This is a genomic window from Aeribacillus composti, from assembly GCF_007827555.1.
Lineage (GTDB): Bacteria > Bacillota > Bacilli > Bacillales > Aeribacillaceae > Aeribacillus > Aeribacillus composti.
Window position 1 is genome coordinate 57,672 of sequence record NZ_VISS01000007.1, and the last position, 57,671, is coordinate 115,342.

Consider the following 57,671-nt stretch of genomic DNA (forward strand, 5'->3'; position numbering starts at 1 on the left):
AAAATGACTTTACCGAGAGTCCACGTTGTTTCCAATCCTGTTTGTAATCCTTTTTTCAATGTTTGTTTCAAAGTTTCACCTTCATTCCAGCAATTTATCAATATTCATCTAAATATCTTTCTACTTTTTTTAGTCTCCGGTAAATTATAAGAGCAATTGCACTAAGAATAAGTAAAATCGAAATGACCTGTGCCATTTTTACCGTTTCCGTCAGCATCAAACTATCAGTTCTCATGACTTCGATAAAAAATCGCCCGATCGAATACCAAATAACATATGATAAAAACAGCTCTCCACGCCGCAAATTAAACCTTCTTAGCAAAATTAAAATGATGAACCCAGCGAGATTCCAAATGGATTCATATAAAAAAGTCGGGTGATAATATTGTCCATTTATATACATTTGATTAATGATAAATTCAGGCAAGTGGAGATTTTCCAAAAATTCTCTTGAAACAGGTCCTCCATGAGCTTCCTGGTTAATAAAATTCCCCCATCTGCCGATCGCCTGCCCTAAAATAATACTCGGTGCAGCTATATCAGCCAGTTGCCAGAAAGATAGTTTTTTTACTTTTGCATACACAATCCCGGTTGCCACAGCACCGATTAACCCGCCGTGAATGGCAAGGCCACCATGCCAAATTTTAGGGATTTCCGAAAGATTTTCAGAATAATATTCCCATTGAAAAATGACATAATAAGTTCTGGCACATATAATCGCAATAGGAATAGCAAATAATGCAAGATCGACAAATATATCTTTATGAAGACCTCTTCTCTCCCCTTCACGCATCGCCAAATATAGGCCGAGCAATGCGCCGATTCCTATAATGATCCCGTACCAATGAACTTGTAATGGGCCTAGCTGAAATGCGATTGGATCAATGGGCTGAATTGCCTCTTTCATTCTCTCATCTCTCCTATTTCATCAATTAAAAATCGTCGTGATCTCCATCTTCGATAACATCCGCCAATTTATTTGTAAATTGTTCCGCCGCATTGAATCCCATTCTTTTTAACCGGAAATTCATTGCCGCAACTTCAATAATAACAGCCAAATTTCTTCCAGGACGGACAGGAATTGTTAATTTTGTCAGTTCCGCATCCAAAATTTTCATTTTCTCTTCATCGAGTCCTAAACGGTCGTATTGTTTGTTCGGATCCCATAATTCCAAATCGATGACAAGGGAAATTCGCTTATGACTGCGGACGGCTCCTGCACCAAACAATGTCATCACATCAATGATTCCAAGACCGCGGATCTCTAAAAGATGGCGGATCAATTCCGGAGCACTGCCGACTAATGTATCCCGATCCTCCTGACGAATTTCAACACAGTCATCTGCAATCAAGCGATGCCCTCTTTTCACCAGTTCAAGAGCAGTTTCACTTTTGCCGACCCCGCTTTTTCCTGTAATTAAAACACCCACCCCGTAAATATCAACAAGCACTCCATGTACAGCTGTCGTTGGAGCAAGCTTGCTTTCCAAAAAATTGGTTAAGCGGCTTGACAAGCGGGTCGTTTTTAATGGTGAGCGCAGCACTGGAACATTTGATTTTTCAGATGCCTCAATTAATTCCGGCGGAGCCTCCATCTCTCTTGACACAATGATTGCCGGTGTTACATCCGTACATAGCTGTTCCATCCGGCTTTTCTTTTCTTCAGGCGTCAATTTTGCAAAAAACGTAAGCTCCGTTCTTCCCAGCAGCTGTATACGCTCTTTCGGATAATATGTAAAATAACCAGCCATTTCAAGACCAGGTCTGGAAAGATCACTTGTAATAATGGGCCGGCTGATTCCCTCTTCTCCGCTGATCAATTCAAGTTGGAATTTTTCGATAATATCTTTTGTACGTACTTTCGACACGAAGTCTTTCCTCCTTAGACTTAAAAAACTTTTTTCATCTTTTTATTGTAGCACTTTTCTTTTTGGCAACAAACATCTTTCATCAAAGACATTCATTGCTTAAAAGCAGAGACAAGGGCATCGGAGCGAAAGATGCAGCTATTCAATCCAAAACTCTTCTTTTTTAGGAGGGAAAAAAAAATGTTTGTTGGAATAAGGTGAATATGCACGGACATAAAATTTGGAGCGACTCGGAAAATAATGGAGCAAGCGTAAAAAGCCTTCTCCTCCTTCAGGAGCCCCCTGATAGTCCGCCAATAATTCATAAACAATCCGATCAGGAGTCCCATCATGATCATCATCAATTTTTGTTTTTAATAACTCACTGTCATCATAATGGCCGCTCAAAACGATTTTTACATTTGGATTCTTTTTGACGATATTGCGAAATATACGATTTCCAACCAGTGTTCGTTTTCCATTTTTATGCAAATATTTATGGACAGCTATAATTGCTGTTCGGTCTGAATGACGTTTTAAGACTTCGTTCATCCAGCTGATGCTGTCTTTGTCAACATGCCAGCCGATATACAAAAAAAGAAAATGTTGATGTCCGAGCGTAATTAAATCGTAATGCCCTCGATTATTCCGATACCCCCCACCATAATAAGGCTTCGTGAAAAAACGATCTTTTCCAAAATATTGATGAAACATTTTATATGATTTTCCTTTTACTAAATCGTGATTGCCCGCAAGCACTCCATAAGGGATAGACACCTGTTCCAGTTTTCGGAACATGCGGTCTGCTTGAACCCACTGCTGTTTCTTTTCCGCACGGTTGACAATATCACCGGTATGAACAACATATTGTATATTCCAATTATCGCGATTTTGCACAATCCAGTCCATTTGATTACGAAAAATATGAGGGTATTTTTCCGAATAGTATTGAGTGTCTGAAAGCCATACGATCGTGTAGACGTTTGAATCATTTGGCGAAGCTGCAAGCTCAAAGCTAGGAAATGCGGGAGATAAAATCATGAAAACAAAAATAATAAGAGGAAAGATTTTTTTCATTTATATCACCTATTCGTATCATTCCCGAAACGATAGGAGATATGAATGAAAAAATCTTTTTCATTAGTCTTTAAAACGGTTCATAAACACCAATTGAATGAGCAGATTCAAAAATGAAATGAAGATGGAGGCGAGGAGGGCAGTTCCAAAGCCATCAATATTAAAGGCATCTCCCATTATTGCCTGGGCAATCATCAACGTAACTGCATTGATGACAAATAAAAATGTTCCGAGAGTAAAAACCGTAATCGGCAATGTCAATAATATGAGAAACGGCTTCACAAAAACATTTAACACTGACAAAATCATACTGGCTACAATAGCCGCTCCAACTCCGCTTAAATAAAACGAATCAAAGAACCCAGCTACAACTATCAAAATCAGTGCATTTAATAAAATGCTTATCAACCATCTAATAAACATCGAAATTCGTCCTTTTCACTTTCTATTTACAAATTATTATAACACTTTCTATGTGAAAGTATGAAACAGATTGACATTTTTTCACTATTTTGGTAACATTCTTTACACAAATGGAAAAGGAGTTGATAGGCTTTATATTTTCTGAATTTTCATATTTCGCTTGCCCTAGACGACTCGTCTTTCTGTCCTGACGTAAACGTTTGTTTATTTTAACAGAAAGGAGGGGCAGCAGTTCAAATGAACTCATTGTATCTTTTATCTGATTACCTGTTAATGAAAGCCTATTATGAAGCCATTCAAATTGAGGCTAGTGAAGAGTTTATCGTTTTATTAGAAGAAGAAATTGTTAGAAGAGGAATTGTCCTTTCCTCTCCTAACATAAATGTACAATAAAATTAAACTCACGGAGAAAATTATACCATTTTTTCGTTATTTTGTAAAACGAATTTTTCTTGAATTGGAATGGATGTTTCATGATCGTTTATATAATTTTTTCTGAAAGGGGTTGTTACATAAGCAGAAAACTGACTTATGGACAGCCCTTCATACGTTATGACACAATGTAAGAAAAGGCCGTTCTCCTTTCTCGAACGATGTCAGGGCATTTTTTCATGCTAAATAAATTTAATTTTTTGCTAGAGAAATATGTTTTCATTTATTCATTAGCACAAATTGTGTGCAATTAGGTGGAAACTGGCATTTGCAATGAACGCAGCGAATTTTTCATTTGTCCACCAAGCAATTATCACGAAACGCGCACTGCTGTATCATATTAGTCCACACTTTGTTCGCAGCACAATTCATGACTTTATATAGGAAAAATTTGACCAAATCGTATCTTCATCTATAAAAGAAACTGAAGGACAACCGAAATTTTAAATCGTGCGGCAACTAGTCCGAAAAGCCATGAAGCGATCAAGGGATAAATTCAAAACAATTAATTATCTCGACCTAATTTTTTTGTAAAAAGGCCCCACAACGTGCAATATTTACACATGTGGGGCTTCGTTTTTTCAATTGGTTCAATGTCATTTAGTGTTGTTTAATATTTCCGTAAATTAGGAAAATTTTATCCAATTATGCAGTTGTTTTTAAATCCATCCGTTTTTCATAACGGCTCATTTTCTTTTCGAGTTTAGCAAATATGACTTCACATACCCAACAAATAATCCAGTAGATGATCGATGCAACTAAATACATTTCTAAAAATTTATATCCATTATTTGCTATAATTCTTGTAATGGCTAAAATTTCTACTACTTTTACAGCAAAAGCTAAAGATGTTGCTTTGATCAGTCCAATAAACGTATTGGCTAAATTCGGAAAAGCCACAACAAATGCTTGAGGCAGGACGATTCGATATAATCCTTGTGCAGTTGTCATGCCGACTGAGTACGCAGCTTCCATTTGTCCAGCGTTTACTGCATTGATCGATGCGCGAAATATTTCTGCCTCATAAGCAGCTGTATTGATTGTATAAGCAATTAATGCATAAATCAGCGTCGGAACTTCATCCGCATTTAAATTCAATCCGAAATGACGATTAAGAAAATCAAACAATACCGGGACACCGTAGAAAAAGACGTATAATTGGACAACTAACGGTGTTCCCCGAATAAAAGAAATATAAACGATGGACAATTGATTTAGTACAGGAACTTTATATATTCTGCAAAGAGCAATAAGCAGCCCGAATACAAGGCCAAGCACCATCGCAACAATGGCAATCGTCAATGTCACTGGCACACCTTTTAACACTTCAGGCACTTGCTCTAAAGCAAATTTAACATCAATAGTTGTTGCCACGAGTTATCACGATCCTTAGCAAAAAATTACTTAGATAAACTAACTCGACCTTTTTTAAACACTTTTTCGGCATAGCCGATAATACCTTCAATGAGGATACAAGTACCCCAATATACAAGAGAGATCACGACATAAATCTCAAACATTCCCATACCATGATTATTTCCTAAAATAATTCGAACTTGCCCCATAATATCAATAATACCGATCGAAAAGGCAAGTGATGTATCTTTTAACAATTCAATAATATTATTTCCTAAATTAGGCAATGAAATGACAAAAGCTTGAGGCAAAATAATTCTCCTTAGAGCTTGTGTATACGTCATGCCAACGCTGTATGCTGCTTCTAATTGCTCCGTGCCGACAGCTAAGTAAGCTGAACGGATAACTTCTGATAAATAGGCTGCTGTATGAAATGAGAATGTAATAATAACAAAAACAAGTCTGTTCCAACTATTAATATCAATATTAAAAACTAGCAATAATTGAGGCAGTCCGAAATAGACAAGAAACAGCTGAACTAATAATGGAGTACAACGTGTGAATGACAAGTAAAATGTTGCAATTCCATAAAGGATAGGCGGTTTTTGGATTCGAATAATCGCGATAATAACACCTAAAATTAAAGCGAAAAATAAAGATGTGACCAGCATGAACAATGTTAGAGGGAGCTTATCTAACACTTTCAAAAATAAATCTACCCAATCTTGTAAACTCGTGTTAATTTTGCTCACCACCTTCATTAAGAAATATATACGAATTTAAATATACCGTATTGAATGATTAATTAATCATTCAATACGGTTTTTGATTATTTCTCGTATTGGAATCCTTCTTTTTTAATATAGTCAAGGTCTTTGAAAAAGTCTACACCAAACCATTTCTCAGCTAGTTTCGGAAGCGTACCGTCTTCAATCAATTCAGCAGTTGCTTTGTCAATTTTCTCAGCTAGTTCTTTATGTTTTTTGTTATAAACAATATAAACCGGCTCTTTCGAAACGATACCACCTATTTTCAAATCCAACTTTAGCTCTTTTTGAAGAGCATCAAATGTAGTTTTGTTCAAAAAAACAGCATCTGCTTTTCCTTCAGCAACACGTTTTAAGTTATCTGCTGCTGATGGATTTTCCATACTTTCAATCTCGATCGGATTATCTGGGTTCTTTTCATTGTACCCGTTTAAAATAGCACGAAGTCCACCGCTTGGCGCCATTGGAGCGAGTTTTTTATCAACCATATCATCTAACGATTTAATATCATTTCGATCTGATTTCGTCACTAATACAGTTAAAGAGTATCCATACTCATGTTCTGGATAAAGGAATTTCTGTTCTCTTTCCGGATTTTTGAAAAACCAGTTAATCGCAAAATCGAATTTTCCTGTGTCAACCCCGATTAAATTCGATTCTTCTTCTCCAAACGTATACTCAAACTTGTATTCTGGCAATTTCTTTTCAATTTCCGCTAAATAATCCATATCATAACCGATAGGTTTATTTTGATCATCCGTATATAAAAATGGTGGATTTACTTCATCACTTAATGCCACTTTAATCACTTTTTTGCCGTCATCAGTTTCTTTACTTTCACTGTTCGAACAACCAGCGATGACGAAAATAGATAAAATGAATAAAAAGAATTTTGTCCAAATACGTTTACGATTCATGCAGTAATTTTCCCCCCATGTAAATTTTAAAATAGTATATTCAGGCTCTATTAGAAGCCTTTTTTAAAATTGTTTTGTTCGCTCATGCTTTGGATGAACTAATATTTCTTCAGGCGGTCCCTGTTCAATAATGGCGCCGTCTGCCATGAACACAGCACGATTCGCTACTTCTCTTGCAAAGTGAATCTCATGAGTTACAATCACCATTGTTTTGCCTTCATCAGCAATTTTTTTAATAATCGACAAAACCTCTCCAACCATCTCAGGATCGTGCGCGGAAGTAGGTTCATCAAATAAAATGACGGAAGGGTTTAAAGCAAGTGCTCGCGCTATACCAACACGCTGCTGTTGACCGCCGGACAGCTGGCCAAGATAGTCATTCATTTTCTCTTCCAGGCCAACTTTTTTAAGTAAATCAACGCCAATTTTACGCGCTTTGGCAGCTTTCATTTTCTTTGCAACGATAAGACCTTCCATTACGTTTTCCAGCACCGTCTTATTTTTTAAATAAATTATTATGCTGAAAAACCATTGCGGTCTTTCGTCTTAGCGTTAAAATGACTTTTTTTGACGCATGTTTTCCTTCCACGGAAAACACATCAATAGTAATAGTACCTCCGTCAGGTCTTTCTAAATAATTCATACATCGAAGAAGGGTGATTCTCCCAGATCCGCTTGAATCGATAATAACTAGGACATCCCCTTTGTTTACTTTTAAATCAATTCCTTTAAGAATTGAATTTTTTTAAAGCTTTTTTGAATGTCCTTTAATTCGATTATACGAATCACCTCTCTTTATTATCAAAAATATCAAAACATTGGGTTAATTGAATAATCTACACTATAACACAACTATTCCTAGTTGTAAAGTATGAATTAAATTGTTATAATGGAAAATGTTCGTAAATTTAATAGTTCATTGAACCTATTAAAATATTAATCTGAACAGAGTTTGCTTAAGGAAGTGTGGAACGTGTCAAAAAAATTATTTGTGAAAACGGATGCGCAAAGATTGTGGATCGAAAAGCTGTTAAAGCATGAAGAGTCGTTTAAAAGTCATTCTAGGGAAAGCGATGAAAAGACAAAGTTTCCAAAAGAAAATATCCAAGCGCTTGTCAATATGGGGTATACGAAGCTCTCGCTGCCAAAAGAATATGGAGGCGGCGGCATTGGTGTCACAGATCTAGTTCTATTCCAAGAAACCATTGCTAGCTTTGATGGTGCTACAGGCCTAGCCATCGGTTGGCATCTGGGCGTCGTTGGGGAGTTGTATGAGAAAAAACTTTGGAGGGAAGAAAAGCTTGCCTCTTTTGCAAAAGAAATTTTAAACGGCGCTTTGGTGAACAGAGCAGTTAGTGAAGCAAAAACAGGCAGTCCAACCCGCGGCGGGCGCCCTGAAACGGAAGCAGTGAAAAGAGATGGCAAGTGGATTATTTCGGGCAGAAAGACATATACTACTATGTCACCTGTGCTGACACATTTTCTTGTATCTGCATGGGTTGAAGAAAAGGAAGGAATTGGATTTTTCTTAATTGAACGAGAAGCAAAGGGATTATCAATTGAAAAAAATTGGGACGTTATCGCCATGAGAGGAACAGAAAGTCACGATCTTGTGTTAGATAACGTTGAAGTAGCAGAAGAAAATTTTGTAGAGCTAAACCATGGACCGAGAGGAAATACAATAAATGGTTGGATTCTGCATATTCCCGCTTGTTATTTAGGTATTGCACAGGCGGCGCGTGATTATGCAGTGAAATTTGCGACAGAATATTCTCCAAATAGTATAAATGGAACCATTAGCCAATTGCCAAATGTACAAAATTTAATCGGTCAGATTGACTTAGAATTAATGAAAGCTAGACATTTCTTGTATAGCGTAGCGGAAATTTATGATGATGAAGCACGCCGTCCATACATTACAAACGAGCTTAGTGTTGCGAAGCATATTGTGACGAACTCAGCCATCAACATTGTCGATAAGGCGATGAGACTAGTTGGAGCAAAAAGCCTTCAACTGTCAAATCCGCTGCAGCGGTATTATCGTGATGTGAGAGCAGGGCTTCACAATCCGCCAATGGATGATATGACGATTTCTAAATTGGCTCAAACAGCCATTCAAGAAATGGAAAATAAATAATTTATATAATGCCTTCTTTTCACAGGGACTGATTTTAAAAAAGCTGATCCAAGGCCGTCAAATATTTTTTTTGGGTCAGCTTTTTTATGAATTAGCAATGCATCAAAGATATTCAATACATTCGGTAATTGTAGACATCGTGAGCACAATAACTAAGACGCCAGAAAAACCGATTCATCGAGTCTTCAAAATTATGAATTTGAATGAATGATAGGAGAAACATCAGTTTATAAAAAAAGAGCCCTTTGTCACACAAAGGGCTCAAGCTCTGTTTTTATGCGAAATGTTCATATATCAAAGAAAATCAGTATTTCCTCGATTTTTCGCTGAAAGGGCTAGTAAAAATCTACAACTCATCTCCTGAAAACCGATGGAATAAAACCATCCGTTTCAGGAATTTCAGGAACATTCTTCGTCATTTAAAAGAGACTGGCAACAGCCTATTTAACTGTTTGCCGCTGCCTCTTTTTTCAAAATGAAATTTTTCATTCTCTCCCGATCCCGATCCAAAATCGGTTTTAAATATTTTCCTGTATAAGACTGTTTCGCTTCTGCCACTTCTTCAGGGGTACCCGTTGCAATGATTGTTCCTCCGCCGTCCCCGCCTTCTGGTCCAAGGTCGATGATATAGTCAGCTGATTTAATCACATCTAAGTTATGCTCAATTACAAGAACTGTATCTCCGTTTTCAACAAGCCGATGCAAAACCTTCAAGAGTCTAGCAATATCGTCAACATGCAGCCCTGTTGTCGGTTCATCTAAAATATACAGCGATCTTCCAGTAGATCTGCGATGCAGCTCTGAAGCAAGCTTTATCCGTTGTGCTTCCCCACCGGACATTGTCGTAGCCGGCTGACCAAGTTTCATATAACCAAGTCCTACATCGTAAATGGTTTGCAGCTTCCGTTTGATTTTTGGAATATTTTCAAAGAACTGAAGTGCGTCTTCCACAGTCATTTCTAAAATATCCGCAATATTTTTTCCTTTATATGTGACTTCAAGAGTTTCCCGGTTATATCTTTTTCCGTGGCATACTTCACACGGAACATATACATCTGGAAGAAAATGCATTTCAATTTTAATGATTCCATCGCCTCGGCATGCTTCACAGCGGCCGCCCTTCACATTAAAACTGAAGCGTCCTTTTTTATAGCCTCTTACTTTCGCTTCATTCGTTGCTGCAAACACATCACGAATATCGTCAAATACGCCGGTATACGTAGCTGGATTTGAACGCGGCGTTCTTCCAATCGGAGATTGGTCAATGCTGATGACCTTATCGAGATGTTCAATCCCTTTCATTTCTTTATAGGCACCAGGTTTTGTTTTACTGTTATTCAGCTTTTGCGCCAAGCCTTTTTGCAATATTTCATTGACTAACGTACTTTTCCCCGAACCAGATACACCTGTTACTGCCAAAAATACACCTAAAGGAAATTTGACATTTACATTTTTTAAATTGTTCTCGCTTGCTCCTTTTATTTCAATATACCGACCATCCGGTTTTCTTCTTTCGACCGGCAATGGAATGAACTTTTTCCCTGACAAATATTGTCCTGTAAGCGAACGGTCATCATTCATCACTTCTTTTGGTGTACCCGCAGCTACAACTTGACCGCCGTGCACGCCAGCTCCCGGCCCAATATCGATCAAATAATCAGCTGCAAGCATCGTATCTTCATCATGTTCAACTACAATCAACGTATTGCCGATATCCCGCATATTTTGAAGAGCACGGATCAGCCTGTCATTGTCCCGTTGATGCAAACCGATAGACGGCTCGTCCAATATATAAAGTACTCCTGTCAGTCTTGATCCGATTTGCGTGGCAAGACGGATTCTTTGCGCTTCTCCACCAGAGAGCGTACCAGCTGATCTGCTTAATGTTAAATAATCAAGACCTACCTCAATTAAAAAATTCAGCCGTTCTTTTATTTCTCTTAAAATCAAATTGGCAATTTTCATTTCTTTTTCTGTCAATGCCAATTGGTCAAAAAACTGATAGGCTTCACGAATAGATAATTGAGCGACTTGTCCGATATGGCGTCCGTTAATAAGAACAGCCAGACTTTCCTTTTTCAGTCGATGCCCTTTGCATGTCGGACACGGCTGATTCGTCATATATTTTTCCATTTGTTCACGTATGAAATCAGATGTCGTTTCTTTATAGCGCCGTTCTATATTGCGGACCACACCTTCAAATTCTACATAGCCTTCCCGGATTTGCCCGAAATCGTTCTCATAGCGAAAATAAATTTTTTCCCCGCCGCTTCCAAATAAAATTTTATCGAGCAGATGTTTCGGTATATCTTTAACTGGAATGTCCATATCAATACCGTAATGGTTGCAAACCGCTTGAAGAAGCTGCGGATAATATTGAGAGCTTGTCGGCTCCCACGGTGCAATTGCGTGTTCTTTTAATGTCAAGTTTTTATTTGGAATAACGAGATCCAAATCCACCTCTAGTTTTGAACCTAAGCCGTCACAAGCATGACAAGCTCCGTACGGGCTGTTAAAGGAAAACATCCGCGGTTCAAGCTCTCCAATCGAAAAACCGCAAATCGGGCAGGCATGATGTTCACTGAAAAGCAGCTCTTCGCCATCGATGATGTCAATTATGACTTTTCCATCGCCTAATTTTAAAGCTGTTTCAATTGAATCGGTCAACCGGCTTATAATCCCCTCTTTCACGATCAGCCGATCCACAACGACATCGATGGAATGTTTTTTATTTTTTTCAAGAGAAATATCATCGGTAAGCTCCATCATTTCTCCGTCAATCCGCACGCGGACAAACCCTTGCTTTTTTATTTCCTCCAATGTTTTCACATGCATTCCTTTTTTTCCAGACACAACAGGCGCAAGAACCTGCAGTCTTGTCCGTTCCGGATATTCCATAATCCGGTCAACCATCTGTTCGATTGTTTGCGAAGAAATTTCTATCCCATGCACCGGACATGTCGGCCGCCCGACACGGGCAAAAAGAAGCCGTAGGTAGTCATAAATTTCTGTCACCGTTCCGACCGTTGAACGCGGATTTCTGCTTGTCGTTTTTTGATCAATCGAAATGGCCGGCGATAAGCCTTCGATCGCATCGACATCAGGTTTATCCATTTGTCCTAAAAATTGGCGGGCATAGGCAGATAAAGACTCCACATATCGCCGCTGTCCCTCTGCATAAATTGTATCAAATGCTAAAGAAGATTTGCCCGATCCCGATAAACCTGTTACAACGACAAGCTTGTCTCTTGGAATCGTGACATCAATGTTTTTTAAATTATGAGCGCGTGCACCTTTTACAACAATTTTATCCATTGCCATATCCAATCATCCTTCCGCTTTCAGCTCCAAAATTAGATCGCGCAATTCAGCAGCTCTTTCGAAATCTAATGCTTTTGCAGCTTCTTTCATTTCTTTTTCCATACGGGCTATCAGTTGTTCTCGATCTTTTTTCGACATTTTGTTCAGCTTCACAGCCTTTTCCGTTTTATATTCTGCTTCATCTTCCGCTGCATATGTCGCCCTAATTACATCGCGAATATCTTTTTGAATCGTTTTTGGCGTAATGCCATGTTGACGGTTATATTCCTCTTGAATCGCACGACGCCGTTTTGTTTCGTTTATGGCGATTTCCATCGATTTTGTGATTGTATCAGCATACATAATGACATGCCCGTTTGCGTTCCGAGCCGCCCGTCCGATTGTTTGAATAAGAGAACGTTCCGAACGGAGAAATCCTTCTTTATCTGCATCTAAAATTGCAACGAGAGAGACCTCCGGAATATCAAGCCCTTCCCTGAGCAAATTGATCCCGACCAACACTTCATGTTTGCCAAGGCGCAGGTCGCGGATAATTTCAATGCGCTCGAGCGTTTTAATTTCGGAATGGAGATATGTCACCTTAATCCCGATTTCCCGCAAATAATCCGTTAAATCTTCCGCCATTTTTTTCGTTAATGTGGTCACAAGCACCCGCTCATTCCTTTTAACCCGCTTTTGAATTTCGCCGATTAAATCGTCTATTTGCCCTTCAACAGGTCGGACGTCAATGGTTGGATCTAAAAGTCCAGTCGGGCGGATAATCTGTTCAACAACAACCGGCGTATGCTCCAGCTCATACGGCCCAGGGGTGGCAGAAACATAAATGACATGTTTCATATGCTTTTCAAATTCCTCAAATTTTAACGGACGGTTGTCAAGTGCTGAAGGCAAACGGAATCCATGATCGACAAGCACTTGTTTTCTCGCCTGGTCGCCGTTGTACATCCCGCGGATTTGCGGAATCGTCACATGCGACTCGTCAATGACGATCAAAAAATCATCTCCAAAATAATCTAAAAGCGTATAAGGAGTCGAACCGGGCGGTCTTAATGTAAGATGACGGGAGTAGTTTTCAATCCCGGAGCAAAAGCCCATCTCCCGCATCATTTCTAAATCATATCTTGTCCGTTGCTCGAGCCGTTGCGCTTCCAAAAGCTTTCCATTCTCCCGCAGTTCATGCAGCCGTTCCTCAAGCTCCTTTTCAATATTAGCAATGGCAATTTTCATTTTTTCTTCTCTTGTCACAAAGTGTGATGCCGGGAAAATCGCTACATGCTCCCGCTCTCCAATAATTTCGCCTGTCAGAGCATCAACTTCACGGATGCGGTCGATTTCATCTCCGAAAAATTCCACGCGGATACAATGTTCATCGCGCGAAGCAGGGAAAATTTCCACTACATCCCCGCGCACGCGAAAAGTTCCCCTGCGAAAATCTACATCATTTCTTTCATACTGCACATCCACTAAACGGCGCAGCAAGTCATTGCGCTCGATTTCCATTCCTGTACGAAGACTTACGACCAGCTCACGATATTCTTCTGGCGAACCTAAACCATATATGCAAGAAACGCTTGCGATAATAATAACATCTTTCCGTTCAAACAATGCAGAGGTGGCCGAATGTCTTAATTTATCAATTTCATCATTAATGCTCGCATCTTTTTCAATATACGTATCTGTTTGCGGAACATACGCTTCCGGCTGATAATAGTCATAATAGCTGACAAAATATTCAACTGCATTGTTCGGGAAAAATTCTTTAAACTCGCTATACAGCTGTCCGGCAAGCGTTTTATTATGGGCAATGACCAGCGTCGGTTTGTTCACTTCTTTAATCACATTGGATATCGTAAACGTTTTGCCAGTTCCAGTTGCACCTAACAATGTCTGATGTTTTTTTCCTTGCCTGATTCCCTCCACCAGCTCTTTGATAGCTTTCGGCTGATCTCCTTGAGGCTGGTAATTTGAAACTAATTCAAACCGATCCATGGAACATCCTCCAATTCAGAAACTTATATTTTATTTTAACATATAATCAGGCTGAATCACCAAAAATACGAACTGACGTTTGATTTTCATAGACAATAAAAACCTGTCAATCGTGTTGAACAGGTTTAAGTAGATGTTTTCTTATCCTTTTTCATGCTTCTGGCAGCGATAAAACCAGCTGCTAAGCTGGCTACATCCAAAATGGCGATATAAATAGTATCCATATGACCTGCAAAATAAGAGGCAATTAATAAACCAGCCGTCAACAATGTCCCAACGACATGACTATATGTAACTCTTGTGAAAAATAAGACAAGCAAAAAAGGGGCGAATGCGGCAAACACAAGCTTGATCATAAAAAAACCTCTCTTCGTCAACGGTTATACATTTATTATATTGAAGCCCTCAAAAAGCTTTCAAGCAAAACCACAAAAGAGAAGGGAAAAATAAGCCAATGCAAAGAATAAAAAATAATGCGATGTATAGCGGTCAGAAAACCTAGGAAACAGGGGAAATAGTTGAAATCGATGAAGACAAAATAAACGAAAAGAAATAGCTTTATGATTATATTTAAATGCAATAATGAAGCTCATAGGCTAAAAAATTCGCATTTATTAAAGCAACTTTTATACTATATTTACTTTTTTCTTACGGTCACCCCCTAAGACTACCCTAAGCATATAAAAAAGCATCCAATAGTCGCCTTTTTTCACTATTGGATACTCTTTCTTAATCTTGAGATAGATAAAACAAATGATCTAAATTTACATATGAAATATCGTATTCAGAATTTACTGCATGTAATATTTTTTGATAATCTTCCACCTTAAGATCTAGTGGTAGATTTTCAAACAATTCTCCATTTACATGAAAATCCAGTATTAATGCACAAAAATCTTTACCATCAACTAAATCCATTGCAAACTCTCTAAAAATATCTGCATCTTCTTCATTTAACTGTTCATCTGACAATACATAGATTTTTATTACATTTTGAAATTGTTGAATATCCTCTTCATTCATGTATTTATAAAGGTCTTCTTAATCCCCGATAATAAGATATCCCATAGACATACTGTTTTTAAATAATAAATAAATTTCTAAATCCCTAAGTCTAATTTGTCTTTTTTAAGATATATAATTTAATTGATTCTCCCTCTAAATGTAGAGATGTTTAATAATTATTTAAAGATTAAAAAATATTTTTCAATATTCGTTTTGTTTCAGCATATACATTGCAATACTCCTGAACTCCACTTATCAAAAAATGAATGATTCCAGCCACCTAAACTTAATCATCTCATCTGTAACATAAAGAGCTGTTAGGTCACCGAGCAATATCTTGGATCAATTCTCTTTAGCATTAGTTTTAGCTTTATCTAATTCTTTTTGGTTCTTAACTGCATTCTTGAAAGTTTCCTTTTCTTGTACACATTTTTTGTATGCCTGATTTTATTTTATGACTTGGATTATCTGTAACGATTATTTGCCGATAAATGTTCTTGAGCTTTATTTTTGATTATTCTCCAAAAACGCCTCATATGCTAAACCGATTGCTCCGCAAAGTCCCGCATTATCCCCTAATCCGGGCGGAACAATATAATCTGCAATGTTTTCTAGCACCACTTCATGGCGAACATAACCGTTTAATAAAGCTTGAACATTTTGATGTATAAGGGGGAACAATTGCTTTTGTTTGGCGACTCCGCCGCCAATTATTATTTTTTTAGGCGATAAAACGAGTATAAGATTGGCAATTCCTTGTGCAATATAGTACGCTTCCAACTCCCATACTTTCTCATTTTTTTCTAATTCTTGCCCCTTTTTTCCCCAGCGTTTTTCTATTGCTGGACCGGATGCCATTCCTTCCAAACAATCTTTGTGATACGGACAATTGCCGGCAAACGAATCTTCAGGATGGCGCCGAACAAGCATATGCCCCATTTCCGGATGGATTAGCCCGTGTACTAGATGTCCTTCAGAGATGGCACCGACTCCGATCCCGGTACCGATCGTCATATAAATGCAGCTATTCAGACCTTTCGCAGCCCCCCATTTCATTTCCCCCAGCGCTGCTGCATTGACGTCGGTATCAAAGCCAATTGGAATAGGGAATTCTTTTTTTATCGCTCCGACAAGATTTATATTCGCCCACTGTAGCTTCGGAGTAGATGTTATGTATCCGAATGTTTCGCTTGTGCGATCTAAATCAATCGGACCGAATGAGCCAATTCCAAGCGCTTTAATATCTTTATCCCGAAAAAATTTGACGACTTGTTCAAGCACTTCATCAGGCGTTGTCGTCGGAAAAGAAGTCCGCTCGATGATATTTCCGTTTTCATCTCCAATTCCACAGACAAATTTTGTTCCGCCCGCTTCAATTGCACCTAAAAGCATGCACAATTCCTCCCATGATTTTGTCCATAATGTTATGTCCAATTTTTCATTAGCGGCAGGTTGTCAAATTAATAAGATTATAATAAATGTTATATGTTTATGGAAGAGAAATATTAAAAAATGCAAGAAAAAAAGGCGATCAGCCATTAGCTGAAAGCCTCATTTAGAAGTTTTTTATTTCGTTCCCATAAAATCGTTAAACTAATGAGGGTCACTAAAACAGTCGCCCCCATATCCGACAGAATGGCTATCCAAAGCGTAAGCCAGCCTGGAATCGTCAGCAGCAGTGCAGCGGCTTTTAAACCTAGAGCAATCCCGATGTTTAACTTGATAATTCTGTTCACTTTTTTGGCGGTTGAAATAGCTTCAGGCAGCTTTCCTAAATGATCTTGCATTAAAACGATATCAGCCGTTTCAATTGCGCTGTCTGTTCCTTTTCCCATTGCAATGCCTAAATCAGCAGCTGCGAGCGCAGGCGCATCATTAATACCATCTCCGATCATTGCCGTTTTTCCTGAGAGAGACAGTTCTTTTACCTTTTCCACCTTTTCTTCCGGCAGAAGGTTTGCAAAATATTCACTTAAACCAACCTTTTTCGCCACTTTTTCAGCAGTTTTTTCGTGGTCTCCTGTCAACATGACAGTCCTCTTCACACCTGTTCGGTGAAGCATGCGGATCACCTGGCTGCTTTCCTGTCGAATTTCATCCGCTATACCGACCATACCGAGAACGTTTTTGTCATCTGAAGCCAAAACGATTGTTAGTCCTTCCTGTTTAAAGGCCTTTATGTCTTCCTTTACATTTTCGCTGAGCGAAAGATGTTGAATCGTTTTTTCATTGCCGACACGGTATTCCTTCCCGTCTATCTCCGCTTTTATTCCCTCACCTGATGTTGCAACAACGGAGCGAGCCTCCAAAAGGGATACGTTTAACTCATCTATTTTTTTCATAATGGCTTTAGCGGTCGGATGAGTAGAGGATTTTTCAATTGATCCGATGATGCTCCAAAAAGAAGGATCATATTCTACAAACTTCTCTACATAAGGCTCCCCTTTTGTCAGTGTTCCTGTTTTATCAAAAGCTATTATTCCAATTTTCCCTAATTGCTCTAAATAAACCCCGCCTTTTACAAGAATGCCTTTGCGTGCATTTCTCGTGATTCCTGAAACGATAGCAATGGGAGAGGATAAAACTAATGCACATGGACAGCCGACAATTAACACTGCCAATCCTTGATATAAAGATGTTCTCCAATCAACTCCTAAGAAAAGCGGCGGAATAAAAATAACGACAAGAGAGATAAGCATGATCAAAGGAGTATAATATTTCGCAAACTTATTAATGAATTGCTCAGTCGGCGTTTTTGTTTCCTGCGCTTCTTCAACTAAATGCAAAATTTTCGCTAGAGACGATTCTTCGTAAGGCTTTGTTATCCGAACTTTCAAAATTCCTTCATTATTAATGCTTCCGCCAAACACTTCATCTTTTGCTTCCTTTTCAACAGGGAGAGATTCTCCAGTAATGGCCGCTTCATTAACTGAGCTTTTCCCTTCCACCACTATCCCATCCGATGGAATTTTTTCACCGGCTTTGACAAGAACAATATCCCCTGCCTTGATGTCATGAATGGAAACTTTCTTTTCCTGGCCATTTATAACAATCGTAGCTTCATTCGGCGCAACTTCTAAAAGCGATTCGATAGAACGACGGGCCTTTTCCATTCCCAAGCCCTCTAAATATTCGTTCACTCCAAATAAAATGGCAACAACAGCACCTTCCTTCCACTCTCCAATGCCAAAAGCCCCAATCAAAGCAATTGTCATAAGGGTGTCAATGTTAAATTTCAATCGAACGAGGTTTTTGGCCCCTTTCAAAAATGTTTTATATCCGCTGATCACCGTAGCAATTATATACATTGTAACAGCGGCGGATGGTGATAATGTTTTTTCGAACACAACAGCAGCTATAAAAGCTAAAACCGAGAGCAAAACGAGCCACAATAAATAAGAATGTGTATCTTCATGTTTATTTTCTTCCTCAATATAGGCCCCATCCGATGCTAAAATTTTTTTGACTTTAGCAATATTAATTTCTTCATTGACATACAGTTTGCTAGATTGAAAATTTAATTTTGCATTTTCCCCATATTCAAGCTTTTGGATTTCCTCTTCCAGATTCTTTGCGCAATTTGCACAAGACAATCCCTTTACCCGATACTGAATCATTCTCTAATCCTCCAATGAAATAGAGTACACATTGCAGTATACAGTATATGTGTTTATATGAATAAGTGTTCATATTTTATATGTCCATTTTATGAAAAGGCAATTCAATTGTCAAATATTTTCGTAAATATAATTTTGACATGTACATATGAATAACCTTACAATATTAATGTTATCGAAATTCGATATCGATTCTCAAAATGGGGTGTTGAAAAATGGAAGATAAAGTGTTGCGCAAGCTTTTTCTCGGTTTTATACATATTCATATTTTACATCATGCAAGCGAACATCCTATATTCGGCTTGTGGATGCTTGAGGAACTGAAAAGTCATGGCTACAACATAAGTGCAGGGACTCTTTATCCGATTCTCCACGCAATGGAAAAGGACGGACTGTTGGAAAAAACAGAACAAAATGTAGAAGGAAAAATACGAAAATATTATACAACTACACAGAAAGGGAAAGCCGTTCTGAAAGAAGCCCGGACGAAAGCGTACGAGCTTTTTAAAGAAATACATAATGAAGGTCGAGGATAACATGAAGGGATCAAAATGGAAAACGCTGTTCGAGATATTTGCCATTTCCACAAAGCTTGGATTGACCTCATTTGGGGGGCCAATCGCCCATTTAGGATATTTTCATGAAGAATATATTCGGAGAAGAAAATGGTTGGATGAAAAGAGCTATGCAGATTTGGTTGCTTTATGCCATTTTTTACCCGGACCTGCCAGCAGCCAAGCCGGGATCGGCATCGGTCTCATGCGGGGAGGAATATTAGGCGGACTTTGCGCCTTTATCGGCTTTACGTTTCCGTCTGCAATCGCACTGATGATCTTTGCTCTTATTCTTAAAGAGTTACATATTGTCGATGCCGGCTGGATTCACGGCTTAAAGATTGTTGCTGCTGTTGTAGTCGCCCATGCTGTTATTGGAATGGCACAAAAACTAGCCCCTGACCGAGGGAGAAAAGCCATCGCATTAGGCGCGCTAGTCGTTACTTTATTATGGCAACATGCTTTTTCCCAAGTTGTCGTCATGTTGCTAGCAGCTTTTATTGGATTTTTATTATATACAAAAGTAGAAGAAGACACCCAGACTTCGTTTTCGTTGCAGGTGCCGATTTCAACACGATTTGCCGCAAGCTGTTTATTGTTATTTTTCGGGCTTCTCCTTTTCCTTCCTTTATTAAAAGCGTGGACTTCTTCTTACTGGATCGGCTTGTTCGACAGCTTTTACCGCTCTGGATCTCTCGTATTTGGGGGCGGACATGTGGTGCTCCCGCTGCTTGAACAGGAATTTGTTCCAACAGGAATGTTGACAGAAAAAGAATTTTTGGCAGGTTACGGAGCAGCACAGGCAGTTCCTGGTCCTTTGTTTACATTTGCTTCTTATATTGGAGCGGTCATGAATGGATGGGCTGGGGGATTCGTTGCAACTTGTGCCATCTTTCTTCCGGCAATTCTGCTCATTTTTGGTACATTACCGTTTTGGGGAAAGCTTCGAAGCAATTCAAAGATTAATGGTGCGTTAATGGGCATACAAGCTGCTGTCGTCGGAATTTTAATTGCCGCTTTTTATGATCCGATCTGGATAAGCTCCATTAATCGTCCGATTGATTTTGCTTTTGCTGCTATTTTATTCAGTATGCTCGCTTATTGGAGGATAGCTCCATGGATCATCGTCTTAACGGGCGCCATCGGCGGCTTGTTCTTGTAAAATTAGATCTGCTGACACAAAGGTCCTTCAGGTTTCATTTGATATGATCCCTCTTATGTAGACTGTAAAAAACATACTGTCTAACATAAGAAGGATTCCTTACGGATAAACTGGACAAAGTATGCCCTTTTCCGACATTTTTTGATCAGGCAGAAGCTTCTATTCATGCCCGATTTCACCCGTTCCTGTATGAAGGCTAGCCGACAGCGTGAATTAACCAAGTTAACGTTTAGGCAAGGCTGTTCAAGAACGAGAGGTTATCTTCTGCTAGTCAATAATTAAATAAACATATTGAGATGCTCAATTTCCATGCTTGGCAGCTTCTCAAAAAGATAAATGAATCGACTTCTCAATGATTGCTCGCAAGTACTGAAATGTCTTTATACGATCAATTTAGAACATTCTCTCCAGCTGCAATCTACTTTGAACCAATCATCTTTTAAAAACTGCTTCAATTATCTCATTGCTAATGTCACTTTTAAAGAGCTCTTAGATTTCTTGGCCCACTGAAAATGCCTCAGAACTAGTTGACCGTATTTCCAATCTGAAAGGTTCCCTCCTCATTATGTACTGTTAAACAGATTTCCTAAACTTGACAAAAAACAGAATGCAAAATACAATAAAATATGAACATATGTTCATATATAATAAAAAGAACGAGGGAATTATGAATGAAGACGGAAGATCATTCTTTCTTAAAACCTGAAACAATTGAACATATATCGCAAATATTTAAGGTGTTAGCCGATCCTACACGAATTAAAATTCTTTATTTGTTATCACAAGAAGAGTGCAGCGTAAATCATATTGCCGAAGTGTTGGAAATGTCTCAATCAGCAGTTTCCCATCAGCTTAGTATATTGCGAAATCTTAGACTTATTAAGTATCGCCGTGAAGGAAAAACACTGATTTACTCCTGTAATGACGAACACGTTTTTTCATTATTAAAACAAGCCATTGATCATTCTGAACATCAGTAAGGAGGCATTTGACCATGAACAGCCATCACCACTCTCACGACCATCACGACTTTAACAGGGAAAACAATAAAAAAGGACTTATAATTGCATTGCTCATTACTGTTGGAATTTTGCTGTTAGAGTTTTTCGGGGGGTTAATGACAAACAGTCTGGCCCTTCTTTCTGACTCTGGACATATGCTTAGTGACGCCAGTTCGCTTGCTCTTAGCCTAATTGCTATATGGTTTGCGGCCAAACCAGCCTCCCCAAATAAAACGTATGGCTTTTATCGTTTTGAAATTTTAGCCGCTTTGTTTAATGGAGTTACCTTATTTGTTATCGCTGGATTTATCATTTGGGAAGCTGTTCAGCGTTTTTTCAATCCGCCGACTGTAGCAAGCGGCTCGATGATGTTGATTGCGTCTATTGGTCTTTTTGCTAATCTTTTAAGCGCCTGGGTGTTAATGAGAAAAGGTGATGTGAAACATAATGTCAATGTTCGCAGCGCTTATCTTCACGTTATCGGCGATGCTTTAGGCTCTGTTGGAGCCATTGCTGCAGGACTCATCATGTGGCTCTTTGGCTGGTATATAGCAGACCCTATTATTTCCATTTTAGTTGCTTTATTAATATTAAAAGGCGCTTGGGGAGTTATGAAGCATAGCATACACATTTTGATGGAAGGAACGCCCGTTACCATTGATCAAAATGAAGTGAAGAAATCCTTAAAAAGCATCGAAGGTGTGAAGGATGTTCACGACCTGCATATTTGGACGATTACATCAGGTTTGGATTCACTAAGCTGCCATATTTTAATTGAAGATCATCAAGACAGTCAAAAGGTGTTACAAGCTGCCATTCACATGATTGAAGAAAAATTTAAGATTTTGCATACAACCATTCAAATTGAAACCTCTCAAATCCATCATGGAAAAATGAAAGTATAGCTTTTTTCGGAGTTGATTGAAATGGAACAAAATGTTGATGTTCTTGTAATCGGTGCTGGCCAAGCAGGATTAGCGATGGGATATTATCTAAAGCAACATGATATATTATTTGCCATTGTCGGAAAGGAAAATCGAATCGGAGATGTTTGGAGAAATCGTTACGATTCCTTAGTACTTTTTACCCCTCGATCGTTTAGCTCCTTGCCAGGAATGGTCTTAAAGGGTGACCCGAACGGATATCCAACTAAGGATGAAATAGCCGATTATTTAGAGGATTATGCTCAAAAATTCGAATTACCTATTCATCTGAATACAGAAGTCATTTCTCTTCAAAAAGAAAATGAGATTTTTAAAGTGACAACCAATCATAGGAGATATATGGCAAATAAAGTGGTTATAGCAACGGGGCCTTTTCAAAAGCCATATCTTCCACCATTTGCCGAAAGCTTATACGATCAAGTGTATCAAGTGCATACATCCGGCTATTTGAATCCATCTCAATTGCAAGATGGCTCTGTTTTAGTAGTCGGTGCAGGAAATTCTGGAGCGCAAATTGCAGTTGAATTGTCCGAAGACAGAGAAGTTTATTTATCAGTAGGTCATAAAATAAGGTTCCTTCCACTTGAAATTATGGGGAAAAGTATTTTCTGGTGGTTTCAAAAAATAGGTTTATTAGACGTCCATATCAATAGCCCGTTAGGCAGGTTGATCAGTAAACAAAGCGATCCTATTTTCGGTAAAGAGCTGAAACATTTACTACAAGAAGGCAAAATAAAAATGAAGCCTAAAACAGAGAGTGTTTCAGGAGATGTTATCTCTTTTGCAGATAACAGTCAAATTCAAGTTCAAAATGTCATTTGGGCAACCGGATTTTATTTTGATTACAGCTGGATACAAATTCCTAATGTTTTAGATCATAGAGGAAAGCCCGTTCACCAAAGAGGGGTTACTCCAGTGAAAGGATTGTACTTCTTAGGATTGCCTTGGCAATATCGGAGAGGCTCCGCTCTTATCGGAGGGGTGGGCGCCGATGCAGAGTACTTGATAAATGATATTTTAAACCATTGAAGGTGCTTGCAATGTTTAGCTAGAGTTTTTTCTAGCCGCGGCTATTTTCATGATTAGACATATTTACTGAAAGGCTTCAAATATCATTGAACAATGTCAGTTCCTTTGCACAATAATTTCTCGAGCCTAATTCTGCTAGCTATAACATTTTTTGACGTAAAAAACCACTTAGCCAATCATCATTGACTAAGTGGTTTGATGTGATAGAGAAAATATACCTTTATCGTTCCGGAAAAAAAATGAAACTCATTCCGAAGAATTATGGCCTATTCCTAAAAATTGTGTCGCTATTCCTGTTGATTATTTACCATTCACACCGGTTAAGAGGCTTCTGACTTCCATTTCTCATCTTGCACAAAGAGCAAGCCGAGTTCATGATGCTCCCCTTCGTATAAGGCGCGTTGGACAAAACGGATTTCTTTGTTATGCCCTAGTACCTCCAACTTACAATGCGTCCTGCTGATCTGCAGCGCTTCGTAAAATTCGTACGTTGTTTTTACATTTTTTCCATTCACCTTTGTTATAACTTCTCCCGCTTTTATTCCCATTTTCTCTCCCGGGGATTGAGGAAGCGTGCCTAATACGACCAGTCCATAATCTTGTTTCGAGAAATAAAAAGCGGCCGAATTATCATTCATCCTTTGTTTTACAGTTATTAATCCCTTTCCTATCAATGCTAGAGCCGTGGCAACAAACGACAGAAATGGAGCCCACAACGAAGCAGCAGCAACAACAAGAGAAATGATTCCAAGAATCGAAATGCGCCGGCCTGTTACTTGAATGCTTTCCTTTGGCAAAGACCCTTGAATTCTTTGATAAAAACCGACAAAATACGGAATCATCACGAGCATAAATGGTTCACCATTTAAAGAAATAATTGGCCACCAAGAAAAAGGAGATTCCAATGAACCGCCTGGAACTAAAAGCATTAACGGAATCATCCATGTTCTGTTCGCTACATGATTCCCAATCGGCAATCCTCTCTTGCTTTTTATGATAAATGGGGATGTATGGTAATGTGCTGTTCGATAGATGAGAATCCCTTCACAAATAAGCAAAAAGCTCAAAAATAGCGACAAGACACTGTAGTTTGTTTTATCAAGGCTCACAAAAAATTCATCGATCCAAGGAGATTGATCTGCCATTCCATTTAATAAAGCTGTTAAAAAAATCGTTCCGCCCAATGAGATCGTTGATGACAAAAAACGCGGCTGAAAAGTTAAACTAACAGCCAGCAGCCAAATAGTCAATAAAACGAGTGTTCCAAATGGAATCCACAGTCCTAGAAGCATGAAAAGAACAGAAAGGACCAGGCCAGCGATAATTCCCTTCGTATAAGTAAAACGAATATCGTCAAACACATCATATACGCGCACATGAAAAGATTTTCGTTCTCTTCTAACCCGCCAATATCCATTTAAAAAGGAAAAAATGAGAAAGAAATACAAAAGCGGATGCAAGAAAAAACGGCCTATGCTGAAAAGCAATTCTAAAAGCCATTGTCCAACCAAACGGCCCACCCCTTTTACGAATCATATGAGACTTTCCTCTATTTTATCAAATCTTTTAAAAAAGAAGCTAGAACGTCATATAAAAAACTGGAAATAGGTAAAAAGGCCGATTGACCAAATTCATGGAGCGGCGGCTTTTTTGGCTTCATACCGCTTTTTTCTAAAAAGCTGAATGAATCAGACTTGCAGCAAATTGATCAAAAAATTGAGCAAGGAAACAGCCACTTAACAATGCCGCTCTGTCACTTCCCGATGATTTAAAAGAAAACGCAGCCTTATTGTCATAAAGCTGCGTCCATCCTCTGTATGCATAAATAATTGTAAATTTCACTACGATATGAAAGCAGAAATTTTCTCAACTGAAAAGCCTGCACAAGGAAGCGAAATCTCATTTAGAGGCTGTCCATAAAGTGAAATCCCTATTGAAAACAAAAAATCATAAACATCGATATATCAACGTTTCTAAAACATTAAAGGGGCGTCAATAAGCCGTAAAAACGACTTATTAGACAGCCCCTTAAACAAAATGCAACAGAAAAGCTGCCGTATTTTTTCAATACTTAAGAAGATCGTGCTAATAGTGAAATGGCAGTTTGCAGCTGCAAGTCATTTTGTTTTGAACGAGTTTCTTTTGTGATCAATTCATTCATTTTTATAGCTGTTTTTTGATCCAACTTCCCCGTCACGGATAAACCGTTCATTTTTTGAAACGCCTTTACAGCCAGCTCGGTTTCTGCACTGAAATAACCGTCTTTTCTCCCAGGATCATAACCTAATCCTGATAATAATATTTGTGCAATGCGAACTTGTTCATTATTCATCTCTTTTTTTAATGGCTGTAAAATATCGAGCGGTCCAGCTTTAAAATAATCCGGCTGCGATATTTTTACCGTTGGTTCCACACCTTTTTCATGAATCCAATTTCCTTTAGGAGTCAACCATTTGTATAACGTCAGCTTTATGTTGCTTCCATCATCCAGCGGTATTGTTTGCTGAACTGTTCCCTTTCCAAAGGATTTTTCGCCGACAATGGCATACCCTCCTGCTTCTTTCAACGCAGCTGCCAAAATTTCCGAAGCAGATGCGCTGCCGTTGTCAATTAAGACTGCAATAGGATAATGCTTCTTTTCTTTTAATGTTGAATAATACATCTCCCTTTTTCCGTCTCTCTTTTCTATTTGAATATATGGTGCATGATTAGGGACGAGCTGCTGCAAAATTTGCTCTACAGCCTGCAAATATCCCCCCGGATTGCCGCGAACATCGATGACTAAACCGTTAATTTTCTTTTTTTCTAACATTTTTAGCTTTTGTTTAAAGTCATCAGCTGTCCTTTCAGAAAATGAAGTAATATGCAAGACGCCTAACCGCTTGCCATTTTTATTGATTTCGGAGCTGAACACTGTTTCAATCGGAATCTCATCCCGCTTTACTTCAAAAAACAATAAATCTTTACTTCCAGGGCGGCGTATCGTAAGTTTGACGGTTGTTCCTTTTTCTCCTCTGATTTTCAGTACTGCATCATGAAGATCTGAACTGGAAACTGTTTTACCATCAATTTTCACAATTTCATCATTTGGCTTTAAGCCCGCTTTTTCCGCCGGCGAATTTTTAAATGGTGAAATAATGGTTATTTTGCCGTTGTTCATACCGATTTCGGCACCGATTCCTTCAAATGAAGAATCAAGGGACTCTGTAAATTGTCTAACAGTTTCCTTATCCATATAGACTGAGTATGGATCGCCTAAAGAAGATAGCATCCCTTGAATGGCACCTTCTAGGAGACGTTTTTTGTCGACTGGATGGACATATTTTTCAGAAATTAATTCATACGTGTTTATAAATTTCTCCAATCCTGGAATGGTTTCATCTGAACTTTGCGCAGATGCAGCAATTGTTTTATTTTCCAGCGATTCATTATTTTCAGCATGACCGTGCACATCCAAAACGACGATGGAACTGGTCACTATCCAAAACACTGTAATCAATTTTATTATTTGTTTCATATGTTTTTGCCTTCCTTTCCAACAATCCGAATTATTTATAGCGTATGCAAAGCTTGTACAAATCATGTGCGGATTACAGGAAAAGGAAAAGCAATTCAAAAAAACTTAATATACCGCCCTTTGACAAGAATTTGACCGCTTCTAGCCAGGTTCCATCAAGAAAATAGAAAAATCAGCTAACGATCATCTTTGCTTTGATAATGGGTAAGGTGTTTTGTTCTCATAAAAACGCTTTCCTTTTCTTTTAGTCAAGCAAACTGCCTACACCGGCATAATCATACGGGAGGAGTAACTATATTTTTTGTAATTATCTATCACTACATGAAAAAGAATTATTGTGAAAATCAATCCATTGAAGCTTTATGTAATCTCCCGTTTCCTCTATTTTTTGCATCGATGAAACACGATCAGAAGAAAACTGTTTTGCAATTTATAAAAAAATAACAATGCACAACAAACTCTTCTTCCCTTAAGAGCTTATTGTGCATTGTTAATAAATTTTATGGAAGAACGCTTAAAGGATTGATCGCGCTGGATTTGCCTCGCCATGTTCCGTTATGTACTTCAAAATGCAAGTGCTGCCCTGTTGATCTTCCTGTATTTCCCATATATCCAATAAACTGACCTTGGCTCACTTTTTGACCACTTGAAACGTTAATGCTTCTCAAATGCCCGTAAAGTGTAGTATACGTTTTACCGTTAATATTATGGATGATCATAATCACATTGCCGTAGCCGCTCATTTGTCCAGCATAACTAACCGTGCCGCCAGCAGAAGCGTAAACTGGAACCGTTCCCCGTTTCGCAATATCAATTCCTGCATGGAATCTGCCCCATCTCATACCCATTTTAGAGGTAAGAACACCTGAAGCCGGCCAGATAAAAGATCCGCTTCCTGCAGCTGATGATACAGATGGTTCTGGTGAAGATCCGCCATCGCTTGAAGCAGCAGCTTTATCGCTTGAAGCAACAGTTTTATCACTTGATTTAGAAGCAGATTGTGAAGCTTGAGCCTGTCTAGCCTTTTCTTCTTCTAGTCTTTTTAAATATTCTTGCTGCTGTTGTTCAATCATTTTTTGCTGCTTTGCCAGCATAGCATCTTGATGTACCAAATCTTCTAATTGATCCATTGCCTGGCCATGTTCCGCTTCCAATTGCCCCAACAATTTATCTTTTTCATCAATTTGCTTATCTAGCTCTTGTTTCAATGAAGCCAATTCAGATAAAGCTTCTTCCAAAGAGGACAGCTGCTTGTTTAATTTAGCCTCCGCTTCCTCTTTCAGTTTCATATCTCTTTCATGCTCTTCAATAATTTTTTGATCCGCATCAACGATCGTTGTAACAGCGCTTATACGAGTTACAAAATCATTGAAGCTTTTCGCACCTAAGATAACGTCGAGATAGCTGATTGTTCCTCCTGCTTCCTGCAAGGATTTTGCCCGTTCTTTTAACAGTTCATTCCGCTTTTCAATCCGTTTTTTTACTTCAGCAATTTGTTTTTTCAACTGTTCAATTTCAGCTTTAGTTTTCTTGATTTCATTCTCTTTCTCTTCGATTTTTTCACCAGTATCCAGCAATTTTTCATCTAACTTTTTAATCTCTTGATTAAGTTGATTTTGTTTTGTCTCTAATTCTTTTACTTCACTTTTCTTGCTTTCTATATTCGACTGAACATTGGACCGCTCATTTTGAATTCTTGCTTTTTTCTCCTCAAAGGATGACGCATAAGCGCTTTTGCTCAGCGGTACAAATACCCCGCTTGTCCCCAATATAGCTGTAAGACTTAATGTCACTATTCTCTTTTTCACAATCCGGTTCCTCCTCTTAATTCATGTTTTCAATCAATTCGATCTGGTATGGCAAGAGCTGCCTAAGACAAACTACACTTTCAAAAACTTTCGAACAGACATTAAGCTTCCCCATATGCCGATTAAGACGCCGATTAACAATAAGATAGCCGATATTTGAAAAACAAAAGGAGAAAATGGCAACAACTCAACAAAAGAACCTTGAATATAAGGAACGGCAATATTTACTAAGCTATTGTAGCTGACAACTAAAACTGTAATTGGTATGACAGCCCCCAGCGCTCCTAAAAACAAACCTTCTAAAAAGAACGGCCAGCGTATAAACCAGTTTGTTGCACCAACAAGTTTCATAATTTCTATTTCTCGTCTGCGGGCAAATATAGTGATTTTTATAGTGTTTGAGATTAAAAACATCGCAGTAAACACAAGCCCGATAATCAAGACTATGCCGATATTTCTTGAAACATTGACAACTTCAAACAATTTTTTCACAGTTTCTTCTCCATATTGAACATTTTCGACATAGCGCATTTTTTTAATTTCTTCCGCTACAACTGGAGTATCTTCGGGAACTTTCGTTTTGACGATAAAAACATCGTTTAAAGGATTATCCTGTTCAAATAGCTTGAATGACTCTCCTTTTTCACCGAAGCTTTTAATTAATTTTTCCAGCTCCTGGTCTTTGGAAGAAAATTGGACATTCTCTACTTTTTCTAGATTTTTCAATTTCGATTCAAGTTGGTTTTGAGCGTTTTGATCTGCTGTCCTGTCAATTAGCACGGTTATTTCAACATCTTCTTCAATGTTGCTGGCAATATTATTTAAATTCATCATAATAACCAAAAACGTGCCGACCAAAAGAAGGGTCACTGTTACGGCTGATATAGAGGCTATGGACATCCAAGCGTTTCGCCCAAGACTTTTTACCGCCTCCCGCAAATGACGACCGAGAGTTTTATTCATAAAGACCATACTCCCCTCTCGCCTCATCGCGTACAATTTTGCCGTCCTCAATCGTGATAACCCGCTTTCGAATCGTGTTCACGATCACTTTATTGTGGGTGGCCATTAACACCGTTGTGCCCCGATTGTTGATTTCCTCTAGCAATCTCATAATCTCCCAAGAGGTTTCAGGGTCCAAATTCCCTGTCGGCTCGTCTGCTATTATAACAGGCGGATTGTTTACTATGGATCTAGCAATTGATACGCGCTGCTGTTCACCGCCAGACAATTCGTCAGGGAAGGAACGGGCCTTATGCTTCAATTGCACAAGATCAAGCACATTTAATACTTTCTTTTTAATGTTCTTCGGATTTTCCCCGATCACTTCCAATGCGAAGGCAACATTCTCATAAACAGTCAATTTCGGCAATAATTTAAAATCTTGAAAGACAACCCCGATATTTCTCCGCAAATACGGCACTTCTTTTTCTTTTAGGTTTTCTAGTTGTATACCGTTTATGACAATACTGCCTTTTGTAGGCTTTTCTTCCCGATACATCAATTTGATAAATGTCGATTTTCCAGCACCGCTAGGACCTACGATGTATACAAATTCGCCTTGATTGATTTTTATTGAAATACCGTTAATGGCCAAAACACCATTCGAATAGGTTTTATAAACATCCTTCATTTCGATCATGCTATCACCTGAAGTCATTGAATTATTTCAGTACTTAGTCAAAAAAATTTTTATAACTTGAAACTAATGTTATTTTCTATTCGTCTATTAATTATGAAGCAGAAAACAAATCTTACATCCTTCCCACAAAAAACATTATAACATCATTTTTCGTCAAAAATAGACTTTTTCATATTACATTTTTGTTTCAATATCATATTTCGAGGGAAAATTTTTAAAATTCTTGTAAAAAAAACTACAAAATTTTCTATTATCTGCTATTTTTTTCTATAGCATAAAAAAGCGAGGGTGATCATGTCCCCTCGCTTCTTATGTTACTTTTGTCCTGCAAGCCACTCAGCGACAACATCTGCTTCGCTATCGTTCAATAAACCTTTTGGCATAGCGCCTTTGCCGTTTAAAATAATATCTTTTATTTCATCTTTGCTATATTTGCTTCCAACTTTCTGTAAACTCGGACCGGAAGCACCTTCAAGATTTTGTCCATGGCAGCTTGTACAATTTTGTTTTATCAGATCTTCTGCAGATGCAGTATTCTCAGCTTGATCTGTTCCGCCATTTGTTCCGCTTTCTTGGTCATTCCCGCCGCCCCCGCATGCAGCTAATACGAGTGAAAGACCAAATACTAAGATCAAGAACTTTTTCACTGCGAAATCCCCCTTCGCCAATTAGTCTCGAAGATATTATAACCTAATTATTGAGGTTTCAATCTGAAACAAATTGACCAACATTTGACAATCCTGTGAAAATAACTTGAATATTGATAAAAAAGAAAAAGGGTGTCTAATAAGTCGTTTTTACGCCTTATAGACGCCCCTTTAATGTTTTAGAAATGTTGATATATCAATGTTTATGATGTTTCGTTTCAATGGATTTTGCCTTTCTGGACAGCCCCACAAGTTCTCTAATCAAATGGGATTTAGGGCAGTTTTTCTTCGTCATTTTTCCGCATCACATTTCTATTCGCTCATCTTTTGTAAACGAGTCATCATCCTTTTCATAACAGCCTTAAGACAATTTTGCTCTTAAATATGCATCAATAAATGCATCAATTTCCCCATCCATTACAGCTTGAACGTTGCCGATTTCGACATTTGTCCGGTGATCTTTCACCAATGAATATGGATGGAAGACATAAGAACGGATTTGGCTACCCCAGCCAATTTCCTTTTGCTCTCCTCGAATTTCCGCTAATTCTTTTTCCTGCTCTTCAATTTTTAATTGGTATAGCTTAGATTTTAACATTTTCATTGCTCGTTCTCTGTTTTTAATTTGAGAGCGCTCCGTTTGGCATGTCACGACAATTCCAGTTGGCAAATGTGTAATCCGCACCGCCGAGTCGGTCGTATTTACGTGCTGCCCTCCCGCACCGCTTGAACGGTACGTGTCAATTTTCAAATCCTCGCTTCTAATTTCAATATCGATTTCATCATTAAATTCTGGCATCACTTCGCAGGAAACAAAGGAAGTATGGCGGCGGCCTGATGCATCAAAAGGAGAAATGCGCACTAACCGATGGACTCCTTTTTCCGCTTTTAAATAACCGTATGCATTGTGTCCTTTAATTAACAGCGTTACACTTTTTATTCCTGCTTCATCACCCGGAAGATAATCGATCGTTTCAACTTTAAATCCTTTCTTTTCCGCCCATCTCGTATACATTCGCAGGAGCATAGATGCCCAGTCCTGAGATTCCGTCCCTCCTGCTCCCGGATGAAGCTCTAAAATCGCGTTGTTTTTATCGTAAGGCTCATTTAAAAGAAGCTGTAATTCAAAATTATTCAATTCCTTCGTTAATTTTTTCAATTCGGATTCAAGCTCTCTTTGCAAATCATCATCCGGCTCTTCTTTAATAAGCTCGTAAGTTACTTGAAGATTTTCATATGATTCATTTAAATGGTTAAATTCTCCGACAAGATCTTTTAAGGCGTTTGCTTCATTAATTACCTTCTGAGCTTCTTGCTGGTCATCCCAAAAATTTGGCGCAGCCATTTGCTCCTCTAATTTTTTTATGCGTGCTTCCTTCTCTTCTAAGTCAAAGAGACCCCCTAAAATCCGCTAATCGTTTAGCCATTTTCTCCAGTTCATTCCGAATTTCTACTAAATCCATTAGTCCATCACCTCTAAAAATTTTTTGCACAGTATACTATATTTTTGCAGATTCGCTTTGTCCACTTATACATTAGTTAAAAAATTTATGGGACAGGCGAGACTGACATCTCGCCACACCCATTCTATTTAAAATCGTTATCTTCCGCAACAATGTTTGTATTTTTTGCCGCTTCCGCACGGACATGGCTCGTTGCGGCCAACCTCTTTTGCTTTTCTGACTGGTTTCTTTTTCGTCTGGGCGTCTCCTTCTTTCGGCTGCACGGCTTCGCCGACCGCCACTTCCTGACGTTCCAAATTGTTTTGAATTTCAGCTTTCATTATATATTTTGTAACCTCTTCTTGGATGGACGCAATCATGTTTTCAAACATTGTGTAGCCTTCCAATTGATATTCACGAAGCGGATCGGTTTGTCCGTATGCACGTAAATGAATGCCTTGGCGAAGATGATCCATTGCATCGATGTGATCCATCCATTTTGTATCAACGGCGCGGAGTACAATGACTCGTTCAAATTCACGCATGTTTTCCTCGCCAAAAGCAGCTTCTTTCTCATCATAACGCTTCTTCGCTTTTTCCCAAATGATATCAATGATTTCATCCGATTCTTTTCCGCGAAGGTCATTTACATTAAAGTCATCTGCTTCATCCAAAATATTTGCTTTTACCCAGTCGACTAATCCTTCAAGGTTCCAGTCTTCCGGAAGCTCTTCTTCAGGCGTAAATGACTGTACAACACGGGTAATCGTTTGTTGAATCATGTCTTCAACATTTTCTCGCAGATTTTCAGATTCAAGCACTTCATCTCTTTGTTTATAAATAATTTCACGCTGCTGACGGAGCACATCATCATATTGAAGAAGCTGCTTCCGCGCATCAAAGTTGTTTCCTTCCACCCGTTTTTGCGCCGATTCCACAGCACGGGTAATCATTTTGCTTTGAATCGGCTGGGAATCGTCCATTCCAAGCCGATCCATCATGCTCATCATACTTTCTGAACCGAATCGGCGCATCAGTTCATCTTCCATTGACAAATAAAACTGCGTAACACCCGGGTCTCCTTGACGTCCAGAACGTCCTCTCAGCTGATTGTCAATTCTTCGGGATTCATGGCGTTCTGTGCCGATGACAGCTAATCCACCCAACTCTTTTACGCCTTCGCCGAGCTTTATATCCGTTCCCCGTCCGGCCATATTTGTCGCGATCGTCACAGCATTCTTTTGTCCGGCTTGTTCAATAATTTCTGCTTCCTTTGCATGGTTTTTTGCATTCAACACATTGTGCGGAATTCCCCGCTTCTTAAGCATATTAGAAAGCAATTCAGATGTTTCAACCGCGACTGTACCTACTAGAACAGGCTGACCAATCATGTGCCGCTGAACGATGTCTTCTACAACCGCTTTAAATTTCCCCTCCATTGTACGGTAAACGAGGTCCGGACGATCTTCGCGGATAACCGGCTTGTTTGTCGGGATGGTAATAACCTGCATGTTATAAATGTTGCGAAATTCTTCTTCTTCTGTTTTCGCAGTACCTGTCATTCCCGCCAGCTTTTCATACATTCGGAAATAGTTTTGGAACGTGATCGTTGCCAACGTCATGCTTTCATTTTGAATTTCAAGGCCTTCTTTCGCTTCGATTGCCTGATGCAAACCGTCGCTGTAACGGCGGCCTTTCATTAACCGTCCGGTAAATTGGTCTACAATGATCACTTGTCCGTCTTCAACAACATAATCAACGTCTTTATGCATGACGACGTGGGCTTTCAGCGCATTGCTGATATGATGGTTTAGTGTGACGTTTTTTAAATCGAACAAATTATCAATATGGAAAGCACGCTCCGCTTTTTCAATCCCTTCTTCTGTAAGTTGAACGGATTTCGTTTTTTCATCATAAGTATAATCTTTATCCTTTTGAAGCGTTCTGACAAAAGCATTTGCCTGAATATACAGTTTGGTGGATTTTTGTGCTTGTCCAGAAATAATAAGCGGAGTTCTTGCTTCATCAATTAAAATGGAGTCTACCTCATCGATTACCGCAAAATGCAGAGGGCGCTGCACTTTTTGTTCCTTGTATAAAACCATATTGTCGCGCAAATAATCAAACCCAAGTTCGTTATTTGTTGAATAGGTGATATCAGCTTCGTAAGCAGCCTTTTTCTCCTCTTTTGACATACCGTTTAAATTTAAACCAACAGTCATGCCGAGAAATTCAAAAATTTTGCCCATTTCTTTTGCGTCCCGGCTTGCCAAATATTCATTGACGGTAACGACGTGAACGCCTTTCCGCGTCAACGCATTTAAGTAAACAGGCATCGTTGAGGTTAATGTTTTCCCTTCACCTGTCTTCATTTCCGCAATATTGCCTTCGTGAAGGGCAATAGCTCCCATAAGCTGTACTTTATATGGATACAGGCCGAGCACTCTGTGAGCGGCTTCTCTTACAACTGCATAGGCTTCCACAAGCAGATCATCGAGTGTTTCTCCCTTTTCAAGCCGTTCCGCAAACTCAGCTGTTTTTGACCTCAATTCCAAATCAGAAAGCTTTCTCATATCTGGACCGAGAGCATTTATTTTTTCAGCTATTTTTTCATAACGAGCTAAAGTGCGTTTATTCGGATCAAACACTTTATTTAAAAGTCCAAGCATCTTTAACGCTCCTTAATTTATTTTATTATTTTAGTTTCTTTTAAATTTTATCACTGCTTTTCCAAGCGTACAACTTTTGCTGTGTGAAAGTCTTTCCATAAACCCGTCCCATTTGTCTACATTTTATTTGCTTGAAGGTAAAAAAAGTACAGCCAAGGTAGGCTGCACTTTTTTTATATAATAAATTTTACTCATTCGGTTCAATTAATCCATAGCGGCCGTCTTTTCTGCGGTAGACAACATTTGTTCTATTTGTATCAGAGTTCGTAAAAACAAAGAAGTTATGGCCGAGCATGTTCATTTGCAAAATAGCTTCCTCAGTATCCATCGGCTTTAAATTGAACCGTTTTGTTCTTACAAGTTCGATATCCTCTTCATTCACATCAGTGTCATCATTCGTTTCCGCATTGATGAAATATTTAGCATCAACTTGTTGTTCACGAAGCTTCCGGTTTACTCTTGTTTTATGCTTGCGGATCTGACGTTCAAGCTTATCAACGACAAGATCAATCGCAGCATACATATCTTCATGATATTCCTCAGCACGCATCACTAAATGCGTCATTGGAATCGTTACTTCAATTTTAGATTCTTTGTCATTATAATATTTTAAATTCACATTTGCATCGGCTTGTACTCCATTATCAAAATAACGTTCAAGTTTAGATAACTTTTTTTGTACATATTCTCTTAATGCTGGAGTTACTTCAATGTTTTCCCCTCTAATGTTGTATTTCATATTGAGCTCCTCCTTTTATTAAGGGATATATATATAGTTCGATGTTTCGTTCGTTTTTCCTTTCACAAAATAAAAAAAATCGTGAACATTTTATGAATGCTGATGAGCGGGGAAAACGATTTTCACACTTTCATCCATCGCTACATGATCGTGTCTTTTTGTACATATATTGCTATTTTTTCTTATCATAAAAAATGCCATCAATAGTGGCATTCGCATAAGAGTTCATATATTTTTTTGTCATCTCTTTCTGGGCTTTCATCTTGACGATATCATGTTGTATCTCTTGTTTTATTAGTTTAAGCTGCTCAACAAGAATTTGATTCAATTGGATAATTTTTCTTCCTGCTTCTTTCTCCTTGGGCGTGAAGGGAGGATTCATGCTTTTTGTTAACTCCTCCCGTTTTGCTAGCAAGTCTTCTATTTTTTGTATCACTTGATCACGGTCGCGATGTTGATCTTTAGACCGTTTTGTCAATTCCACTAACTCTTCCGTTATTTCCAACAATTTTTCCACTTCGTCCATTACGCTTGTCCGCCTTCACTATGCCGCTGTTTCCGGTTGATTTGGATTACTTCTTTCCACGTATCTCTGAACTCTGTCACATATCCTTCCACTTCTTCAATAATGGTGACATCGTTTTTAAAATTGGCCTCAACAAGCCGTCGATTCATGTACTCATACAGTGCGTACATATTTTTAGAAATCTCAATATCCATATTTAGCGTGGCCATTAGTTCACAAATGATTCTTTGTGCTTTTTGCAAATTTTCGTTTTTTTGTTGGATAGATTTTTCTTCTATTGCTTTTTTCGCAAGCTTTAAAAATTTTAAACACCCGTTATAAAGCATTAACGTGAGTTCACCCGGTGATGCAGTTTGTACGCTGTTTTCCAAATAAGATTGATAAGGATTGTTCATTGCCATTTAAGACACTCCTCAGATATCATATCCATTAAAAAGTAAATAGTAAAGGCAGACGATTAAGCGCCGCCTCCAAATAATTGCATCAAATATGCTGACTGTTGGTTCGCCCGCTGAATCGCCTGTTCCATTGCCGTAAATTGCCGATAATATCTTGATTCGATTTGTATAAGCCGATCTTGAAAGGCATTGATTCGATTATCCAAATCTTTTAAGTTTTTTCCAATCGTAAACTGGTCATTTGTAGACAAAGACGTTCCCGCTTTGTCTTTGATTTTTGTCATCATACCTTTCAAAGAATCGCGGAGACGGCGGGCAATCCCTTTATCATTGTAAGATTCGCCGTCAGACATAAATAGTTTATAGATCGCTTCTGGATTTTCCTGAATTTTTTCCCGGAGTTTATTTTCATCAATTGTAAGTTTGCCTCGATCCAAATAATTGGCTGTTGTTGAAATCCCAATATCCGTAAGCTGCTTAAACCCTTTCAAAGTATCTCCGGCGACAGGAGAATATAAATCCAACCGCATTTGATTAAGACCGCTTGTTAAAATCGCATCGCCGCGAAGAAGGCCACTTTTCGCTTTTTCTTCCCACAGCTCGATTTGCTTTTCCGTCATTTCCTCTTTTTGTTCATCCGTTAGGGGAGGAAAATTCCGGAAGCGCTCTTCTGTTAATTTGCCATTAATCTTTTCAATCACTTCATTATATTTATTAACAAATTTTACAATAGTATCGAGAATTGCATCAACATCTGTTGATGTAGAAATCGTAACAGGACTTGTCGTTACATTTTTAATTGTATATTCAATCCCCGCAATCGTAAACGTATTAGATGTTTGGACAGTTTCGTAGCCGTTGATTTTAACTTTTGCATTTTGACCCGCAGTTTCGGGGATTAGGTTAAACGTTGTATCATCAAGTGAAAAACCTAGGCTTTGCAAAAAATCAAATGTTTCACTATCGGCAGCTTTAATCGTTCCGCCTTCACCTGTTTTATTATTCGTTAAAACGAGCCTTTCCACACCAGATGAATCCTTTAATTTCATCCCCGTAACGCCTAGATTTGAGCTGTTGATTTTGTAGATAACATCATCAAGCGTATCATTTTCACCAATATTAATCGTCACTTCTCTCGTTTCTGTTGAACCTGGATCGGTCACTTCAAATTTTAGCGTTCTTGCACCAGATGTAAAATTATTTAACGTTGCTGCACTATATGTGGCAGCCTTAGCCAATTGTTGGACTTCAATCGCTGTTGACGTATTAGCTGAAGCGTTGATTGCCTTTGCCACAACAGCTGACTCATCAGAGCTCGTCACTTTTTTTTGTCGGAAATTCGACAGTCTGTATACGCCGTCAAAAATCAATCTGTCCAATTCGTCCAACAGCTTGTTGATTTCCCTGTAGCTGTCGCGCTGCCATTCAAAAATTTGCTTTTGTTGGACCATTTTATCGAGCGGAATTCTTTCCGCCTTCATTAAATCTTTTACGAGAGCGTCAATGTCCATTCCGCTTGCCAAACCGACAATTCGCATTTTTTCCACCCCTAGTTAAATTTTCCGATCCACGATTAATCCCATCAGCTCTGCCATTGCCGCATATATATCAAGCATTTTTTTCGGAGGAATTTCCCTGATGACTTCGTTCGTCTCTACATTGACAACTTGTACAAAATATTCTTTCAGTTCTTCATGAAGTACAAATTGAATCGATGTTTTAATCGGCTTCAAAAAATTGTTCAAATCCTCAATTGCTTCCTCCAGCGTAACTTTAGCTTTTTTTTCTTCTTCTTGGACAGGCTGCTGGTTTTCAGGCATTGACAATTTTTCCTCTTTTCCTTGCATATCCTGCAAAAAAGCATTATTATTAACACCGGTTATCTTTTGTATTCCCATATTCCTTCTCCTCCGAGGAATTCTTGCTATTTTATTTATCGGTAAAAAATTGCCTTGTTTTAGCATCTTTTGACAAAACATTCATAACTTTATTGAAATGATTTCTTAATTTTTAAAATATTGAGTTTATGAAATCGGTAAGCTGAAGGGCTGCTTAAAATCCACACAACCATTTTTTATTCTTCTAAAAGCTTAGGTCGTTTAAGATGGGGAAGGCTTCCAATTTACTAGTAGAGTAGAAAACTGTTTTCAAAGGGACAGCCTATGCTGTCTCTTTTGCTCTCAGCTTCCCCTCATCAAACCGTACGTGAGGTTTTCCCTCATACGGCTTTCCGACGTTCTTCCTTTGGCTTTCGTTCTTGTCTAACTTGCTAATTTCACTAATAAGCCTTGTGTTAATTTTATAACTTCTTTCATTCTCGCATGTTTCTTCCTTTGGTTCTTCTTCTTATTCCAGTACAGAGTAAGTCTTTCTAATACATACCAGTCCACTTTATTTAGCCACTTCTTGGCGATGGACGAAATACTGTAGTAATTCTTAAATCCTTGTAAAATTCGATTGAGCCCTTTCACCAGTTCTTTGATGTCCATAAATCGCTTGTTCCTTGGACTCGTATATTCCTTAAATTCATTTTCATTTTCTTCATGGCTTTCTTACTTGGAAATGTGAGACATGACATAAACTTTCGAGCCACCCTTGTTCATCACAGGAAATTTCCGATGGTGTAGATCTAGAAAGTCAAATCCGTTTGTGTCGTCCCATAGGCTGACCAGTTTGGATTTCTCTGTGTTGATTTCAAGGTCGAGTTTCTTCATGATGGCTTTTAGTACTTGAATGCTCTCCAGCGCCTCGTTTTTCGTGCGACACATGATCACGAAATCATCTGCGTATCGCACCAGTTCTCCTAAGTGTAGGAACTTCTTCTTTCATATCGTGTCCATATAATGCAGGTAGCTGTTCGCTAAAAGAGGCGAAATGACTCCGCCCTGCGGGGTACCCTTTTCGGTGTTATGAAACTGTCCATCTTCCATTACACCTTAGCTGGGCGCGCTAAAAAACAAAACCCCTTTTTCAACAATAGCTTTGTGAAAAAGGGGTTTTGAAAACCTCGTCAAAAGGTTCAGTTTTAATTTGGACCGTCAACTGCTCCATTATGCTTGCTAAGTTTAAACGAATACAGGTTGAAATTCATCGGTCACTTGTTGGAATCCATTATTTTCTTCATAAGCTTCTTCACGTTCCACATCAAATCTTTCCATAATCGGCAAATCATTCGCAGAGAACAGGTAAGAATCTTTTTCGGCAACATGCTCATGCCACGCCCAATTCGGAACAACGAAGAAATCGCCGCTTTCCCAATCAAAGCGCACACCGTTGATAATACTGTACCCAGATCCTTTATAGACATGGTAAATAGTCGAGTGCGTATGACGGTGAGCTTTTGAATGAAACCCTTTTGGAAGCAATTGCATCCAAGCGGAAATCGTCGGATTGGCTTGTTTGCCTGTTGAAGGATTGATATATTCAACCGCATATCCATCGTACGGATCTGGATCAAAGCGTTTTAAACCTTGAATAGCTGCTTCAGTCTGCTTCCATTTATAAGACCCTAACGGAGCGATTTTTGGTTCACGGTCAGAAATTGGACGAACCATGCCACCTTCATATCTTTGCGATGAGTAATTATCAGGAACTTTCGGTTGTTCAATTCCGTCTGGATAAGGATCAAAGAACGTGCCGCCAATCGAATAGATAGTTGGAATATCAAGACAGTCCATCCAAATCATCGGCTCATCACCCGGATGTCCATGACCATGCCAAAGCCCTTTCGGAGTAATGAGATAATCGCCTTCCTCCATAAAAATCCGCTCGCCTTGCACAATTGTATAAGCGCCTTTTCCTTGACTGATAAAGCGCAGCGCACTTTGCGAATGGCGATGCGAAGGCGCTACTTCACCGGGAAGAATTAATTGTACGGCAGCATAAAGCGTTTGTGTTGTTGATGCCCATCCCCAAGGCTTTCGATAAGTCAATCCAGGATTTTGAAAATAAATCGCCCGTCTTTCCCCGCCGCGCTCAGGAGTAAAAATTTCAGTTGCTTCCATCAATTTTTTATAAAGGGTTTTCCATTTCCAAAGATACGCTTCAGCTTGCGGAGTTGGCTGGCGATGCATTAAATCTGGAATAGCATCCCAAAGCGGTCCTAGATGGTATTGCTCAATATCTTTTGTGAAATCTCGGACAATTTTACTTTTAAAAAACTCATTTTTTTCCGCCATGATGAACTAACCTCCTCTATTCTTTTAAAGCTTTGATAAATTACGTTGAATTTGGCTATAATGCTTGCTTGCATGTTCGACAAGCAGGTGGTCGACAATAAAAGACATCGGTTTTGTTCCGAAACGAGGATTGCGGCTCGGGGCCTCTGATTTTAAATCTTCTTCTGACAGCTTGCTCAACACTTTTTCCACTTGATCTTTTACGTTTTCAAGCTTGTTTAGCACGTCTGAAACTTCACGTTTTTCTGTATTAGCAACAGCAGCAAGCCTGTTTTCATCCGTAAGTCCTCTTCCCCATTCTGTACCCGGCGACTCAAGCAGCCGCTCAATTTCGTTTAACCAGTATGGAATCGCTTCTTCAACATGGCAAAGAATTTGCATGATGGACCATTCTTCTTCTGATGGATTCCAACGAATGGTCTCTTCTGAAAGACTTTTTGTAGTTTCAATCATTTGGTCAATGGATTGTTTTATGCTTTCAATCGCTTCGTTCATATTAGTCATTCGCTGATCTCCCCCGTCACTTTTTTCACTTTATTTTCTAATGCACCGATGCCGTCTATCTCGATGCGGACAACATCTCCATCTTTTAAAAATACTTGAGGGTCTCTTGCTACACCAACACCTCCTGGAGTTCCTGTCAAAATGACATCTCCCGGCTCAAGGGTCATAAGTCCAGATAGAAATTCAACCAAGTACTGTACGGAAAAGACAAGATTTTTCGTGTTAGAACGCTGACGTTCTTCACCGTTAACCGTTAAGACTACTTCCAGACCAGAAGGATCTGACAGCTCATCGGTTGTTACTAACCACGGTCCCATCGGAGCGCTTCCATCCACTGTCTTGCCTTGAAGCCATTGCAGCGTACGGCGTTGAAGATCCCGGTAAGTCACATCATTCACAATTGTATAGCCTGCAACATAATCCAATGCTTCTGCTTGGGAAACATTGCGCGCCCGTTTTCCAATCACAAAAGCAAACTCAGCTTCATAATCCAGCTGATCGGAAATTGGATAATGAGGAATGTCATCCTCCGGTCCGATGACAGTATTCGCGAATTTCGCAAAAACTACAGGATATGGAGGAATCTCTCTTCCCATTTCCAAAATATGCTCCCTGTAGTTATGGCCTACGCAAATCATTTTCCCCGGCGATGGCACTGGTGCTTCCACTTTTACATCTTCTTTGGAAAACACAAGCTGCTTTCCTTTATATTTTTCATGTTTTAAAGCAAATGCAACTGCTTCTTTTGCATAGTCCAAGCTTTCCTTTCCGCCTTGTAAAAATCCGTTCATATCTGCCGGCACATACGCCTCAGCAATTTGTTTGAAGCGCAATTTCCCTTCCGATTCCAGCTTTTTTTCAAATGCGGCATGCAGATCAATCACTTTTCCATCCTCAATTGCACCGATGCGTGTGACGCCTTGTTCTGTAAACGTGATCAGTTTCACTATTGAAACCCCTTTCATTGATTATGGTCTTGTTACCATCTTAATATTGAAAAAAATCTAAAAATACATTATTTTTCTTATATACAGAACAAAAATGGATTTCCTCATCAATCAAAAAATTTTTTACAGGTGATATGGATGGCTTCTCAAAATAAAAAAAGAATTTCTTCCGTTGAAAACGCTTTAAAAATTTTGAAAAGCTTTTCAATGGACGAACCGGAACTGGGTGTGTCAGAAATAGCCGAAAAGCTAAATATCGGAAAAAGCACTGCCCACAGACTTTTAACAAGCTTAGCCAGCGAAGGATTTGTATACAAAGATATAAACACAAACCATTACAGTTTAGGTGCTTCGATCTTGACATTAACAAGCATCGTTAGCTCCCAATTGAAAATTTTAAATGAGGCGACGCCGGTTCTAAATGTTTTAACAGAGGAGACAGGCGAAAATTCGCACATTTCCATATTAGAAGGCACCGAAATTATTTATTTGCAAAAAATTGAATGCACGTATCCTTCAAAAAAAGAATATACCCATATCGGCAGAAGGAATCCTGTCTACTGCACAAGTCCCGGTCAAGCCATTTTAGCCTTTGAAGACGAAGAAGTAATCGAGAAAATTTGCTCGCAGCCCTTCAAAAAATACGGTCCGAACACGATCACTTCACCCGAGCAATTAAAAGAAAAGCTTTTGAAAATAAAAAAAGAAGGCTACGCCGTTTGCAATCAAGAGTTCCAAAAAGGGATCATCGGAATCGGTGCGCCCATTTTTAATGAACATAACAAAGTGGTTGCAGCAGTGAACATTACCGGCTCTACGAAGCGAATCAATTCCATTAACATCAAGCAGCTTATAAAAAAAGTGGTGAATGCGGGAGAAAGAATTTCTGAATTAATAAAACAGAGAAAAACGAAGCAATTGTTCGGAAATGACGACTAGACTGGAGGACTAACATGAGCGAAAAATATTTGCTGTCATCTGTGAAGAACGCAATGAAAATTCTGCGTCTTTTTACACATAAACAAAAAGAGCTAGGGATTACCGAAATATCAAAAAAATTAAATATTTCCAAAAGCAGCGCCCATCGCCTTGTTTCATTGCTTGTAAAGGAAGGATTTTTATCAAAAAATCCCCGGACAAACAAGTATCGATTAGGCCTTTCGATTCTAACATTAGGAGGCGTGATTTTCAGCAATCATGAGTTGTACAAAGAAGCGCTGCCCATTGTAAAAAAGCTTGTTCACACATTAAATGAATCCGCACATATTTGTCTTTTGGAAGAGGATCAAGTAGTGTATTTGTTCCGAATTGAAAGCAGCCAGCCCGATCGGCTGTTAACATATATAGGGCGGAAAAATCCGATTCATTGCACAAGTGAAGGGTTATGCATTCTGGCTTATCAAAACAAACGAACAATTGAAAAAGTTTTGTCGAAAAAATTATATGCATACACTCCCTATACGATCACCGATCCAGACATTTTAAAAAATGAGTTAAAAAAAATTAAAAAACAAGGATTTGCCATATCAAAAGACCAATTTTATGTCGGGTATGTCGGGATCGCAGCACCAATTCGCGATTATTCCGGCAAAGTGGTGTCTTCACTATCCATGATTGGCTCAACTGCCAGAATGACAGATGATCGGTTTCCAGTCTTTATTGAACATATTACGCAAGCAGCTAAAAGCATATCAGAGCATCTAGGTTATATCGACGGAAAATGAGTACATTTTTTAAAATTTTGAATTTTTTGTTTTGTATAAAAGAACTAGAATATTCCTTTTTCTTTCTTTTCTCACTATGATAAGAAACTAGCTACAAGTCTAAAAGGGAGGAATATTCATGGTTCATACAGTACAAACACAAGAAAACGAACTTAGGTCGCTGCAATTGCAAAAACTGAATCGATTGTTACATTTTGTTTTGAATCATAATGAATTTTATAAAGAAAAACTTGCCGGTTTAAAGCTTCCGCTGCAATCTTTGGAAGAAATGAAAAAGCTTCCTTTCACAATGAAAAAGGAATTGGTCGATGATCAAAACAATCATCCTCCATACGGCAAAAACCATTCATACCCTTTAGAGGAATATGTAAGATACCATCAAACTTCCGGCACTTCAGGGAAACCGCTGAAAATTTTAGACACAAAAAAAAGCTTTGAATGGTGGGAAACATGCTGGCTGGAAGTTTATCGCTCCAGCGGAGTTACGAAAAAAGACAGAGTATTTTTCGCCTTTTCGTTCGGTCCTTTTATTGGATTTTGGGCTGCATTTGAAGGAGCAAAACGATTAGGTGCCCTTTCGATTTCATCCGGCAGCCAAACTTCGATTGAGCGATTGAGAAGCATGATAGAAAACAGAGCAACAGTACTAGTCTGTACTCCAAGCTACGCTTTACATCTGGCGGAAGTAGCAGAAGAAAACGGCATTGATATTAAAAATGGCCCTGTCCAAAAAATCATTACGGCTGGTGAACCTGGAGGCTCTGTCCCTTCTACACGAAAGCAAATTGAAAGTTTGTGGGGAGCCGTTTTATATGACCACGTAGGCATGACAGAAATGGGAGCATACGGTTATTCTTGTTCAGAACAAAAAGGGATTCATGTCAATGAATCGGAGTTTATTGTAGAAGTGATCAATCCTAACACGTTGGAGCCGGTGGAAGTTGGTGAAAAAGGAGAATTAGTATTAACCAATTTAGGAAGAGAAAGCTATCCGGTTATTCGCTATCGGACAGGCGATATCGTAATCCGGTCTGATCAGCAATGTGAATGCGGCAATTCCTATCAATTTTTCCCTGGAGGAATTCTCGGACGCGCAGACGATATGGTCATAATACGGGGCATTAACATTTACCCGTCTTCCATTGAATCCATTATTCGCGAATTCAAAGAAGTGAAAGAATTTCGCATCGTGTACTACACAGAAAATGAGATGGATCAAATCAAAGTGGAAATTGAATGCGATTCTGAACAAATCGTGCCTATCCTCGCAACAAAATTGAGAGAACGAGTCGGTTTAAGAATCCAAGTTGAAAAAGTTCCAGACAACGAGCTGCCTCGCTTTACAATGAAAGCAAGAAGGGTTGTGGACAATCGAAAAAAAAGATAAACACATATATTTTTGAAAACGTTTTCTATATAACTAAAAAAGGATAAGGAAAGCTCAGATTTTCTTATCTCAAAAAAATAAAGCAGCCTTGCTTCATTTGTAAGAAGACAAGGCTGCTATTTTGCATAATTTTATTCTTCAAACTTAAAAACGGCTTTTTTCTGACAAAACTTGCATTTCTTTTTCGTGTAATGACTTAATATTATGACATGCGGTGCATCTAACAGCTTCAGCGATTCCTTTACATGCTTTTCGCACGAAAATATGGCTGCCGCACACATATGGAACCCCTACATGATATAAAATGTTTGGTTGTTTGAACCTAATGGAATATGTCCCATTTCTAAAATATCAACTAAATAGGCAAATGGATTTTCTCCCCATTCGTTTATATTTGCAACCAATTCCCATGCGCATGCCAACAAGCTGATGTACATGGCATGGCCAACTAAAAACCGAATGAATGATTCATCTGAAAATGTTTTGAAGGCACCTTTATAGACTTCATGAAATACAGCTTCCGGCAAATGATAGACGATTTCGTTCAAAATTTCCTCTTGTCCGGATTGATCAATTTTCTCTTTCAGCCTGTCAGGCAGCACCTTCAATGCTTCCCATAAAGAGCTGTTAGTTAACCGAATGGTATCGTATATATTTCCAATTTCATCTTTTGAAATCCACTTAATTTCGTAATTTGCTATATTCAGTGATTGCAAAAATTTTTCTGCTTTATTCTGGACGTCATCATGAATTGTTCCGACATGCTGGTACCAGTTAATGTTTAGCAGACGATCCGCCATTTGATTGACTCGTTCATGCTTGAAATCATATGAAGCATGGTTCTCAATGAGCGTAATTGACATGTTTTCCACCCCTTTATATAAAATCAAAAGCGATTAATATTTTGTTGTTAATTCAGGCGGACCAAATTTTGGGCCATAAGGACCTTCATCAAGCCATCTTCCTAATTTCGGCACAATGGCTGTTAAAGATGCTGCAATTTCCCTTTTTAAATTCATTTCTGGAGAATTTCCTTGCAGGTGATGCAATGCAGTCGAAGAGCTGTTGCGATTCCACAAGCCTGCAATTCTCCGTTCATTTGCCGCTTTTTCAATCGCTTCGCGTCTTTTCTCTTCGCTTGAAGCATCAAGAGCCTTTTCAATTCCTTTAACAGCAATTAAAGCATCAGGAACCCCTGAATTCAGCCCTCTAGCACCAAATGGTGCAAATAAGTGGGCAGCTTCTCCTGCCAACAGAACTCTTCGTTTTTCGTCTGTATATGAATTGGCGACAACTTGATGAAATCTGTATGATGATACCCACGTAATCCGTTCTGCATATTTAGGATCCATAACTTTCGGAAGCCATTTTTTTACTCCTTCCACTTCTGAATATTCATCTGGATTATCGTCTTCCAGCAGTTGAAGGTCGATTCTCCACCCGCCTTTGAACGGTACAAACATCACATTCCGCCCGCCCATTGCCGGATGCTGATAGTGGAAAACCCTTTCAAGCGGCAGCGGATCATTTTCATCTTCTTCAACATCAACGACAAGAAATGTATCTTTTGTTCTTGGCCCTTCAAATTTTAATCCTGCTGTTTCACGGACGACAGAACGAGCACCGTCACAACCAATCACATATTCCGCTTCCCAAACATCCCCTTTTTCTGTCACCACTTTAATGCCGTCTTCTTCTGAAATCACTTCTTTCACAGGGGCATCCCATACAAATTCAACGCCGGCTTTTTCACAATAATCATATATAATCGATTCAATATGATTTTGATGTAATGACGTAAATGGCGGAAGCGTTGTCGGATCACTAGTATCCGTCACACCGTAATTTCTTACGTACACTTCTTTCCCTTTATAAATCGTGCGTTTTATCGGCCAGACAACACCATTTCTCGCAATTTCAAAACCAAGTCCTTCATCAATGCTTTCAAGCAGCTTCAACGTTGCGTTATGAATATAAATTGCTCGGCTTCCAGGTCTTGGCCGCCCTTTCGGCTCTGCTTCAATCACGACAGAAGAAATTCCTCTTTTTTTGAGTGCCAATCCTGCTACAAGGCCAACTGGACCGGCGCCTACAACGACAACTGTACGCTTGTTGCTCATGACATATCTCTCCTTTACATAAATGAAATGGATGGATTGATTGATGGAAACGCTTACTATGATTCTATTATAATGGCATTTTTTCTTTATTCGTCACTCATTCGTTCCTCTATGCGGGACAAATAAAATACCTTTGCTATTTTTTTAAATTGAATGCCCCTCGCGTCTGCAAGGTGCCAGATTTTCTTTGCGGGAGCTCGATAAGGTATATGTTGAGTTTGGGATTGCGGCATCAGCTCATACATGCTGAAAGGGGCTGTCCGATGAATTTCTAAAATGAAGGATTTGGGAGAAATACTACCGTGAAGGACAAAATAATCGAATAAAATTTGCAAATGTCCTTCATATAGGTAATGAAGTTCAACAAGAAGCAATTGTATGTGCTGAATGTCCGTCATAAAACGTTTGGAGAACGTAATTAAGAAAAGTCCTTCATAAGACTTCTGAAGGATATAAACAGATAGAAAAAATGGTTTGTCCGATAAGTCCCTAAAATGAAGGGGCTCCAAAAAGTCAGTTAACCCTGACTTTTTGGACAGCCCCTTCAAACAAAAATCGAAATATATTAAGGGGGCTGTCGTTTTTTTCGGCTTATGACGCCCCCTTAAATGTTTTAGAAACGTTATATATGTGCTTATGATTTTTTGTTTTCAATGGAGAATTGACTTCCTGAACAGCCCTACTTGAATTATTTTTGGAACTTATCGGACACCCATGTAAGAAACAATCGATTATAGCTTGTGAATGCCTGAATAATTTCCGGCAGTTATAACGGCAGATGCTATCAATCGTTTATCATGAACAAAATCATTGTTGCTTGATTGAATCGTTTTAAATAATTTTTCTTTTTGCTGCTTTATTTGTTCATCGTGTAACACACTGAACTTGAACATTTCTGACACGATTTTACTAGATGCCTCATATGCGAAAATTTTTGCCAATAGTTTCTTTTCTTTTATTTTTTTCTGATCTTTATTTGCGAGTAATTTTTCTACTCGAAATAAATTGCTTTCAATTGCATAAATCGAAATGGCCAAATTTGCCAACCATGCTAAAATTTCTTGTTCTTCCTTATAATTTTCAAATGACTGTAAAATCATTTCCATCGCTTGTCCCGCGAGCCTTCTCAAGTTGGACAGCAGCTCCCACTCCTGCGCCATTTCTTCAGATGGACCTTCATCCAGCTTTCTGAAATCCGGCCATTCCGCTTTTGATTGCAGCAGTGTTTGGGCAATAATCATCCGGTTAATCTCGTTTGTTCCTTCAAATATTCTGTTAATCCTTGAATCGCGGTAAAGGTGCTCCACTTCATATTCGGAAATATAACCGTATCCTCCATGCATTTGCAGCGCTTCATCCACAATGATATCCAGCGCTTCGGAAGCAAACACCTTGTTGATCGAAGCTTCCACTGCAAATTGCTTTAAAATATCTCTATACGGTATATTATTTTCTTTACAGTACTGATATCCCCGATCCAACTCGCCGGCAGAACGATATACCATGCTTTCAATCGTAAATATTTTTGCAGCTATGTCGGCTATTTTTTCTTGAATTAACGGAAATTGCGACAGCGGCCGATTAAATTGTTTCCGCTCTGATACATGCTGAACGGCGAGCTCCAATGCTCTTTTTGCCATGCCGAGGCTTGCAGCTGATATTTTATGGCGGCCGTTATTCAAAATGTTAAACGCAATCAAATGTCCCCTGCCAATTTCCCCTAATACATTTTCAACCGGAACTTTTACATCCTCCAAAATGACCGGTGTTGTTGAAGAGCCTTTTAAACCCATTTTCTTTTCTTCCGGTCCTATTGTAATCCCTTCACTGTTTTTATCGACAATAAAGGCGGTGAACTTCTCACCGTCCACTTTCGCGTACAAAATAAAGAAATCTGCAAAAGATGCATTAGTAATAAATTGTTTTTCGCCATTAATTAAATAGTATTTGCCGTCATCAGACAATCGTGCTGACGTTTTGATACTTAAGGCATCCGTTCCTGCCGACGGTTCTGTCAATGCATACGCACCAATTTTTTCGCCGCTAACTACGTAAGGCAAATATTTTTCCTTTTGTTCGTCTGTTCCATAATACACAATCGGAAGGGAGCCAATTCCAATTTGCCCTCCAAATGTTGTTGAGAAAGATCTCGTCTTTCCAATTTCCTCCATGATGATAACCGAGCTGATTTTGTCTAAATCAAGCCCTCCGTATTCTTCAGGCACATCTGATCCTAATAGACCTAATTCTCCTGCTTTTCTTAAGAGCTCAATCGATTGATCAAATTGTTGTTTTTCTATTTCCGGCAAAACAGGCAAAACTTCTTGTTCCACATAGGCTGATGCAGTGCTAGCTATCATGCGATGTTCTTCAGTAAAATTCTCCGGTGTAAATATATCATCTAAAGAAATCACTTTTTTCAAAAAAGGGTTGCTTGAAAATTGTTCCATTTTATAACACCTCTGTTTTTTACCATTCATTTTTCTCCCAAAGCTGCTTCACCTGTTATTAGAGCAAAATCAAGAAAAGTGCATTTGCACCAATAAGCTGAAAACAGTCCCCATAACCACCGGCATCTGTATAAGCTTGCTGAATAGAAGCACAAAACATAATGGCATCACATACATAATGGAAAGAACAAAAGCTAAAGGCACGAAAGAATAGCGGGAAATTCCAAATCATACATCACTTTTCCTTTGCGTCCAAAAAAAGAGGCGGAGTCAGCCGAAATAACGGCTGAAAAGCTCATCAAGAGACGACAAATTATATGGAAGGTAAGTAATTGCTGCTGCAATATCGAAAAAAGACAAGAATAGAAGCAGGGAGCCGCCAAAAGATTAAGAAAATCCGGATCTCGCAAATGAAATCAAATGAGCATGCACAATCATCAAACGCTTATGAACATTTTTTGCAATCGTTTTCAAATTTTAAAAGATTGGAAGCAAAAATAATAGATTTGAGATATTGTTATTTTATCTGAATTTTCGGAAATTATAACTCGTTTATTCAGTCAATAAACCAGCTTCCAAATCGCAGCATGGACATCAAACGCATGAATGACTTCAATACCATGGCAAAACTGTCCGTTACGACGAGTTAAATAAATAATGCCGGCCGGCAGTGTAAAGAAACCAACAGGAAACATTATATGGAATTGATGCTCAGCTTCATAAGATATCCTGATATTTTCCAAATCATAATCGCCGGAGTTTCAATGTTTCAGCCGATAAGCTGTTCTTAAACTCTTCTTTTCATCGAACCATTTACGCATTGAAATTAAATTTTTCCATCACTTGGTCTTTCAGTCTTACCTTTTGAATTTTACCGCTCGCTGTGACAGGAAAATCTTCTGTGAAAATAATTTTGTTTGGAACTTTGTAAGATGCCATTTGCGCTTTAACAAACTCTTTTAATTCTTCCTCTGTGCAAGCTGCGCCTTTTTTCAGCTTTATAACAGCACAAACTGATTCGCCCATTACTTCATCAGGCAAGCCTATGACAGCTGCTTCGACAACTTGAGGGTGTTTAGTTAAAACTGCCTCGACTTCCTGCGGATAAATGTTGAAGCCTCCACGAATGATCATTTCTTTTTTTCGCCCGACGAAACGAAGGTTTCCTTTTTCATCCAACACTCCGAGATCTCCCGTATAAAACCATCCTTCTTTATCCAAAACCTGCTCTGTTTGTTCCTTCATTTTGTAATACCCTTTCATGGTGCCAAAGCTGTGGATGGCAATTTCACCAACTTCGCCTGGAGGGAGCTCCTGCCGATTTTCGTCTACAATTTTCAGCTTTACACCTTCGATCGGTTTTCCTACAGTTTCCAATATCACTCGTTCATCCTGTTCATCATAGTCAGTCGCAGTAACAGATCCTGTTTCGGTAATTCCGTATGATTGGCACAAGTTTATTCCCATCCGCTCCCGAATTTCTTTCACTTTGTTTGGTGGAATAGGTGATGCCCCGACAATACCCGCTCGCAATGAAGAAAGGTCATAATCTTCAAAATCTTCTTGTTCTAATTCTTTTATAAACATGGCGGGAACTCCTTGTTTGATCGTCACTTTTTCCTGTTCAATTAATTTTAATGTTTCCTTCGGATGATATTTCTCTTGCAAAATGATTCTTGCGCCGCAAGAGATCGCACAAAACAAATTGACGGCCATTCCAAAAATATGGAATAAAGGAGCAGGAACGATAAACACATCTTTTTCAGTACATCTAATCGTTTTAGCCATAATATTAGCTGATTGAACAATGGCGCGATGGCTAATCATTACACCTTTCGGAATGCCTGTCGTTCCTGATGTATACAATAAACAAAACAAATCGTTGTTGACATCAAGCTTTTCAGCTGGAGCATCTTCTGACGCGGAAGACGCTACTTCTTGATAGGATAATAGATCAGGATGTTCAAAACGAACAGAAATCAAAGTTTTTACAACTTGGAACGCTTGCTTAAATCCAATGTTTTCATCAAACTGTTCCGTTACAAACAACACTTTTGGCTCCGAATTTTTGAGAATGTATTCCACTTCGTGATGCTTATACTTCGGATTAAACGGAACTAGAATTGCACCTATTTTGGCCGCTGCTACAAAAATAACGGCTGTTTCGTTCCAGTTTGGCAAGCAAACAGCGACTCGATCTCCCTTGTTGATCCCCAGCTTTTTCAAACCCGCAGCCAGCCGGTTAGCTTCTTGAAAAAATTCGCCATAGGTCAATCTGTTTTTCAGGTCATAGAGCACTTCTTTATCTTTATAGGCTTTCACCGTATGTTCTACCAACTCGTACACCGAAAACAAATAATTGTTCATTGCTTCGCCATCTCCTCTTACGCAAATATTCAAAACATGTAAGACACGAAGCATCCTGAGTCATTTCATATCGGACACTTCGTGAAATTACATGATTTGTTCGATGACTTTTTCTATATAAAATAACCTTTTCAACATGAAGTCGGTTGTATCGCTTTTATTATTTTCCAACGTAAACCGGCTTGCGCTTTTCTACAAACGCTTTCAATCCTTCTTTTCGATCTTCTGTTGAAAAGGCATTGGCAAAACTAGATGCTTCAAGGGTCAATCCTGTTTCCAGATCAGCATTGCTGCCAGCATTGACAGCTATTTTCAGCATACGAAGAGCTACAGGCGGTTTTTGGGCTAGCTTTTCTGCCCATTGTTTGGCAGTTGCCAGCAGTTCTTCGCCAGGTACAACTTTGTTCACTATATGAAGCTCCAACGCTCTGTTAGCATCAAACATGTCGCCAAAATAAAGTAATTCTTTAGCAATGCCTTGACCGACAATTTTTTGCAGACGCTGGGTGCCTCCGCCGCCAGGAATAATGCCAAGACCGACTTCAGGGAAAGCAAATTTAGCTTTTTCCGAGCAAATCCGCAGATCACAAGCCAATGCAAGCTCTAAGCCTCCGCCTAAAGCAAGACCGTTAATGGCAGCAATGACAGGTTTGGATGCGTTTTCAATTTTTGAAAAAGCTTCCCTTGACACACGGTTCATATTCATCATGCCAACAAGATCGAGATCAGCCATTTCGTTAATATCTGCTCCGGCAACAAATGCTTTTTCACCGCTGCCTGTTAAAATAATGACTCTTACTTGGCTGTTTTCTTCCAGCTCGTTAAAAACGGTTACAAGCTCTTTAAATACTTTTGAATTCAGCGGGTTGACAGGCGGGCGGTTGATGGTGACAACTGCTACATGCTGTTCAATATCGCATGTTAAAAATTCCAAGCTCATCTTCAGTCCTCCATTCTCATGATTAGTCATAGTCGTAAAAACCGGCTCCTGTTTTCCTTCCAAGTCTTCCTGCTCTTACTAATTGCTTTAGAAGCATTGGAGGTGCGAAACGATTATCATTAAACTCATTTTTCATATATTCCATTACGTAGTAGCCGATATCAACACCGGCAAAATCTTGAAGTGTGAACGGCCCCATAGGATAGTTCAGCCCGAGCGTAACCGCTTTATCAATATCTTCCGCTGTAGCTACCCCTTCTTCGAGCAGCTTAATCGCTTCAATAAATTGCGGAATCATAATACGGTTGACAATAAATCCTGGAGTGTCTTTTTTCACTTCCACCGGCTCTTTATTCAGCTTTTTCGCAAATTCCTTCAGTTCTACTACTGTTTCATCGCTTGTTTTATATCCTCGAACAACTTCCACTAATTTCATGATCTGCGCAGGATTGAAGAAATGCATTCCTGCGACGCGTTCCGGCCTGTTCGTTGCAGACGCAATCTCTGTTATGGACATGGAAGAAGTATTTGTTGCCAAAATCACATGGTCAGATGTAATTTGATCCAATTTCGCGAAAACGCTTTTTTTCACTTCCAAATCTTCTATAACAGCTTCAATCACAATATCAGCCTGTTTAAAATCCTCCAAATTTGTCGTAACTTGAATTCGTTCCAAAACTTCCTTTTTTTGCTCTTCGGTCATTTTTCCTTTTGCAACGCTTTTTTCCATAAATTTATTTATTCTTGATAAGCCGTTATCAAGAAATTTTTGTTCGACATCATGCAAGATAACTTGAAATCCTGAAATGGCGGCCAAATTGGCGATGCCGCTTCCCATCGAGCCTGCTCCAACTACCCCGACTTTAGATATCGTCATAGTCACAACTCCTTTTAAAAACATAACTTTATTAATATTCTGTAAATTATTATAGAAAATATAAAATGAAATAAACACCTACAAAATACGGAAAAAGCTTCTCTTCTATCAACAATTTTGTGGAAAAAACGCTGTGGCGCTTTTATATTCTTTCAGTTGTTTTTGAATAATACAGGTCATAAAGCTTATAAGCCATCATCATATTAAATCGATGATCAGCATCATTTAAATCAATTTCCAGCAGCGATTCAATCTTTTCAAGACGATAAAGAAGGGAGCTTCGATGAATAAACAGCTCTTCTGCCGAATTTTTAATATTTCCGTTGTTATAAAGGAACGCTCGCAGCGTATGGAATAAATCCATACTTTTCCCTTCCGAATAATTCAATAACGGTTCAAGATGCCTTTTGATGAAAAATTCCACCGCTTCTTTATTATCTAAATGATGTAAAATAGTGTAAGCACCCAATTCCTCAAACAAAGCAAACCCTTTGTGGCGAAACCTGTGAAACACGACATTCAAAGCTTGGATAGCCTGCTGATAGCTAATATAATAATCATTTAAATTTTCAGTTTTACCGCCGATCCCCATGAATACTTGGCATTCAATATTGCCTTCTCGAACCCAATTTTTTATATTTCTATAAAATACTTTCCAATAGTTTTTTGGATGCTTGCCTTCTTCTTTTACCGGAACAATCAATATATAGTTTCCATCGTTTGTCGCCATGATAATTTCTTTGCTGAAACGGGAAATTTGTGTTTTCAACTGGTCCCAAATCAATGTTTTTTTAGATTGTTGAACAAGCAAATTACTGTTTTCCGTTTCCTTCTCATCTAATAAAATCGACAACACCGCTAATCGGTGCTGATGAAATAAGTTCCATTGGAATAAATTCGCATATTGTAAAATCCGCTCTTGATCCTCTATACGTTCCACAAGCAATTTGCTGACAAAACTATCCTTTACCTGCTCTTTTGTATCCAAAACAAGCTTCTGCTTGATAAATTGGATCGAACAAATATTTCTTGCCAAATCAATTGTCAGCTGATCAAATTCATCCATGTCATTTTCGCCAATTTCGACAGCCAAAAACCCAAGCAAATTTCCTCCGCCGTTCACCTTCCACAGCCGGAAATGAAGCTCTTCCCCGTCATCCAATTGGATGTGGAGTTTCCTTCCGTTTTCTATCAATCTCTCTTTATTTCCGCTGCCCATCAGCCTTTCTACATCTTTATTTGATAAATCATAATGATGGAAGGAACAAGAAATCGGCCTCATAAAACGGTCGAACAAAAGGACGGATTTGGAAAAAAGACTTCTTAAAGCAGACGTAATACCGTCAAAATTGTCATGTTCAACTGTTTCTTTCACGAGGGCGTGCTGATAATCAAGCAGAAAGTAAAGACGTTCTTTATGCTCCTTTTCGTTTTTATATAAACGGGCATTTTCCAAAATAGCGGCAATATGATTGGAAAGCAGCTTTAATATCTCCAAATCATCTTCATTAAAAACTCCCTTTTGTTTCTCTTCTACATGAAGCACACCGATTGTTTTCAAATCAAATATTAATGGAACGGTCAGTTCAGACCCGCCTGGAGTATCCAAAAACGGAAAGTATTCCTTTAAAACATAATTTGTTTCAATATTAATCCGTTCCGGTTTTTCAAATGGACCATAGGATGGAGGCTGAAAAATAAAATGATTTTCTTTTTCGTTATATAAATAAATACAAGCCATCCTTGCATTAGTTCCTTTTCCGGCGCGTTCCACAAGTGTTTCAATATTTTTTTCAAGCGGCACATCAAGCGACAAATTTTTGCTGATCCACTCGATCCCTTCGATTTTTTTAATTTGTGCTTCTTTTTGTTTTGCCATTGCAATTGCAACAGCTACATCTTTGCCGAATTCATCAAAATGTGCCTTCATATCCAACAGAGGTACGTAGTCAAGATAGGCAATAATGCAAAAGCCCAAGCTGCTCATATCGTCTTTGAGAGGAACTGTAAACCACGTTTTTACTTTTTCTTTTTTCATTAAATTGGTAAACTGACAGTCGCCTGCTTGCTCTGCTTTATCATATGTTAAGCTTTGGTGAAGGAGATTCGGCGAACAGTTTTGAACCTGCAGCGGAAAGGATTCCGTTATTTTCTGCAAATCTCCGCTCCAAACTTTCAAACTCAGCTCCTCTCCCTCTTGTAAAATGATGCCGACAAAATCACATGAAAACTGGGAGCGGAAGGAATCAGCCAAAAATTGCAATGCCTCTTCCTCCGTATCAATTTTCACTAGATGTCTAGCCGTTTTTCGCAAATGATTTTCAATCTTTCTCATTAATTTTTCCCGTTTTGATTCTGTCAAAGAGGACTCCTCCTTTTTGAAGAAGCTTGTGTCAATATTTCAAAAAATGAAAAACATGCTATAATTCAATTTAAACAAAAACAAATGCTGCGTACAAATTTTATTTGAAAAATGAAAACGTTGATGGTAATTTGTTAAATAGCTGTGGCTTTATCCACGCTTTTAAAAATTTTGCTACGATCTTTTGCGAGGATGGTACAAATGATCAATATTCTTGTCACACTGAATTCAAATTATATTCCCCCGCTGAAAGTTATGTTAAATTCATTATTCCAAAATAATATTGAAGAAAAATTTTCGATATATATCATGTATTCAAATATTTCCGATCAAGATTTACACGAATTGGATCAATTTGTAAAACGTCATAACCAAAGTTTATATCCAATATACGTAGACCCTAAGCTCTTTGAAGATGCACCCGTTTTTCGCCATTATACATCAGAAATGTATTATCGATTAGCTTCCCATCAATTTTTGCCAGACGATTTGGACCGAATTCTGTACCTTGATCCCGACATCGTTGTAATCAATCCCATCAAAGATTTTTACTATAGTGATTTTGAAAATTGCTTGTTTATTGCTTCTGAACATACACATTCTACAAAAGTTGCCAACCTTTTTAATAAATTAAGGCTTAAAACCCCGAATGCGAAAGGATATTTTAATACGGGCGTTTTGCTTATGAATTTGGAACGGATTCGGAAAGAAGTGAAATTGGAAGATATATATGCATTTATTAATGAAAACCGTTTAAAGCTTGTCCTTCCTGATCAAGATGTGCTCAATGCTTTATACTGGGATAAAATTAAACCTGTTGATTGTTATCGATACAATTATGATGCAAGA

General features: G+C 38.7%; 50 protein-coding genes and 2 pseudogenes (2 of these 52 cut by a window edge). 11 read left to right on the forward strand and 41 right to left on the reverse strand.

The features are described 5' to 3' along the window. The 5 genes from FB379_RS05410 to FB379_RS05430 form a co-directional block, all read right to left on the reverse strand. A protein-coding gene (locus FB379_RS05410; protein ID WP_144597325.1) for a nucleoside recognition domain-containing protein crosses the window boundary here: on the reverse strand, positions 1-71 show its 5' end (the start). Its footprint begins 874 nt before the window's first position; the window shows 71 of its 945 coding nt (coding positions 1-71); it begins with the start codon at positions 69-71; its stop codon lies off the left edge, out of view. A 26-nt stretch (positions 72-97) separates the two neighbouring features. Beyond that, positions 98-907, reverse strand: coding sequence for a prolipoprotein diacylglyceryl transferase (gene lgt, locus FB379_RS05415; RefSeq protein WP_066249053.1), 810 nt, complete (start codon positions 905-907; stop codon positions 98-100). Between the two features lie 25 nt (positions 908-932). Then, on the reverse strand, positions 933-1,868 hold the full coding sequence (gene hprK / locus FB379_RS05420) for an HPr(Ser) kinase/phosphatase (protein WP_066249051.1): 936 nt from the start codon (positions 1,866-1,868) through the stop codon (positions 933-935). A gap of 138 nt (positions 1,869-2,006) precedes the next feature. Continuing rightward, a complete protein-coding gene (locus tag FB379_RS05425; protein WP_066249048.1) occupies positions 2,007-2,924 on the reverse strand; it encodes a metallophosphoesterase in 918 nt (305 codons plus the stop codon). Between the two features lie 63 nt (positions 2,925-2,987). After that, entirely contained in the window at positions 2,988-3,347 is a 360-nt protein-coding gene (locus FB379_RS05430) for a phage holin family protein (protein WP_144597327.1), read from the reverse strand. A 237-nt stretch (positions 3,348-3,584) separates the two neighbouring features. Between FB379_RS05430 and sda the strand changes: the two genes are divergently transcribed. Next, positions 3,585-3,740 carry a sporulation histidine kinase inhibitor Sda gene (sda, locus tag FB379_RS05435; protein ID WP_094245206.1) on the forward strand — a complete coding sequence of 52 codons (156 nt, stop codon included), beginning with the start codon at positions 3,585-3,587 and terminating at the stop codon, positions 3,738-3,740. 684 nt (positions 3,741-4,424) lie between these two features. Here sda and FB379_RS05440 read toward each other — a convergent pair. From FB379_RS05440 to FB379_RS05455, 4 genes and pseudogenes are all read right to left on the reverse strand, one after another. Beyond that, entirely contained in the window at positions 4,425-5,153 is a 729-nt protein-coding gene (locus tag FB379_RS05440) for an amino acid ABC transporter permease (protein ID WP_144597329.1), read from the reverse strand. Positions 5,154-5,179: 26 nt separating this feature from the next. Then, positions 5,180-5,896 carry an amino acid ABC transporter permease gene (locus tag FB379_RS05445; RefSeq protein ID WP_144597331.1) on the reverse strand — a complete coding sequence of 239 codons (717 nt, stop codon included), beginning with the start codon at positions 5,894-5,896 and terminating at the stop codon, positions 5,180-5,182. Positions 5,897-5,964: 68 nt separating this feature from the next. Then, the gene (locus FB379_RS05450; protein ID WP_063389181.1) at positions 5,965-6,819 is read right to left on the reverse strand and encodes an amino acid ABC transporter substrate-binding protein; all 855 of its coding nucleotides are present in this window, start codon (positions 6,817-6,819) and stop codon (positions 5,965-5,967) included. Positions 6,820-6,882: 63 nt separating this feature from the next. Then, a pseudogene (locus FB379_RS05455) lies at positions 6,883-7,599 on the reverse strand (amino acid ABC transporter ATP-binding protein). Between the two features lie 193 nt (positions 7,600-7,792). Between FB379_RS05455 and FB379_RS05460 the strand changes: the two are divergent. Next, positions 7,793-8,956: an acyl-CoA dehydrogenase family protein gene (locus FB379_RS05460; protein ID WP_094245201.1), complete on the forward strand. Its 1,164-nt coding sequence runs from the start codon at positions 7,793-7,795 to the stop codon at positions 8,954-8,956. A 444-nt stretch (positions 8,957-9,400) separates the two neighbouring features. On the opposite strand, the gene uvrA is transcribed toward FB379_RS05460, so the two are convergent. The 6 genes from uvrA to FB379_RS05490 form a co-directional block, all read right to left on the reverse strand. Further along, positions 9,401-12,277, reverse strand: coding sequence for an excinuclease ABC subunit UvrA (gene uvrA, locus FB379_RS05465; RefSeq protein ID WP_144597334.1), 2,877 nt, complete (start codon positions 12,275-12,277; stop codon positions 9,401-9,403). A gap of 6 nt (positions 12,278-12,283) precedes the next feature. Beyond that, positions 12,284-14,266 carry an excinuclease ABC subunit UvrB gene (uvrB, locus tag FB379_RS05470; RefSeq protein ID WP_063389184.1) on the reverse strand — a complete coding sequence of 661 codons (1,983 nt, stop codon included), beginning with the start codon at positions 14,264-14,266 and terminating at the stop codon, positions 12,284-12,286. Between the two features lie 125 nt (positions 14,267-14,391). Next, positions 14,392-14,622 carry a CsbA family protein gene (locus FB379_RS05475; RefSeq protein ID WP_063389185.1) on the reverse strand — a complete coding sequence of 77 codons (231 nt, stop codon included), beginning with the start codon at positions 14,620-14,622 and terminating at the stop codon, positions 14,392-14,394. Between the two features lie 373 nt (positions 14,623-14,995). Continuing rightward, a complete protein-coding gene (locus FB379_RS05480) occupies positions 14,996-15,289 on the reverse strand; it encodes a hypothetical protein (protein WP_144597336.1) in 294 nt (97 codons plus the stop codon). Positions 15,290-15,775: 486 nt separating this feature from the next. Continuing rightward, the gene (locus tag FB379_RS05485) at positions 15,776-16,663 is read right to left on the reverse strand and encodes an ROK family protein (protein ID WP_144597338.1); all 888 of its coding nucleotides are present in this window, start codon (positions 16,661-16,663) and stop codon (positions 15,776-15,778) included. Positions 16,664-16,809: 146 nt separating this feature from the next. Beyond that, complete coding sequence (locus FB379_RS05490; RefSeq protein WP_144597340.1) at positions 16,810-18,888, reverse strand: heavy metal translocating P-type ATPase; 2,079 nt, start codon at positions 18,886-18,888, stop codon at positions 16,810-16,812. Positions 18,889-19,103: 215 nt separating this feature from the next. Here FB379_RS05490 and FB379_RS05495 point away from each other — a divergent pair, with 215 nt between their 5' ends. From FB379_RS05495 to FB379_RS05515, 5 genes are all read left to right on the forward strand, one after another. Continuing rightward, on the forward strand, positions 19,104-19,424 hold the full coding sequence (locus FB379_RS05495) for a PadR family transcriptional regulator (protein WP_144597342.1): 321 nt from the start codon (positions 19,104-19,106) through the stop codon (positions 19,422-19,424). 1 nt (position 19,425) lies between these two features. Beyond that, positions 19,426-20,604, forward strand: a complete 1,179-nt coding sequence (gene chrA / locus FB379_RS05500) for a chromate efflux transporter (RefSeq protein WP_144597344.1) — start codon at positions 19,426-19,428, stop codon at positions 20,602-20,604. Positions 20,605-21,275: 671 nt separating this feature from the next. Continuing rightward, on the forward strand, positions 21,276-21,584 hold the full coding sequence (locus FB379_RS05505) for an ArsR/SmtB family transcription factor (RefSeq protein ID WP_063389190.1): 309 nt from the start codon (positions 21,276-21,278) through the stop codon (positions 21,582-21,584). Between the two features lie 14 nt (positions 21,585-21,598). Further along, on the forward strand, positions 21,599-22,510 hold the full coding sequence (locus FB379_RS05510) for a cation diffusion facilitator family transporter (RefSeq protein ID WP_144597346.1): 912 nt from the start codon (positions 21,599-21,601) through the stop codon (positions 22,508-22,510). 21 nt (positions 22,511-22,531) lie between these two features. Then, positions 22,532-23,578: a flavin-containing monooxygenase gene (locus FB379_RS05515; RefSeq protein WP_144597348.1), complete on the forward strand. Its 1,047-nt coding sequence runs from the start codon at positions 22,532-22,534 to the stop codon at positions 23,576-23,578. Between the two features lie 320 nt (positions 23,579-23,898). Here the strand turns inward: FB379_RS05515 and FB379_RS05520 are convergent, their stop codons facing one another. The 18 genes and pseudogenes from FB379_RS05520 to FB379_RS05600 all read right to left on the reverse strand — a co-directional run bounded on the left by FB379_RS05520 (position 23,899) and on the right by FB379_RS05600 (position 42,595). After that, positions 23,899-25,089: a PDZ domain-containing protein gene (locus tag FB379_RS05520; RefSeq protein ID WP_242009296.1), complete on the reverse strand. Its 1,191-nt coding sequence runs from the start codon at positions 25,087-25,089 to the stop codon at positions 23,899-23,901. A gap of 560 nt (positions 25,090-25,649) precedes the next feature. Next, on the reverse strand, positions 25,650-27,095 hold the full coding sequence (locus FB379_RS05525; RefSeq protein ID WP_144597352.1) for a S41 family peptidase: 1,446 nt from the start codon (positions 27,093-27,095) through the stop codon (positions 25,650-25,652). A gap of 500 nt (positions 27,096-27,595) precedes the next feature. Continuing rightward, positions 27,596-28,903 (reverse strand): murein hydrolase activator EnvC family protein, encoded by a 1,308-nt coding sequence (locus FB379_RS18960; RefSeq protein ID WP_144597353.1) that lies wholly within the window; start codon positions 28,901-28,903, stop codon positions 27,596-27,598. A gap of 72 nt (positions 28,904-28,975) precedes the next feature. Further along, positions 28,976-29,866, reverse strand: a complete 891-nt coding sequence (ftsX, locus tag FB379_RS05535; protein WP_144597355.1) for a permease-like cell division protein FtsX — start codon at positions 29,864-29,866, stop codon at positions 28,976-28,978. Further along, positions 29,859-30,545, reverse strand: coding sequence for a cell division ATP-binding protein FtsE (ftsE, locus tag FB379_RS05540; protein WP_063389197.1), 687 nt, complete (start codon positions 30,543-30,545; stop codon positions 29,859-29,861). The genes ftsX and ftsE overlap by 8 nt, the downstream gene beginning before the upstream one ends. Positions 30,546-30,859: 314 nt before the next feature. Further along, positions 30,860-31,192, reverse strand: a complete 333-nt coding sequence (gene cccB / locus FB379_RS05545; RefSeq protein ID WP_063389198.1) for a cytochrome c551 — start codon at positions 31,190-31,192, stop codon at positions 30,860-30,862. A gap of 361 nt (positions 31,193-31,553) precedes the next feature. Further along, positions 31,554-32,655 (reverse strand): peptide chain release factor 2 gene (gene prfB, locus FB379_RS05550; protein WP_144597357.1). Its coding sequence is split into 2 segments (ribosomal slippage): positions 31,554-32,582 and positions 32,584-32,655, totalling 1,101 coding nucleotides; the frame shifts between segments, so codons are not numbered across the junction. 137 nt (positions 32,656-32,792) lie between these two features. Continuing rightward, entirely contained in the window at positions 32,793-35,303 is a 2,511-nt protein-coding gene (gene secA / locus FB379_RS05555) for a preprotein translocase subunit SecA (RefSeq protein ID WP_063389200.1), read from the reverse strand. A gap of 187 nt (positions 35,304-35,490) precedes the next feature. Beyond that, on the reverse strand, positions 35,491-36,042 hold the full coding sequence (hpf, locus tag FB379_RS05560; protein WP_063389201.1) for a ribosome hibernation-promoting factor, HPF/YfiA family: 552 nt from the start codon (positions 36,040-36,042) through the stop codon (positions 35,491-35,493). A gap of 172 nt (positions 36,043-36,214) precedes the next feature. After that, positions 36,215-36,568, reverse strand: coding sequence for a flagellar protein FliT (fliT, locus tag FB379_RS05565; RefSeq protein WP_066249842.1), 354 nt, complete (start codon positions 36,566-36,568; stop codon positions 36,215-36,217). Next, entirely contained in the window at positions 36,568-36,969 is a 402-nt protein-coding gene (fliS, locus tag FB379_RS05570) for a flagellar export chaperone FliS (protein WP_063389203.1), read from the reverse strand. The genes fliT and fliS overlap by 1 nt, the downstream gene beginning before the upstream one ends. A 56-nt stretch (positions 36,970-37,025) precedes the next feature. Beyond that, positions 37,026-38,504 (reverse strand): flagellar hook-associated protein 2, encoded by a 1,479-nt coding sequence (locus FB379_RS05575; RefSeq protein ID WP_066249845.1) that lies wholly within the window; start codon positions 38,502-38,504, stop codon positions 37,026-37,028. Between the two features lie 15 nt (positions 38,505-38,519). Beyond that, positions 38,520-38,864, reverse strand: a complete 345-nt coding sequence (gene flaG / locus FB379_RS05580; RefSeq protein ID WP_063389205.1) for a flagellar protein FlaG — start codon at positions 38,862-38,864, stop codon at positions 38,520-38,522. Between the two features lie 363 nt (positions 38,865-39,227). Beyond that, positions 39,228-39,458: pseudogene (locus tag FB379_RS18725) on the reverse strand (group II intron maturase-specific domain-containing protein); the annotation flags it as partial. A gap of 60 nt (positions 39,459-39,518) precedes the next feature. Then, positions 39,519-39,761, reverse strand: a complete 243-nt coding sequence (locus FB379_RS18730) for a reverse transcriptase domain-containing protein (RefSeq protein ID WP_066249849.1) — start codon at positions 39,759-39,761, stop codon at positions 39,519-39,521. Between the two features lie 270 nt (positions 39,762-40,031). Then, positions 40,032-41,144, reverse strand: a complete 1,113-nt coding sequence (locus FB379_RS05590; RefSeq protein WP_063389206.1) for a cupin domain-containing protein — start codon at positions 41,142-41,144, stop codon at positions 40,032-40,034. A gap of 24 nt (positions 41,145-41,168) precedes the next feature. Further along, a complete protein-coding gene (locus tag FB379_RS05595) occupies positions 41,169-41,648 on the reverse strand; it encodes a DinB family protein (protein WP_094245185.1) in 480 nt (159 codons plus the stop codon). Next, positions 41,645-42,595: a fumarylacetoacetate hydrolase family protein gene (locus FB379_RS05600; protein WP_094245184.1), complete on the reverse strand. Its 951-nt coding sequence runs from the start codon at positions 42,593-42,595 to the stop codon at positions 41,645-41,647. The genes FB379_RS05595 and FB379_RS05600 overlap by 4 nt, the downstream gene beginning before the upstream one ends. Before the next feature lie 138 nt (positions 42,596-42,733). Here FB379_RS05600 and FB379_RS05605 point away from each other — a divergent pair, with 138 nt between their 5' ends. The 3 genes from FB379_RS05605 to FB379_RS05615 all read left to right on the forward strand — a co-directional run bounded on the left by FB379_RS05605 (position 42,734) and on the right by FB379_RS05615 (position 45,706). Beyond that, on the forward strand, positions 42,734-43,534 hold the full coding sequence (locus FB379_RS05605; protein WP_063389209.1) for an IclR family transcriptional regulator: 801 nt from the start codon (positions 42,734-42,736) through the stop codon (positions 43,532-43,534). Positions 43,535-43,548: 14 nt separating this feature from the next. Then, on the forward strand, positions 43,549-44,319 hold the full coding sequence (locus FB379_RS05610; RefSeq protein ID WP_063389210.1) for an IclR family transcriptional regulator: 771 nt from the start codon (positions 43,549-43,551) through the stop codon (positions 44,317-44,319). Between the two features lie 118 nt (positions 44,320-44,437). Further along, positions 44,438-45,706: a phenylacetate--CoA ligase family protein gene (locus FB379_RS05615; RefSeq protein WP_094245183.1), complete on the forward strand. Its 1,269-nt coding sequence runs from the start codon at positions 44,438-44,440 to the stop codon at positions 45,704-45,706. A 290-nt stretch (positions 45,707-45,996) separates the two neighbouring features. Here FB379_RS05615 and FB379_RS05620 read toward each other — a convergent pair whose 3' ends face one another. From FB379_RS05620 to FB379_RS05655, 8 genes are all read right to left on the reverse strand, one after another. Continuing rightward, positions 45,997-46,569 (reverse strand): hypothetical protein, encoded by a 573-nt coding sequence (locus tag FB379_RS05620; protein ID WP_144597359.1) that lies wholly within the window; start codon positions 46,567-46,569, stop codon positions 45,997-45,999. Positions 46,570-46,602: 33 nt separating this feature from the next. Continuing rightward, positions 46,603-47,826 (reverse strand): FAD-dependent monooxygenase, encoded by a 1,224-nt coding sequence (locus tag FB379_RS05625; protein WP_063389213.1) that lies wholly within the window; start codon positions 47,824-47,826, stop codon positions 46,603-46,605. A 731-nt stretch (positions 47,827-48,557) separates the two neighbouring features. Continuing rightward, a complete protein-coding gene (locus FB379_RS05630; RefSeq protein ID WP_158640169.1) occupies positions 48,558-50,276 on the reverse strand; it encodes an acyl-CoA dehydrogenase family protein in 1,719 nt (572 codons plus the stop codon). Positions 50,277-50,836: 560 nt separating this feature from the next. Beyond that, positions 50,837-51,019: a hypothetical protein gene (locus FB379_RS05635; protein WP_144597363.1), complete on the reverse strand. Its 183-nt coding sequence runs from the start codon at positions 51,017-51,019 to the stop codon at positions 50,837-50,839. Between the two features lie 70 nt (positions 51,020-51,089). Then, positions 51,090-52,643, reverse strand: a complete 1,554-nt coding sequence (locus FB379_RS05640; protein ID WP_130158388.1) for a class I adenylate-forming enzyme family protein — start codon at positions 52,641-52,643, stop codon at positions 51,090-51,092. A gap of 160 nt (positions 52,644-52,803) precedes the next feature. After that, complete coding sequence (locus FB379_RS05645; protein ID WP_130158386.1) at positions 52,804-53,583, reverse strand: enoyl-CoA hydratase/isomerase family protein; 780 nt, start codon at positions 53,581-53,583, stop codon at positions 52,804-52,806. 22 nt (positions 53,584-53,605) lie between these two features. Beyond that, positions 53,606-54,460: a 3-hydroxyacyl-CoA dehydrogenase family protein gene (locus FB379_RS05650; protein ID WP_063389218.1), complete on the reverse strand. Its 855-nt coding sequence runs from the start codon at positions 54,458-54,460 to the stop codon at positions 53,606-53,608. 142 nt (positions 54,461-54,602) lie between these two features. Beyond that, positions 54,603-56,822, reverse strand: a complete 2,220-nt coding sequence (locus tag FB379_RS05655; protein ID WP_130158384.1) for a helix-turn-helix domain-containing protein — start codon at positions 56,820-56,822, stop codon at positions 54,603-54,605. Between the two features lie 201 nt (positions 56,823-57,023). Here FB379_RS05655 and FB379_RS05660 point away from each other — a divergent pair, with 201 nt between their 5' ends. Beyond that, positions 57,024-57,671: the 5' portion of a glycosyltransferase family 8 protein gene (locus tag FB379_RS05660; protein ID WP_066248838.1), read on the forward strand. It continues 159 nt past the right edge of the window; the window shows 648 of its 807 coding nt (coding positions 1-648); the start codon lies at positions 57,024-57,026; the stop codon falls past the right edge of the window.

What these genes read in the sequence shown, in the direction of transcription:
- lgt (WP_066249053.1), bottom strand. Translation starts at nt 907, where the DNA reads ATGAAAGAGGCAATTCAGCCCATTGATCCAATCGCATTTCAGCTAGGC.
- FB379_RS05425 (WP_066249048.1), bottom strand. Translation starts at nt 2,924, where the DNA reads ATGAAAAAAATCTTTCCTCTTATTATTTTTGTTTTCATGATTTTATCT.
- FB379_RS05430 (WP_144597327.1), bottom strand. Translation starts at nt 3,347, where the DNA reads ATGTTTATTAGATGGTTGATAAGCATTTTATTAAATGCACTGATTTTG.
- sda (WP_094245206.1), top strand. Translation starts at nt 3,585, where the DNA reads ATGAACTCATTGTATCTTTTATCTGATTACCTGTTAATGAAAGCCTAT.
- FB379_RS05445 (WP_144597331.1), bottom strand. Translation starts at nt 5,896, where the DNA reads ATGAAGGTGGTGAGCAAAATTAACACGAGTTTACAAGATTGGGTAGAT.
- FB379_RS05450 (WP_063389181.1), bottom strand. Translation starts at nt 6,819, where the DNA reads ATGAATCGTAAACGTATTTGGACAAAATTCTTTTTATTCATTTTATCT.
- uvrA (WP_144597334.1), bottom strand. Translation starts at nt 12,277, where the DNA reads ATGGCAATGGATAAAATTGTTGTAAAAGGTGCACGCGCTCATAATTTA.
- uvrB (WP_063389184.1), bottom strand. Translation starts at nt 14,266, where the DNA reads ATGGATCGGTTTGAATTAGTTTCAAATTACCAGCCTCAAGGAGATCAG.
- FB379_RS05475 (WP_063389185.1), bottom strand. Translation starts at nt 14,622, where the DNA reads ATGATCAAGCTTGTGTTTGCCGCATTCGCCCCTTTTTTGCTTGTCTTA.
- FB379_RS05480 (WP_144597336.1), bottom strand. Translation starts at nt 15,289, where the DNA reads ATGAATGAAGAGGATATTCAACAATTTCAAAATGTAATAAAAATCTAT.
- FB379_RS05485 (WP_144597338.1), bottom strand. Translation starts at nt 16,663, where the DNA reads ATGCTTTTAGGTGCAATTGAAGCGGGCGGAACAAAATTTGTCTGTGGA.
- FB379_RS05490 (WP_144597340.1), bottom strand. Translation starts at nt 18,888, where the DNA reads ATGATTCAGTATCGGGTAAAGGGATTGTCTTGTGCAAATTGCGCAAAG.
- FB379_RS05495 (WP_144597342.1), top strand. Translation starts at nt 19,104, where the DNA reads ATGGAAGATAAAGTGTTGCGCAAGCTTTTTCTCGGTTTTATACATATT.
- chrA (WP_144597344.1), top strand. Translation starts at nt 19,426, where the DNA reads ATGAAGGGATCAAAATGGAAAACGCTGTTCGAGATATTTGCCATTTCC.
- FB379_RS05505 (WP_063389190.1), top strand. Translation starts at nt 21,276, where the DNA reads ATGAAGACGGAAGATCATTCTTTCTTAAAACCTGAAACAATTGAACAT.
- FB379_RS05510 (WP_144597346.1), top strand. Translation starts at nt 21,599, where the DNA reads ATGAACAGCCATCACCACTCTCACGACCATCACGACTTTAACAGGGAA.
- FB379_RS05515 (WP_144597348.1), top strand. Translation starts at nt 22,532, where the DNA reads ATGGAACAAAATGTTGATGTTCTTGTAATCGGTGCTGGCCAAGCAGGA.
- FB379_RS05525 (WP_144597352.1), bottom strand. Translation starts at nt 27,095, where the DNA reads ATGAAACAAATAATAAAATTGATTACAGTGTTTTGGATAGTGACCAGT.
- ftsX (WP_144597355.1), bottom strand. Translation starts at nt 29,866, where the DNA reads ATGAATAAAACTCTCGGTCGTCATTTGCGGGAGGCGGTAAAAAGTCTT.
- ftsE (WP_063389197.1), bottom strand. Translation starts at nt 30,545, where the DNA reads ATGATCGAAATGAAGGATGTTTATAAAACCTATTCGAATGGTGTTTTG.
- secA (WP_063389200.1), bottom strand. Translation starts at nt 35,303, where the DNA reads ATGCTTGGACTTTTAAATAAAGTGTTTGATCCGAATAAACGCACTTTA.
- hpf (WP_063389201.1), bottom strand. Translation starts at nt 36,042, where the DNA reads ATGAAATACAACATTAGAGGGGAAAACATTGAAGTAACTCCAGCATTA.
- fliT (WP_066249842.1), bottom strand. Translation starts at nt 36,568, where the DNA reads ATGGACGAAGTGGAAAAATTGTTGGAAATAACGGAAGAGTTAGTGGAA.
- fliS (WP_063389203.1), bottom strand. Translation starts at nt 36,969, where the DNA reads ATGGCAATGAACAATCCTTATCAATCTTATTTGGAAAACAGCGTACAA.
- FB379_RS05575 (WP_066249845.1), bottom strand. Translation starts at nt 38,504, where the DNA reads ATGCGAATTGTCGGTTTGGCAAGCGGAATGGACATTGACGCTCTCGTA.
- flaG (WP_063389205.1), bottom strand. Translation starts at nt 38,864, where the DNA reads ATGGGAATACAAAAGATAACCGGTGTTAATAATAATGCTTTTTTGCAG.
- FB379_RS05590 (WP_063389206.1), bottom strand. Translation starts at nt 41,144, where the DNA reads ATGGCGGAAAAAAATGAGTTTTTTAAAAGTAAAATTGTCCGAGATTTC.
- FB379_RS05595 (WP_094245185.1), bottom strand. Translation starts at nt 41,648, where the DNA reads ATGACTAATATGAACGAAGCGATTGAAAGCATAAAACAATCCATTGAC.
- FB379_RS05605 (WP_063389209.1), top strand. Translation starts at nt 42,734, where the DNA reads ATGGCTTCTCAAAATAAAAAAAGAATTTCTTCCGTTGAAAACGCTTTA.
- FB379_RS05610 (WP_063389210.1), top strand. Translation starts at nt 43,549, where the DNA reads ATGAGCGAAAAATATTTGCTGTCATCTGTGAAGAACGCAATGAAAATT.
- FB379_RS05615 (WP_094245183.1), top strand. Translation starts at nt 44,438, where the DNA reads ATGGTTCATACAGTACAAACACAAGAAAACGAACTTAGGTCGCTGCAA.
- FB379_RS05620 (WP_144597359.1), bottom strand. Translation starts at nt 46,569, where the DNA reads ATGTCAATTACGCTCATTGAGAACCATGCTTCATATGATTTCAAGCAT.
- FB379_RS05625 (WP_063389213.1), bottom strand. Translation starts at nt 47,826, where the DNA reads ATGAGCAACAAGCGTACAGTTGTCGTTGTAGGCGCCGGTCCAGTTGGC.
- FB379_RS05630 (WP_158640169.1), bottom strand. Translation starts at nt 50,276, where the DNA reads ATGGAACAATTTTCAAGCAACCCTTTTTTGAAAAAAGTGATTTCTTTA.
- FB379_RS05640 (WP_130158388.1), bottom strand. Translation starts at nt 52,643, where the DNA reads ATGAACAATTATTTGTTTTCGGTGTACGAGTTGGTAGAACATACGGTG.
- FB379_RS05645 (WP_130158386.1), bottom strand. Translation starts at nt 53,583, where the DNA reads ATGAGCTTGGAATTTTTAACATGCGATATTGAACAGCATGTAGCAGTT.
- FB379_RS05650 (WP_063389218.1), bottom strand. Translation starts at nt 54,460, where the DNA reads ATGACGATATCTAAAGTCGGGGTAGTTGGAGCAGGCTCGATGGGAAGC.